The sequence below is a fragment of the Pedobacter sp. genome, assembly GCF_046462515.1.
Classification (GTDB): domain Bacteria; phylum Bacteroidota; class Bacteroidia; order Sphingobacteriales; family Sphingobacteriaceae; genus Pedobacter.
This window is the reverse complement of the sequence record NZ_JBKGVD010000002.1, coordinates 288,357-345,206: the sequence shown is the minus strand read 5'-3', so window position 1 is coordinate 345,206 and position 56,850 is coordinate 288,357. Positions and strand designations below refer to the sequence as shown.

General features: G+C 36.9%; 60 protein-coding genes and 1 pseudogene (2 of these 61 running past the window's edge). 22 read left to right on the top strand and 39 right to left on the bottom strand.

Annotated features, from left to right (window positions below):
- On the top strand, nt 1-977 hold the end of the coding sequence (locus ACLHG9_RS02480) for a PKD domain-containing protein (RefSeq protein WP_410219935.1). Its footprint begins 1,027 nt before the window's first position; the window shows 977 of its 2,004 coding nt (coding positions 1,028-2,004); its start codon lies beyond the left edge, outside the window; the stop codon is at nt 975-977.
- 161 nt (nt 978-1,138) lie between these two features.
- Here the strand turns inward: ACLHG9_RS02480 and ACLHG9_RS02475 are convergent, their stop codons facing one another.
- The 5 genes from ACLHG9_RS02475 to ACLHG9_RS02455 form a co-directional block, all read right to left on the bottom strand.
- Nucleotides 1,139-1,402, bottom strand: a complete 264-nt coding sequence (locus ACLHG9_RS02475) for a hypothetical protein (RefSeq protein ID WP_410219934.1) — start codon at nt 1,400-1,402, stop codon at nt 1,139-1,141.
- A 73-nt stretch (nt 1,403-1,475) separates the two neighbouring features.
- Nucleotides 1,476-2,018 (bottom strand): SHOCT domain-containing protein, encoded by a 543-nt coding sequence (locus tag ACLHG9_RS02470; RefSeq protein WP_410219933.1) that lies wholly within the window; start codon nt 2,016-2,018, stop codon nt 1,476-1,478.
- Between the two features lie 184 nt (nt 2,019-2,202).
- Complete coding sequence (locus ACLHG9_RS02465; protein ID WP_410219932.1) at nt 2,203-2,346, bottom strand: hypothetical protein; 144 nt, start codon at nt 2,344-2,346, stop codon at nt 2,203-2,205.
- A gap of 88 nt (nt 2,347-2,434) precedes the next feature.
- Nucleotides 2,435-2,680 carry a hypothetical protein gene (locus ACLHG9_RS02460; protein WP_410219931.1) on the bottom strand — a complete coding sequence of 82 codons (246 nt, stop codon included), beginning with the start codon at nt 2,678-2,680 and terminating at the stop codon, nt 2,435-2,437.
- 27 nt (nt 2,681-2,707) lie between these two features.
- The gene (locus ACLHG9_RS02455) at nt 2,708-3,631 is read right to left on the bottom strand and encodes an IS1595 family transposase (protein WP_410219930.1); all 924 of its coding nucleotides are present in this window, start codon (nt 3,629-3,631) and stop codon (nt 2,708-2,710) included.
- 99 nt (nt 3,632-3,730) lie between these two features.
- On the opposite strand from ACLHG9_RS02455, the gene ACLHG9_RS02450 reads away from it, so the two are divergent.
- Nucleotides 3,731-4,234: a hypothetical protein gene (locus ACLHG9_RS02450; protein WP_410219929.1), complete on the top strand. Its 504-nt coding sequence runs from the start codon at nt 3,731-3,733 to the stop codon at nt 4,232-4,234.
- 170 nt (nt 4,235-4,404) lie between these two features.
- The gene (locus tag ACLHG9_RS02445; RefSeq protein WP_410219928.1) at nt 4,405-7,068 is read left to right on the top strand and encodes a CHAT domain-containing protein; all 2,664 of its coding nucleotides are present in this window, start codon (nt 4,405-4,407) and stop codon (nt 7,066-7,068) included.
- Here ACLHG9_RS02445 and ACLHG9_RS02440 read toward each other — a convergent pair.
- Both ACLHG9_RS02440 and gcvP read right to left on the bottom strand, forming a co-directional pair.
- Nucleotides 7,057-7,797, bottom strand: coding sequence for a hypothetical protein (locus ACLHG9_RS02440; RefSeq protein ID WP_410219927.1), 741 nt, complete (start codon nt 7,795-7,797; stop codon nt 7,057-7,059). The two genes, ACLHG9_RS02445 and ACLHG9_RS02440, sit on opposite strands and share 12 nt — an antisense overlap.
- Nucleotides 7,798-8,262: 465 nt before the next feature.
- Nucleotides 8,263-11,139, bottom strand: coding sequence for an aminomethyl-transferring glycine dehydrogenase (gene gcvP / locus ACLHG9_RS02435; protein ID WP_410219926.1), 2,877 nt, complete (start codon nt 11,137-11,139; stop codon nt 8,263-8,265).
- Nucleotides 11,140-11,370: 231 nt separating this feature from the next.
- Between gcvP and ACLHG9_RS02430 the strand changes: the two genes are divergently transcribed.
- On the top strand, nt 11,371-11,940 hold the full coding sequence (locus ACLHG9_RS02430) for a thioredoxin family protein (RefSeq protein WP_410219925.1): 570 nt from the start codon (nt 11,371-11,373) through the stop codon (nt 11,938-11,940).
- Nucleotides 11,941-12,069: 129 nt separating this feature from the next.
- Here ACLHG9_RS02430 and ACLHG9_RS02425 read toward each other — a convergent pair whose 3' ends face one another.
- The 3 genes from ACLHG9_RS02425 to ACLHG9_RS02415 are packed head-to-tail and all read right to left on the bottom strand — an operon-like array spanning nt 12,070 to nt 14,256.
- Complete coding sequence (locus tag ACLHG9_RS02425) at nt 12,070-12,627, bottom strand: hypothetical protein (RefSeq protein WP_410219924.1); 558 nt, start codon at nt 12,625-12,627, stop codon at nt 12,070-12,072.
- Entirely contained in the window at nt 12,624-13,538 is a 915-nt protein-coding gene (locus ACLHG9_RS02420; protein WP_410219923.1) for an EamA family transporter, read from the bottom strand. Before ACLHG9_RS02420 ends, ACLHG9_RS02425 begins: the two co-directional genes overlap by 4 nt.
- 1 nt (nt 13,539) lies before the next feature.
- A complete protein-coding gene (locus ACLHG9_RS02415; protein WP_410219922.1) occupies nt 13,540-14,256 on the bottom strand; it encodes a pyridoxine 5'-phosphate synthase in 717 nt (238 codons plus the stop codon).
- A 112-nt stretch (nt 14,257-14,368) separates the two neighbouring features.
- Here ACLHG9_RS02415 and ACLHG9_RS02410 point away from each other — a divergent pair, with 112 nt between their 5' ends.
- Entirely contained in the window at nt 14,369-15,364 is a 996-nt protein-coding gene (locus ACLHG9_RS02410; RefSeq protein WP_410219921.1) for a polysaccharide deacetylase family protein, read from the top strand.
- A gap of 67 nt (nt 15,365-15,431) precedes the next feature.
- On the opposite strand, the gene ACLHG9_RS02405 is transcribed toward ACLHG9_RS02410, so the two are convergent.
- The 4 genes from ACLHG9_RS02405 to ACLHG9_RS02390 form a co-directional block, all read right to left on the bottom strand.
- The gene (locus ACLHG9_RS02405; RefSeq protein WP_410219920.1) at nt 15,432-15,767 is read right to left on the bottom strand and encodes a DUF6370 family protein; all 336 of its coding nucleotides are present in this window, start codon (nt 15,765-15,767) and stop codon (nt 15,432-15,434) included.
- 122 nt (nt 15,768-15,889) lie between these two features.
- Nucleotides 15,890-17,206, bottom strand: coding sequence for an adenosylhomocysteinase (gene ahcY, locus ACLHG9_RS02400; RefSeq protein WP_410219919.1), 1,317 nt, complete (start codon nt 17,204-17,206; stop codon nt 15,890-15,892).
- A gap of 193 nt (nt 17,207-17,399) precedes the next feature.
- A complete protein-coding gene (locus ACLHG9_RS02395; RefSeq protein ID WP_410219918.1) occupies nt 17,400-19,031 on the bottom strand; it encodes an ABC-F family ATP-binding cassette domain-containing protein in 1,632 nt (543 codons plus the stop codon).
- A 171-nt stretch (nt 19,032-19,202) separates the two neighbouring features.
- Nucleotides 19,203-19,967 (bottom strand): DUF1080 domain-containing protein, encoded by a 765-nt coding sequence (locus ACLHG9_RS02390; protein ID WP_410219917.1) that lies wholly within the window; start codon nt 19,965-19,967, stop codon nt 19,203-19,205.
- Nucleotides 19,968-20,076: 109 nt separating this feature from the next.
- On the opposite strand from ACLHG9_RS02390, the pseudogene ACLHG9_RS02385 reads away from it, so the two are divergent.
- A pseudogene (locus tag ACLHG9_RS02385) lies at nt 20,077-20,220 on the top strand (DUF2752 domain-containing protein); the annotation flags it as partial.
- Nucleotides 20,221-20,265: 45 nt separating this feature from the next.
- Here the strand turns inward: ACLHG9_RS02385 and ACLHG9_RS02380 are convergent.
- Nucleotides 20,266-20,391: a hypothetical protein gene (locus ACLHG9_RS02380; RefSeq protein ID WP_410219982.1), complete on the bottom strand. Its 126-nt coding sequence runs from the start codon at nt 20,389-20,391 to the stop codon at nt 20,266-20,268.
- 17 nt (nt 20,392-20,408) lie between these two features.
- Between ACLHG9_RS02380 and ACLHG9_RS02375 the strand changes: the two genes are divergently transcribed.
- Both ACLHG9_RS02375 and ACLHG9_RS02370 read left to right on the top strand, forming a co-directional pair.
- Nucleotides 20,409-20,852 (top strand): CCC motif membrane protein, encoded by a 444-nt coding sequence (locus ACLHG9_RS02375; RefSeq protein ID WP_410219916.1) that lies wholly within the window; start codon nt 20,409-20,411, stop codon nt 20,850-20,852.
- Nucleotides 20,853-20,956: 104 nt separating this feature from the next.
- Complete coding sequence (locus ACLHG9_RS02370; protein WP_243357493.1) at nt 20,957-21,367, top strand: BrxA/BrxB family bacilliredoxin; 411 nt, start codon at nt 20,957-20,959, stop codon at nt 21,365-21,367.
- A 55-nt stretch (nt 21,368-21,422) separates the two neighbouring features.
- Here ACLHG9_RS02370 and ACLHG9_RS02365 read toward each other — a convergent pair whose 3' ends face one another.
- On the bottom strand, nt 21,423-22,400 hold the full coding sequence (locus ACLHG9_RS02365; protein WP_410219915.1) for a hypothetical protein: 978 nt from the start codon (nt 22,398-22,400) through the stop codon (nt 21,423-21,425).
- Nucleotides 22,401-22,607: 207 nt separating this feature from the next.
- On the opposite strand from ACLHG9_RS02365, the gene ACLHG9_RS02360 reads away from it, so the two are divergent.
- The gene (locus ACLHG9_RS02360; RefSeq protein ID WP_410219914.1) at nt 22,608-23,126 is read left to right on the top strand and encodes an N-acetyltransferase family protein; all 519 of its coding nucleotides are present in this window, start codon (nt 22,608-22,610) and stop codon (nt 23,124-23,126) included.
- Nucleotides 23,127-23,165: 39 nt separating this feature from the next.
- Here the strand turns inward: ACLHG9_RS02360 and ACLHG9_RS02355 are convergent, their stop codons facing one another.
- The 8 genes from ACLHG9_RS02355 to folP form a co-directional block, all read right to left on the bottom strand.
- Nucleotides 23,166-24,044, bottom strand: coding sequence for an alpha/beta fold hydrolase (locus ACLHG9_RS02355; RefSeq protein WP_410219913.1), 879 nt, complete (start codon nt 24,042-24,044; stop codon nt 23,166-23,168).
- 10 nt (nt 24,045-24,054) lie between these two features.
- Complete coding sequence (locus ACLHG9_RS02350) at nt 24,055-24,537, bottom strand: SRPBCC domain-containing protein (RefSeq protein WP_410219912.1); 483 nt, start codon at nt 24,535-24,537, stop codon at nt 24,055-24,057.
- 26 nt (nt 24,538-24,563) lie between these two features.
- A complete protein-coding gene (locus ACLHG9_RS02345) occupies nt 24,564-24,902 on the bottom strand; it encodes an ArsR/SmtB family transcription factor (RefSeq protein ID WP_410219911.1) in 339 nt (112 codons plus the stop codon).
- A gap of 87 nt (nt 24,903-24,989) precedes the next feature.
- On the bottom strand, nt 24,990-25,361 hold the full coding sequence (locus ACLHG9_RS02340; RefSeq protein ID WP_410219910.1) for a DUF1801 domain-containing protein: 372 nt from the start codon (nt 25,359-25,361) through the stop codon (nt 24,990-24,992).
- A 37-nt stretch (nt 25,362-25,398) separates the two neighbouring features.
- Nucleotides 25,399-25,779, bottom strand: coding sequence for a GNAT family N-acetyltransferase (locus ACLHG9_RS02335; RefSeq protein WP_410219909.1), 381 nt, complete (start codon nt 25,777-25,779; stop codon nt 25,399-25,401).
- Nucleotides 25,751-25,930: a GNAT family N-acetyltransferase gene (locus ACLHG9_RS02330; protein WP_410219908.1), complete on the bottom strand. Its 180-nt coding sequence runs from the start codon at nt 25,928-25,930 to the stop codon at nt 25,751-25,753. The genes ACLHG9_RS02335 and ACLHG9_RS02330 overlap by 29 nt, the downstream gene beginning before the upstream one ends.
- 16 nt (nt 25,931-25,946) lie before the next feature.
- On the bottom strand, nt 25,947-26,738 hold the full coding sequence (cdaA, locus tag ACLHG9_RS02325; RefSeq protein ID WP_410219907.1) for a diadenylate cyclase CdaA: 792 nt from the start codon (nt 26,736-26,738) through the stop codon (nt 25,947-25,949).
- A gap of 308 nt (nt 26,739-27,046) precedes the next feature.
- Nucleotides 27,047-27,904 (bottom strand): dihydropteroate synthase, encoded by an 858-nt coding sequence (gene folP / locus ACLHG9_RS02320; RefSeq protein WP_410219981.1) that lies wholly within the window; start codon nt 27,902-27,904, stop codon nt 27,047-27,049.
- Nucleotides 27,905-27,952: 48 nt separating this feature from the next.
- Here folP and ACLHG9_RS02315 point away from each other — a divergent pair, with 48 nt between their 5' ends.
- The 5 genes from ACLHG9_RS02315 to ACLHG9_RS02295 are packed head-to-tail and all read left to right on the top strand — an operon-like array spanning nt 27,953 to nt 31,675.
- On the top strand, nt 27,953-28,495 hold the full coding sequence (locus ACLHG9_RS02315) for a DUF1599 domain-containing protein (protein WP_410219906.1): 543 nt from the start codon (nt 27,953-27,955) through the stop codon (nt 28,493-28,495).
- Between the two features lie 19 nt (nt 28,496-28,514).
- Nucleotides 28,515-29,666: a BT_3928 family protein gene (locus ACLHG9_RS02310; protein ID WP_410219905.1), complete on the top strand. Its 1,152-nt coding sequence runs from the start codon at nt 28,515-28,517 to the stop codon at nt 29,664-29,666.
- Complete coding sequence (locus tag ACLHG9_RS02305) at nt 29,667-30,722, top strand: ABC transporter permease (protein ID WP_410219904.1); 1,056 nt, start codon at nt 29,667-29,669, stop codon at nt 30,720-30,722. It abuts the gene before it with no gap.
- A 12-nt stretch (nt 30,723-30,734) separates the two neighbouring features.
- A complete protein-coding gene (locus ACLHG9_RS02300) occupies nt 30,735-31,178 on the top strand; it encodes a DinB family protein (RefSeq protein ID WP_410219903.1) in 444 nt (147 codons plus the stop codon).
- Nucleotides 31,175-31,675 carry a shikimate kinase gene (locus ACLHG9_RS02295; RefSeq protein WP_410219902.1) on the top strand — a complete coding sequence of 167 codons (501 nt, stop codon included), beginning with the start codon at nt 31,175-31,177 and terminating at the stop codon, nt 31,673-31,675. The genes ACLHG9_RS02300 and ACLHG9_RS02295 overlap by 4 nt, the downstream gene beginning before the upstream one ends.
- Before the next feature lie 2 nt (nt 31,676-31,677).
- Here ACLHG9_RS02295 and ACLHG9_RS02290 read toward each other — a convergent pair whose 3' ends face one another.
- The 8 genes from ACLHG9_RS02290 to ACLHG9_RS02255 form a co-directional block, all read right to left on the bottom strand.
- Nucleotides 31,678-32,664 carry a metallophosphoesterase family protein gene (locus ACLHG9_RS02290; RefSeq protein WP_410219901.1) on the bottom strand — a complete coding sequence of 329 codons (987 nt, stop codon included), beginning with the start codon at nt 32,662-32,664 and terminating at the stop codon, nt 31,678-31,680.
- Between the two features lie 251 nt (nt 32,665-32,915).
- Nucleotides 32,916-34,463 carry a DHA2 family efflux MFS transporter permease subunit gene (locus ACLHG9_RS02285; RefSeq protein ID WP_410219900.1) on the bottom strand — a complete coding sequence of 516 codons (1,548 nt, stop codon included), beginning with the start codon at nt 34,461-34,463 and terminating at the stop codon, nt 32,916-32,918.
- A gap of 10 nt (nt 34,464-34,473) precedes the next feature.
- Entirely contained in the window at nt 34,474-35,511 is a 1,038-nt protein-coding gene (locus tag ACLHG9_RS02280; protein WP_410219899.1) for an HlyD family secretion protein, read from the bottom strand.
- A 17-nt stretch (nt 35,512-35,528) separates the two neighbouring features.
- On the bottom strand, nt 35,529-36,845 hold the full coding sequence (locus ACLHG9_RS02275) for a TolC family protein (protein ID WP_410219898.1): 1,317 nt from the start codon (nt 36,843-36,845) through the stop codon (nt 35,529-35,531).
- Nucleotides 36,832-37,467: a TetR/AcrR family transcriptional regulator gene (locus tag ACLHG9_RS02270; protein ID WP_410219897.1), complete on the bottom strand. Its 636-nt coding sequence runs from the start codon at nt 37,465-37,467 to the stop codon at nt 36,832-36,834. The genes ACLHG9_RS02275 and ACLHG9_RS02270 overlap by 14 nt, the downstream gene beginning before the upstream one ends.
- 156 nt (nt 37,468-37,623) lie before the next feature.
- On the bottom strand, nt 37,624-39,327 hold the full coding sequence (locus ACLHG9_RS02265) for a M28 family peptidase (RefSeq protein WP_410219896.1): 1,704 nt from the start codon (nt 39,325-39,327) through the stop codon (nt 37,624-37,626).
- A gap of 122 nt (nt 39,328-39,449) precedes the next feature.
- Nucleotides 39,450-40,967: a glycosyltransferase family 39 protein gene (locus ACLHG9_RS02260; RefSeq protein ID WP_410219895.1), complete on the bottom strand. Its 1,518-nt coding sequence runs from the start codon at nt 40,965-40,967 to the stop codon at nt 39,450-39,452.
- A 60-nt stretch (nt 40,968-41,027) separates the two neighbouring features.
- Nucleotides 41,028-42,986: a beta-N-acetylhexosaminidase gene (locus ACLHG9_RS02255; protein ID WP_410219894.1), complete on the bottom strand. Its 1,959-nt coding sequence runs from the start codon at nt 42,984-42,986 to the stop codon at nt 41,028-41,030.
- Between the two features lie 191 nt (nt 42,987-43,177).
- Between ACLHG9_RS02255 and ACLHG9_RS02250 the strand changes: the two genes are divergently transcribed.
- Together ACLHG9_RS02250 and ACLHG9_RS02245 are read left to right on the top strand one after the other, a co-directional pair.
- Entirely contained in the window at nt 43,178-43,795 is a 618-nt protein-coding gene (locus ACLHG9_RS02250) for a porin family protein (protein ID WP_410219893.1), read from the top strand.
- 61 nt (nt 43,796-43,856) lie between these two features.
- Nucleotides 43,857-44,234: a DUF423 domain-containing protein gene (locus tag ACLHG9_RS02245; RefSeq protein ID WP_410219892.1), complete on the top strand. Its 378-nt coding sequence runs from the start codon at nt 43,857-43,859 to the stop codon at nt 44,232-44,234.
- A gap of 11 nt (nt 44,235-44,245) precedes the next feature.
- On the opposite strand, the gene ACLHG9_RS02240 is transcribed toward ACLHG9_RS02245, so the two are convergent.
- The 5 genes from ACLHG9_RS02240 to kbl all read right to left on the bottom strand — a co-directional run bounded on the left by ACLHG9_RS02240 (nt 44,246) and on the right by kbl (nt 49,049).
- Nucleotides 44,246-45,409: a TlpA family protein disulfide reductase gene (locus ACLHG9_RS02240; protein ID WP_410219891.1), complete on the bottom strand. Its 1,164-nt coding sequence runs from the start codon at nt 45,407-45,409 to the stop codon at nt 44,246-44,248.
- Between the two features lie 121 nt (nt 45,410-45,530).
- Nucleotides 45,531-46,106, bottom strand: a complete 576-nt coding sequence (locus ACLHG9_RS02235; protein ID WP_410219890.1) for a TetR/AcrR family transcriptional regulator — start codon at nt 46,104-46,106, stop codon at nt 45,531-45,533.
- Nucleotides 46,106-46,510, bottom strand: coding sequence for a hypothetical protein (locus tag ACLHG9_RS02230; RefSeq protein WP_410219889.1), 405 nt, complete (start codon nt 46,508-46,510; stop codon nt 46,106-46,108). Before ACLHG9_RS02230 ends, ACLHG9_RS02235 begins: the two co-directional genes overlap by 1 nt.
- A gap of 1 nt (nt 46,511) precedes the next feature.
- Nucleotides 46,512-47,552, bottom strand: coding sequence for a phenylalanine--tRNA ligase subunit alpha (pheS, locus tag ACLHG9_RS02225; RefSeq protein ID WP_410219888.1), 1,041 nt, complete (start codon nt 47,550-47,552; stop codon nt 46,512-46,514).
- A gap of 306 nt (nt 47,553-47,858) precedes the next feature.
- Entirely contained in the window at nt 47,859-49,049 is a 1,191-nt protein-coding gene (kbl, locus tag ACLHG9_RS02220) for a glycine C-acetyltransferase (RefSeq protein WP_410219887.1), read from the bottom strand.
- Nucleotides 49,050-49,163: 114 nt separating this feature from the next.
- On the opposite strand from kbl, the gene ACLHG9_RS02215 reads away from it, so the two are divergent.
- The 4 genes from ACLHG9_RS02215 to ACLHG9_RS02200 all read left to right on the top strand — a co-directional run bounded on the left by ACLHG9_RS02215 (nt 49,164) and on the right by ACLHG9_RS02200 (nt 53,565).
- Nucleotides 49,164-51,620 carry a DUF5686 and carboxypeptidase regulatory-like domain-containing protein gene (locus ACLHG9_RS02215; protein ID WP_410219886.1) on the top strand — a complete coding sequence of 819 codons (2,457 nt, stop codon included), beginning with the start codon at nt 49,164-49,166 and terminating at the stop codon, nt 51,618-51,620.
- A 93-nt stretch (nt 51,621-51,713) separates the two neighbouring features.
- Complete coding sequence (locus ACLHG9_RS02210) at nt 51,714-52,643, top strand: rhodanese-related sulfurtransferase (RefSeq protein ID WP_410219885.1); 930 nt, start codon at nt 51,714-51,716, stop codon at nt 52,641-52,643.
- Between the two features lies 1 nt (nt 52,644).
- Nucleotides 52,645-53,016, top strand: coding sequence for a DMT family protein (locus ACLHG9_RS02205; RefSeq protein ID WP_410219884.1), 372 nt, complete (start codon nt 52,645-52,647; stop codon nt 53,014-53,016).
- A 90-nt stretch (nt 53,017-53,106) separates the two neighbouring features.
- Nucleotides 53,107-53,565, top strand: a complete 459-nt coding sequence (locus ACLHG9_RS02200; protein ID WP_410219883.1) for a DUF1569 domain-containing protein — start codon at nt 53,107-53,109, stop codon at nt 53,563-53,565.
- Between the two features lie 133 nt (nt 53,566-53,698).
- On the opposite strand, the gene ACLHG9_RS02195 is transcribed toward ACLHG9_RS02200, so the two are convergent.
- Nucleotides 53,699-54,427: a YebC/PmpR family DNA-binding transcriptional regulator gene (locus tag ACLHG9_RS02195; protein WP_410219882.1), complete on the bottom strand. Its 729-nt coding sequence runs from the start codon at nt 54,425-54,427 to the stop codon at nt 53,699-53,701.
- A 60-nt stretch (nt 54,428-54,487) separates the two neighbouring features.
- Complete coding sequence (locus ACLHG9_RS02190; RefSeq protein ID WP_410219881.1) at nt 54,488-55,432, bottom strand: NAD-dependent epimerase/dehydratase family protein; 945 nt, start codon at nt 55,430-55,432, stop codon at nt 54,488-54,490.
- Between the two features lie 289 nt (nt 55,433-55,721).
- Between ACLHG9_RS02190 and ACLHG9_RS02185 the strand changes: the two genes are divergently transcribed.
- Together ACLHG9_RS02185 and ACLHG9_RS02180 are read left to right on the top strand one after the other, a co-directional pair.
- Nucleotides 55,722-56,306 (top strand): gluconate 2-dehydrogenase subunit 3 family protein, encoded by a 585-nt coding sequence (locus ACLHG9_RS02185; protein WP_410219880.1) that lies wholly within the window; start codon nt 55,722-55,724, stop codon nt 56,304-56,306.
- 28 nt (nt 56,307-56,334) lie between these two features.
- A protein-coding gene (locus ACLHG9_RS02180; RefSeq protein WP_410219879.1) for a GMC oxidoreductase crosses the window boundary here: on the top strand, nt 56,335-56,850 show its 5' end (the start). The gene runs 1,185 nt beyond the window's last position; 516 of the gene's 1,701 nt are visible here — the first part of the coding sequence; it begins with the start codon at nt 56,335-56,337; its stop codon lies beyond the right edge, outside the window.

The following is a 56,850-nucleotide window of genomic DNA, read 5'->3' as shown; positions in this document are numbered from 1 at the left end:
TTCAAAACACGGGCAAGGGCCCGGCAAAAAAAATTGATGTAGGTGTAAGCATTTCCCCTGTTTTTAATCCTTCAACCCTAAAGGTTATCAAAACCAAACCGGAGGTAATCAATTGCGATTCTGCTTATACCAGCCAAAGTTGTCTGCAAACTCTTTTTAAGGCAGATAGTGTGCATTTTGTATTCAATAATATTTATCTGCCCGGAATGCAGCAAAAAGGTGTTAAAGATGCTGATTCTACTATGGGCTTTGTAGAATACAAAATCAGGTTCAAAGAAAAACCAGAAAAACTCCCCATTAAAAGTGGGGCGGCTATTGTATTTGATAAAAATGAACCTATTTATACCAACAGGGCTGTAGCTCGTTTCAAAATGGGCTTATCACCGGGATTAATCATAGGTTACGGTTTCCCTCTTGGTCATCAAGGCTCAGGTTATCTCGATGCAAAAAATATAACCATTGGCGCTACATTATCTCCTTACGCTTCTCACCGTTACTATTGGCAGGCTGAAGCCTTCTTAAGTACTTACCAAAAAAACACTTATCCTGCGGTTGTTGAAAACAGCAGAAAAGATACCGTTGTAAACAATGTGGGTTATGTAATTGTAGACAAGCAACTGTTCAAAACCAGTAAAATATTAACGGTCAATGCCGTTCCGCTACAACTTCGTTATAACCTCAATAAATATGTTGCGGTTGGTGTTGGTACATTTTTGACCTTAGATTTGTATCATAAAACAACTAATGAACTGCGCTATCAGCTAAGAACCATCAATGCGCAGGGAACAATTACCGAAATAAACCTAAACCGGGATATGGAACCTCTGAATAAAAGTTTTTCTGATATCAGGGCTTCTGTATTTGCTGATGTACAATTTGGACTGGTAAGAGTTGGCCCTGCTCTGGGCTTTCGTTATATTTATGACCCGTCAAACCGCAAAAACAATCTTACAACCTATCTGGCCTGGAAATTCTGATCATTGCAGAGATTACGGTCTAATTCTTTATTTGGTAGCTATATACGAGTTGGGACAATATGGAAAATGTAATAAATAAAAAAATATGAAGTTTAAAAAATTGAGTAAAAATGAAATAATTAGAAGGGATAAGATATTATCAAAATTATCTGTAATGATTGCTAAGGCATTATTGAAATGTAAAGGTCTCTAATTTGATAATACTGTAGTGCAATATCTATAGTTTGATAATATTCTATTGTTCTTGATGCTTGAATATCATTTTTATCTATGGACTGGTCATTCATAGCAAAAACTAACCCATTAAAATATGATATTAGCTCATTTAAATGTGCAATGGTATTATCATCATGCTTTTCTAATTCTCGATTAGCTAACAAATTCAATATGTCAACTCTAGTTTTTTCAAATTCTTCATCGCTCATAGATTAAATCTACAAACTAAATTAAAAACATTAATGTAACAAAAAAGCCGACATAATGTCGGCTATATATTTTTTAAAGGTCAAGCAATTGCTTTTTCTTCTTATCGTATTCTTCTTGCGTGATAGCTCCTTCATCCAAAAGTTGTTTATATTTCTTTAGTTCATCAGCTTTACTTATTTGCTGTTGTGGTTTGTCTTTCCTATGTTCATTTGGTACTATTATTTCTCCATAATCTATAGCATTTTTTATATCTACCTCATATCTTACGCCGCCTCCTAATACCAAATAATAAGTAAAACCTTTCTTTTCACTTCCTCTTAGTTCAACCCTTATAACTTTTGCTTTACCTCCAGCTTTTTCTCGTGGATATGCATTGTAACTATTTGCTAATGCCCTATTAGCCGAATATCCTTTAAATAATGAGCCTGAATTAACTCTAATAAACCTAAAGTCGCCGTCATTTGTAGATCCAACGCCTATATCTATCTGTTCGTTTTTAATGATTTTATGCCCATTTGGTGTAATCAATGTGTCTCCTATAATTTCATAGTTTTGAGCCATTGATGTAAAAGATGCAAATAGCATTGGGGCAATTAATAATAGTTTTTTTTTCATTGTTTGTGATATTTTAGAGTTAAAAAAAATTGGCGTAACTATATATCTTCCGCCACTCAAGGGATACCACTCCCATTACCTGCAAAAAGACACAGCTACGCCATACTGACGTACGTAGTCTTAGTAATTGCAGGTTGCTTACTGGTGGTATTTTAGAGCAGCAATACTAAATTTAGTACAATATCTATTTATTGTTGGTATTCTTCTTTGGAGCAGGAGTATTAATACCTATCTGTATCATTTCCTCCAACGTTCCCTCAAATTTTACCTTTTCTTCATATTTTTCCGCTCTTTCCTTTGGCGGTTTTTTCTTTTTTTCTTTTGCCATTTTGTTAATGCAAATTAAACGTTATCAAAAAAATTAATACGTAACATAACTGTTACATTAATTTATTATATTTACTTTATGAAAAAGTTTATTTATCGCCTAAAATGTCTCCTAGGTTTAAATCGCCCCATTGCAAGAATAAGTTCTGAATATATTGTTTTCGTGTTTCCAAAAAATCGTCCTTCATCTCCTTAATATTTTCTTCGTATGTCCTGCCATTATTGGCATTTTCAGCTATAAAATTAGTCATGACCATTGTTCTTACATTTAATTCTACAAGCATATTAAGTATAGCTGTAAAATTAGTACTGCCAGACACATTAAAATTTTCCATAATTATTTAGTTTAGTTTTAACCTAAACTATGAAATTAAATCTGAATATCTTAACCGCTTATTATCACAGAGCCTAATTGCATCATCAAATCTTACTACATCCTCTATTTTACGTGTGTTATATCTGAATGCAAACTCATTACAATATCTGTGTAAATGCTTAGGACTTACATAGTGGTAAATACCAACTATACCACGTTTAAGGTGCGACCAAAATCCCTCAATATTATTGGTATGTGCATCACCATAGGTAATATACTTTTTAGTTCCCCTTCCGTGCTTTACTGAAATATGCTTGGCCACATGTTTTGCAATACCATTATATCCGGGATGACCATCCGAAACCAAGGTGGCCCTTTCGTCAATTGCATCTACCATAACCTTTTCAAGGTTTGTCGCATCAGCATTAGGGACAATAAACGTCTTAACGCTTCCATCTCTTTCAATCGCTCCTACTACCATAGCTTTTCCGCTGCCTCCGTGAGTGCCAGTAAGTTTTTTACTTTCATGTCTATTGATGTTCTTTCCACCTACATAAGTTTCGTCAACCTCTACAACCCCATTAAGTTTTTTATTGTTATCCTGTTTTAGCATTTCACGTATACGGTGCAATAAGAACCAAGCGGTCTTTTGCGTGATATTCAAATCCCGGCTTAATTGTAGGCTAGATATTCCCTTTTTATGCGCTGTGCATAGATACATTGCAGCGAACCAATAGCGTAGTGAAATCTTAGTATTCTCAAATACAGTTCCGGTAGTTACGGTAAATTTCTTAGCGCATTCCTTTGATTTGCATTTATATCCCCTATTGGTAACGTAAGCACCGATAGTACCACAATGAGGACAAGCAGGCTCTATTCCCCATCTCATAGTAGCTAAGTATTCTTTGCACGTTGTTTCTTCTTTAAAGAAGTCTAGTACTTGGATTAGGTTTTTAAATTGTGTTGCCATATTGCCTCCCTGTTTATAACAACAAAGATACAATTTGTCCCAATAACTTACTAATTTATTTGAAAATATTTTTTGAGATTTATTTAAATAACTAAACTAATGTCGACAATACAAGAACAAAGAGAGCAGCAATTACGTGATTTAGCAGAAAGAAGTATTTACTATAGAGGACATATACTTCATAGAACAGCAATCCTAGAAAAGGAAATGGAGGTTCTTATAGTTATGTACTTTAGAATACATCAAGATAATCAGTTAGCTTTTATGGAGCTAATATTAGACAGAATGAGTTTTAGTGATAAGATTTCCGTAATGGAGCAAATTCTAAAAAAAGTGTTTACTGACCTATTTGAAAAAGAGTGTAGCAAAACAATGATATTAGTTAGATATATAAAAGACGTTCGCAATTCTTTTGCACATTATAATGTGTTTTTATCTTATAAAGAAGATGAAAAAATCCCTAAAGAATTCTCATTGACAAATTATAGAAACGAAGTTAAACACACTCCTTTTACTAAAGGAGATTTTAGCTTATTCAATGATAGATTTGAGAAAACTAAAAAGAATATAATTCAATGGAGGAATATATTAGCAGCAATATAAACCAGAATCGGCAGTGCCTCGCATTCTCGACTAGTGCGCACTTCTGGAAATGGTCACCAGCACCCCTATCTGCATATCAAAAATACGAATAACTATCTGTATTTCAAAATATTATTCAATTATTCTTCCCTGTCCCAACTCGTATATAGCTACCCTTTATTTTAGCATTAATGCGTATCATAAAGTTAATTGGCTTACTGCTTCTCTTATGCTGTTCAACAACATTTGCACAGTCCGGCAAGATTACGCAAAAACTCAAAGCACTCAAAACAGCAGATAATCTTACCGAATGGGTTTATGAAAGACTGGCATATGTAAATGAAAACCCTATAAACAGAATCGATTTTTTAACTCATACTCATCAGGAGGCTTGGCGTCAACCTAAAAACGATGACGAATACTATGCCTGGCTTAACCTTTTAAGTACAGAAGGCTATATCCATTTGTTAAATGCAGATATTTTAGCTTCTATTTCTGCCTACGAAAAGGCTTTTAAATATTATCGTGATCATAAGGTTCTTACTTACGACATTTTTGAATATGTACTCAAGCCGCTTACCAATAACTATACACGCTTAGGCGATTATGATAAAGCGCTCTATCTTTTACAGATCTCTATCGATTATTTGAAACAAGATCCGGTATCAGCCAATATCAGAGCAGGTTTATATGGTAACATGGCAATCTGTTACCGTTCCATGGGCAATTTATCTTTAGCCCGGCAAATGGTAAACAACGGACTTCTGCTTGTTAAAAATGATCAGGATGCGCTCATAATGCTAAAGAACATACAAGCAGACATCTTGTTTGAAAATCACGAATTTACCGAAGCTGCCCATATCATAGAACAGAATATTCAAAGAATAGGTCAAATTACTTCCCTAAATGCCTATACAGCAACGGGTACTTTTGCCACAGCAGGCAACATTTATCTGGCAACCAGACAAAGCAGCAAAGCAAAAGATTATTTTAACCGAGCTTTAGCTCTTTTAGATCGTTTTTATCCCAATGCCCGTTTAAGAGAAAGAGCCAATATCTACACGCAATTAGGCAATATAGAATTGATTGATGGTACTTACGCAAAATCACTTGTTTTTTTTAACCAGACTTTAACTACCCTTAAGATTACTGATCAAACAGGGAAACTTCTCAATGACCGTATTTATGGAGACAATAAATTGGTTGAAGTATTTGCTCTGATGGCCGAAGCTTATGTACATTTAAAACAATATGACAAAGGCCTGGATTTAATCAAGCTCTCTCTGTTTTCTGCCAATAAGATCAGGAATGAATTTACAGACGATCTTACCAAACAACACCTACAGGCATCATTCAAAAGCATTGCCGAACAGGGAATAGATTATTGTTACGATAGGTATGTACAAACTAAGGATAAAAAATATCTGAAAACCGCCTTAGACTTTATGGAGCAGACCAAAAGCAGAACCCTGTTAGATCATATCCAAAATACGGCCTATAAATTATTTGAGCACACAAAAGATCCCCTTTTTAATCAAAAGAAAGGCATTGAAAAAGCCATTATCTATCAGCAAAAAGAAAATCTGGAAACAGGAACAAAAGCTCCCCCTGTTTCATTGAATAAATTAAAATTTGAACTGGCTCAGGTAGAGAAACAACTGAGGCAAAAGTATAAACAGCTTAACACCATAGCTGTAACCTATAATCAGGCTATTAATCTGTCTGATTTAAGCGATCCTAAAATATTAAGTTATTTCTGGGGAAATAAAAACATTTATATTATAGAAATTGATCACAAACAATTGACTAACCTCATCCGTATTAATGAAGCTCCCCAAAAACAAATATTAATTGAGCAGTTTATTCAGGAATATTATAAAAATGGGCCGCAAAAAGCTTTAAATACTCCTGAAAGATTTTTTAAGGATTCATATCAGATCTATCAGATACTTTTGGGCGAAACAGCGATTAAGCCTAATGAAGCCATTACCATTATACCCGATGAAACATTAAATTACCTTTCTCTTGATGGTCTGATTACTGGTAGCAACTTCTGTTACCAGATTAGCCAATGGCCTTTTCTAATTAAAAAGAATACACTTAAATATGCTTTCTCTCTCCATACCCTTTTGGCCCAATACAAAGAAAGTGGTTCTGCAAAATTTACAGGCTTATTTATTACACATGAACAAAATAAGCAAAGAGCATTAGAGTCTGTAAAAGAAGAAGCAGCTAATTTAAAGCAGGTTTTAAACGGAAGATTTATAACAGATGCCGCCATAAACCGTAAAAGCTTTAATGACGCCTTTGAATATAGCAGCATATTGCATATTGGTACGCATGCTTATCTGAGTGGGGAACATTTAGAACCAACTTTAGATTTAGGTAACGAAAAGCTCTATCTATTTGAATTGGCCGGCAAAAAAAATGCACCTGCTTTAATTATGCTTACAGCTTGCAAAACTGCTGATGGCTTTTTAGCTAACGGAGAGGGAGTAATCAGTTTTTCCCGTGGATTTAATGCAATGGGTACACCCGCAGTTATTGCAGGTTTATGGAATGTTAACGATAAAGCTGCTGCACAGATCAGTAAAAGTTTTTACCAATATCTATCACAAGATAAAAGTGGTTCAGAAGCCCTGCAGCTGGCTAAACTCAGCTGGCTAAATCAGGTACAGCCCAATGATGCTTATTATCTTCCTTATTATTGGGATAGCCTGATTTATAGCGGTAAAGACCAACATATCAAAATAAAAAAGGCATCTGATCCTGTGATAATGTGGATTGGATGCCTGAGTGTACTTATTGTGTTAAGTGCTATCCTCTTGTTTAAATGGAAAAATTTAATTAGATAGTACCGACATCAATTCTTGAGATGAATTATATTCAGGAGCTGCCTTTTTAACACGGCCTAACCATTCCATAGCAGTTTTATGATTACCTTCTTTAACATAGGTAAGTCCCATAATGTAAGCAGATAAACTTGCATATTGAGACGACTGGTTGTATACAGGAGCCAATACGTCTTTTACGGTTTCATTACAATCAGTAGCAAGTAGGGTCATCGCATAATAGTTAGCCAATCTGATATCATCAGGATTTTGTCTATATGCTTTGGCAATGATTTGTTTAGCTTCATAATATTGTCCATCATCAAAAGCTATAGCTGCTTCTTTAAAGCCAGGATAAGGAGCAAGTTCTAACGACTTAACAATAGCTTCATTACTGAATTGATATTTAGGATAAGTACCCGGTTTCCAAGCAACCCATAAAAATACAACCACCAATACCAAGGCGGTAAGGCCTAAAAAAAGCTTAAAATTAATTTTCTTCGATATTTTTACAGCTTCTTCCATAACATAGCTTTGCTCGTGAGATAATACGTTGTTTACATTCTTATCTCCAATAGTCGAGCCAAACTCATTATTGAATATTTTTGAGCTAAATGTGAAATTGATCTGTTTATAATATTGCAGCAATTGTTGCAATTCTTTATCATAAGGCAAAATGCTCTCAAATTCATTACACTCCACATCAGTTAGATCTCCCTCTACATAACGTGCTGCCAACAAAACCTTATCCATGCGCTAAACAATTTAGATAAAACACTAAAAAACAATTTGTTATAAAAAAACAAGCACATTACTTTTAGCCTTAAGCAATGTGTTTGTTTTTAGTTTTTGAGAGAGCCAATCTTTATAAGCCTTATGGGGCTTAAACACTAACGGGGGTATAATAGGTAAATATTTCTACAACAAATCTCGAATAGTGTATTTTTTTACACAATTTAATTGTTAAAAACTATTTAATCAAATTTCAAGGTTAATTATTAAAAAAATTGAGTAATTTTATTTAAATAGAGTAAAAAATTCCCCAATAATACACAGAACAACAATTCACACAAGACAAAAAAGCTATCTGCAAACTTCTGTACTCAGAAACATTACGTCTACGTTTTTTTTAGATAAAGACTTTAAACCTTTATAGCGTTGAATAAAAAAAGGCCTGTGTGAAAACACAGGCCTTTAATATTTTATATTGAATTTTAATTATGCAAATGCTTCTTCCATATAACTTTCTATCGGAGGACAAGCACACACTAAAGAGCGGTCCCCATAACTGTCATTAACTCTTCCTACAGATGGCCAGAATTTATAAGCAGCTACATAAGGAAGAGGGAAAGCTGCCGTTTGACGACTGTAAGCATGTTCCCAATTATTTCCGGTTACTACCGCAGCAGTATGTGGTGCATTTTTTAGAGGATTATCCGTTTTATCTGATACTCCACTCTCCACTTCGCTGATTTCTTTCCTGATCGCAATTAACGCATCGCAAAAACGATCCAGCTCATGTTTAGGCTCACTTTCTGTTGGCTCAACCATTAAAGTTCCGGCCACTGGAAAAGATACTGTTGGCGCATGGAAGCCATAATCCATTAAACGTTTGGCAATATCAACCACTTCAATACCAAAATTCTTAAATGCTCGGCAATCTAAAATCATCTCGTGCGCACAACGGCCATTAGCGCCTGCATACAACACAGGATAATGTTGCTCTAAACGCGCTTTCATGTAATTTGCGTTCAATATAGCATATTGCGTAGCGTTTGTAAGACCTTCACCTCCCATCATGGCAATATAAGCATGAGAGATCAATAAGATAGAAGCCGAACCCCAAGGCGCAGCAGATACCGCATGAATTGATTTTTCTTTACTGATATTTACTACAGCATGACCAGGCAAATATTTAACCAAGTGAGCAGCAACTCCAATTGGTCCCATACCCGGTCCACCTCCACCATGAGGGATACAGAATGTTTTATGTAAATTCAGGTGACAAACGTCTGCACCTATGTTTGCCGGACTGGTTAAACCTACCTGGGCATTCATATTAGCTCCATCCATATAAACCTGACCGCCATTTTCATGGATGATATTACAGATTTCTACTATACTTTCTTCAAACACACCGTGAGTAGAAGGATAAGTTACCATTAAGCACGAAAGATTTTCTGCATGCTCCTGAGCTTTCGCTCTTAAATCTTCTACATCAATGTTACCGTTCTCTAAAGATTTAACTACTACAATCTTCATTCCGGCCATTGCTGCAGAAGCGGGATTGGTACCGTGGGCAGAAGCAGGAATTAAAGCGATGTTACGATGATGATCGCCACGATCCTGGTGGTAAGCCCTGATTACCATTAAGCCTGCGTATTCGCCCTGGGCACCCGCATTTGGCTGGAAGCTCATTGCTGCAAAACCTGTAATCTCGCTTAACCACTTATCCAGTTCATCAAATACCCTGTAATAACCTAATACCTGATCTGCAGGTGCAAAAGGATGTATCTTGCTAAATTCTGGCCAGGTTACCGGGATCATTTCTGTAGTTGCGTTCAGTTTCATTGTACATGAACCCAAAGCAATCATCGAATGACATAAAGAAAGATCTTTAGCTTCCAATGATTTGATGTAACGTAGCATTTCATGTTCTGAATGATGCGAATTAAATACCGGATGCGTTAAATAAGCGCTGCTACGCTGTAATTGTGCGGGAATAGTTGTCTCTACATTTTCAACAACATTTACACTGTCTGCAGCAATAGCTTTAACTTTAGAGAAAATGCGTACCAAAAGCGCCACATCATCAAAATTGGTAGTTTCATCCAATGAGATGTTCACCAGAGTTGCCTGATAATTTAAGTTAATATTGTTATCTAAACAGTCTTTATGGATTGCACCGCTTAAATCATTTAATTCTACCTGAACAGTATCAAAATAAGCCGTATTAGAAACTTTATAACCAATTAGTTTTAATGATTCAGCTAGACTTACAGTTAAACCATGTACACGTTCAGCAATAGCTTTTAAACCTTTCGGCCCGTGGTAAGCGGCGTAAAACCCAGCCATAATAGCCAATAAAGCCTGCGCCGTACAGATATTAGAAGTAGCTTTATCTCTACGGATATGCTGCTCGCGGGTTTGCAGAGCCATACGCAGGGCATAATTGTTATTGCTATCAATTGTTACTCCTATTATACGCCCTGGAATTGAGCGTTTATACTCTTCTTTAGTGGCAAAATAAGCTGCATGCGGGCCTCCAAATCCCATTGGAACACCAAAACGCTGCGTAGTGCCCACAACTACATCCGCACCCCACTCTCCCGGAGGTGTTAACAAGGTTAAACTTAAAAGATCGGCAATTACAGTAAGCTTAATACTTTGCTCATGTAAAGCAGAAGCGAAATCTCTGTAATCATAAACCTCGCCGTTTGCAGCAGGATATTGTACTATCGCACCAAAGAAATCGGCATTTGGCACAAATTCTTCATGGTTGCCAATTACCAGTTCAATACCAAAAGGATTGGCACGTGTTTTTAAAATATCAATGGTTTGAGCAAAAATAGCATCAGAAACAAAGTACTTATTGCCTTGTCCATTTTTACGCAGACTGTATTGCATAAACATGGCTTCTGCCGCAGCAGTACCTTCATCCAGCAAAGATGCATTAGCAATCTCCATTCCCGTAAGATCTATTACCATGGTCTGGAAATTCAATAAGGCCTGTAAACGACCTTGTGCAATTTCTGCCTGATAAGGCGTATATTGTGTATACCATCCTGGATTTTCAAAAACGTTACGCAAAATAACTCCCGGTGTAATGGTATCATAATACCCCTGACCAATGTAAGATTTGAAAACCTTATTTAATGAAGCGGTTTGTTTTAATGCAGCCAGATAATCTACCTCTGATTTAGCCTTAGGCAAGTTTAAAGGCTGTTTTAATCTGATGGCCGCCGGTACGGTCTGTTCAATTAATTCTTCTATTGATTTTACACCAACGGTTTTTAGCATTTCCGCTGTATCAGCCTCATTTGGAGCAATGTGGCGATCTTTAAAATTTTCCTGGTAATGGATATTTAAGCTCATGGAATAATCGCATTTTTAATGCCGCAAAGGTACGGATTTAAAAGAGATAAATAAAGCTTTACAAATATTATAAAGCAATAATTACATAGCTACAGAGCTCTTGTAGCACAATTACTTATAGATCACACCTCGTTTATTCTTAAAAAGAATAAATTTTTAACTATTCGCTTTCCTTTCAGCAGTTTATATTCTCAGATTTTATGTAATTTAGTTATATAAATCTCATAAAAAATGAAAGCAAAAAGTCTCTTCCTTTCCATTGTAATTCTGTGCGTTTACAGCTTTACCGCAATGGCCCAAACTAAATTAACTGCCGATGATATTTTAAATAATGCCATAAAAGAGGCCAAGGCCACTCACAAAAAGGTTTTCATTAAATTCAGCGCTTCATGGTGCGGCTGGTGCCATAAAATGGACGACAGCATGAAAGATCCCGCTATTAAAGCATATTTCGACAACAACTTTGTAATGCGCCAGCTAATTGTGATGGAGAACAAAGACAAAAAAGATTTAGAAACACCCGGTGCAGAAGAAATGATGAAGAAATACAACAGCGAGGGCTTTGGTATCCCTTTGTGGTTTATCTTTGATGAGAACGGAAAATTACTGGCCGATTCTCACATCCGTCCTAAAGGAACTGGCTTTGAAACCAAAGGAACTTCTATTATTGGCTGCCCAGCTTCTGAATCAGAAGTAGCTTTGTTTATTGATATTTTAAGATCAACCACAAAGCTAAAAGAAGCAGAGCTTAGGAAAATTTACTGGGTTTTCAGAAAAAATGATCCTCAGTACAAGGGGTAATCATTAGATATATTGTAAGAAGCTGTTTATTCTGCTAAAACGTCATCCTGAACTTGTTTCAGGATCTTGTAATTAAAAGATTCCGTATCGAGTACGGAATGACGAAAAGTTGAAAACAGCTTCTTAGCCTTAGCGGGTTACACTCCACCCCGTTTCCTTTTTGTATTTTAAACGGTAGGTTTTATTGATAAAATCAGCACTATCATCAGGGTTTTTCTCAAAGAAAAAGAAAGGTGTATTGACTTTTTTTAACGTTACGGTAATTTTTGCATTGCTGCTATTGACAACAGAAAAATCCACAGGCTTCTCATCAGATAATTCGTAATTTACAGCTTTTACCGTTGCATTGTCTTTCTGCTGTTTCAGCACAAATGCACTGGCCTTATCTGTAAGCTTAACCATATACACGAAGCTGCTGTCTTTTGAAAGGAATTTCTTTTTAGCATTAACTCTTGTCAAATTGATATAGCCTTCCTGTTCCAGCTTCTGATAAGCTTCCAGTTCTTTGTACTCTTTCTCTGAATTGAATTTAAGTTCACCTAACGAAACCTTTCCCGTTTTATATTCAGGATTGCTCTGTAGATATTTGGTAACTTCTTTACCCGCTTCATCGGCATTGATACTGGTCTTATCTTTACATGAAACTACAATCAGGGTTATCAGAGCAAGAAATACAATCTTTTTCATGGGCTTTTTCTTTTAAATTTATCAGCCTTTTTTAAATTTTCCAAATTAGGCAAAATCATCGAACCCAGAATAACCGCCACACCCAACCATCTCAATAAGCTCACATTCTCGTGCAATACCAAAGCCGACATACTTACAGCCACTGGCAATTCAGCAGAACTTAAAATAGAACTTAGGGTTAATCCTACTTTAGGAATACCACTTGCAAAACATAAAGGCGGTATAACTGTACCAAACACGGCCAAAATCAAACCCCATTTCAATAGGCTTCCACCTAAGGCACCGTTTACCAAAAAATGAGGGGGCAGAACACAAAATATTAAAATACATGCACCGGTTATCATTAAAGCACTTTTCTTTAAAGGGGGGTACTCATTGCCCAACTTGCCATTCAGCATCAAGAATAAGGCATAAAAAAATGCAGCCAGCATTCCAAAGCCAATACCCACCGGATTTAGTGCTATATGATTGCTTTCATAATAGCCACTTGCGGCTACAGTACCTCCAAGAATAAGAAAAATAGCTATTATTTGTAAAGCATTGGGTTTTTTCTTATAAATAAACAGTTCTAACAACACGCTTATCCATACAAATTGCATCAGTAAGATAATAGCAACTGACGCAGGGATATATTTTACACATTGATAATAAGTAAGACTTACCATTCCCGTAAAAGTGCCGGCCAGCATGAGCTTGAACCAGTGTGTTACAATTACCGGCTTAGGCTTATCTTTTGGTTGTGTTTTTTGCTGTATGGCATAGATTGCCCATAATAAGACAGCGCCAAAAAGCGCTTGTGTCCCAGTCACATCTCCTAAAGTATAACCTTCGGCATAAGCCAGTTTAACAAACGTAGAAAGAATACCAAAACTACATGCGCCCAACAGCACCAACAAAATCCCTCTCAGCATATCAGACCAGTTGTTTTAAGTACAGTTGAACCGTATTTTCCAAGCCATAATACAAGGCATCGCAAACCAGGGCATGGCCTATAGATACTTCTAACAAATTAGGGGTATGTTGTGCAAAGTATTTCAGATTATGCAAATCCAAGTCGTGTCCGGCATTTAACCCCAAACCTAGCTCATTGGCCTTATTTGCAGCAGCTAAGTATGGTGCTATAGCTTTTTCTTTATCTATGTGGTAATGTTTGGCATAATCTTCTGTATAAAGTTCAATACGGTCTGTTCCTGTGGCCAAAGCACCTTCTACCATTTCAACAACCGGATCAACAAAAATGGAAACCCTTATTCCTTCTGATTTAAAAAGCGCTACCATATCTTGCAAATAAGCTTGATGCTTGATTGTATCCCAACCATGATTGGATGTAATCTGACCTAAAGCGTCAGGAACCAAGGTAACCTGTGCCGGCTTGTTTGCCAGTACCAGATCAACAAATTTCTGTTCACGGCAATTACCCTCTATATTAAATTCGGTAGAGATTACTTCTTTAAGTTCAAATACATCCTGGTAACGGATGTGGCGTTCATCGGGGCGTGGGTGTACCGTTATACCTTCTGCACCAAAGCGCTCGCAATCTAAAGCCACCTTAACAAGGTCAGGGTTATTTCCTCCCCTGCTGTTACGTAAAGTAGCTATTTTATTGATATTGACTGATAGTTTTGTCATATTGCAAAGTTAGCTTAATGTTAGAACACTATTGTAATTTCTATGAAAAATACCCTAACTTAATGCATTTAAGTTATACTGGACCAATCTTATTACCTCTTTCATTTACTCTATGTTATTAAAGCCGTTTAATCAAACCCTGCCCTTAAAGTTTAAGCTATCAGTGCTGTGCTGCTGCTTTTTCTTAAAAAGCAATGCCCAATACGCTGAAGATCTGAGTGCATATAAAGCGATATACGCCTTAGCTGTTAACAATAGTGGAAAATACCTTGCCATTAGAAGTTTTAAATCAAATCAGAAGAAATACCTGCTACTGGCAGACTTGCAAAACCTGAAGACCAGGATAGAGCCCGCAGAACTTTACCAGCTAAGCAATGTTGATTTCAACAACATCAGAGCTATGTTCAAAAATTCGACCTATGTAAAAGTAGTGGAAAACATTCTTGCTAACGATAAGGCCATACAAAACTCGGGATTAAATACGCCTATAAGTGGTAAAAGCGGAATTACTCTAACGGTTGACCTGTGCCCTTCGCACAAAGAAATGGATCGAGTAATTGTGAGCGATCTGCTGTCTAATTTTAAAAATTCGCAGCTTATTCCCATCTCTTTTTCCATATCGGGTAAATGGTTATTAAAACACCAGGCTGATTTTGACTGGCTCAAACAACTCCAGGATAAAAATCAATTAGCTATTACATGGATCAATCATTCATACAACCACAGGGTAAATGAGCTACCCCTTTCTCAAAATTTCATGCTAGCAAAAGATACAGATGTGCAGGCAGAAGTTCTAGAGAATGAACAATTGCTTTTAAAGAATGGCATTGTGTCTTCTGTTTTCTTCCGCTTTCCTGGATTGGTTTCTAATCAGAAACTTGTTGAAAAAATCATGCGCTTTGGTTTAATACCTGTTGGTTCTGACGCTTGGCTGGCCAAAGGCGAAAAGGCAAAAAACGGAAGTATTGTACTAATTCATGGTAATGGCAATGAGGAATCTGGCGTAAAAGATTTCATTGCCTTATTACAAAATAAAAAAAGTGATATTGCTGGAAGGCAATGGTCTTTATTTGATCTTACGCAGGGTATTTTGTCTTCGTTTAAATGATGTTTGAATGAAAGAACTGAAAAATAGAAAGCTTCAATCTAATATCTCACATCTAAATACTAAATACCTATTTATTCTCTTTTACCAGCTCTATCTTCTCTGCTTTAAATCTGCCATCAATGATCTTACCTGTTACATTGGCCTTACTTACCGCATTGCAAAAGCCATCATCGCCATGTGCATTGCCAAAATCATCAATTTTTCTGCCATCTACAAAGTAAGGCTTTCCGTCAATACGTACAGCAAGATCACAGCTTTTACCTTTCATTTTAAACTGGCATTCCCCACAGGCAATTTCAACCACTTGGTTGGTAATAGATTTAGAAACCGCTTTTTTAGTTTTGGTTTGCGCATTTGCGCCTAAACCCAAACCTAAAAATAGCAAGAATAAAAGTTTTTTCATTGTTCTTGATTTTATACTGCAAGGTAAACCTATTAACAGAATAGACCAAAAATTTAAAAAATTATATAATAAAAAAGGGATGTACTTTGTACATCCCTTTAATGGGTTCATTAAACCGGGTATTAATATCTGTAAGTTTCAGGCTTATACGGGCCTTCTACTTTAACACCTATATAATCAGCTTGATGTTGATCTAGAGTATCTAACTCAACGCCAATTTTAGCCAAGTGCAAACGTGCTACTTTTTCATCTAAATGTTTAGGCAACACATAAACTTTGTTTTCATATTGACCAGAATTTGTCCAAAGCTCTAACTGTGCTAAGGTTTGGTTGGTAAATGAGTTACTCATTACAAAACTTGGGTGGCCTGTAGCACAACCTAAGTTTACCAAACGACCTTCTGCCAATACAATAACATCTTTACCATCTATGGTATATTTATCAACCTGAGGTTTGATCTCAACTTTAGTGTGTCCGTAGTTTTGGTTTAACCAGGCCATATCAATCTCGTTATCGAAGTGGCCAATGTTACATACCACAGCTTTATCTTTCATGGTTTTAAAATGCTCGCCACGAACAATATCGCAGTTACCTGTAGTAGTTACAATAATATCTGCTTCTTTTACCGCATTGGCAAATTTCTTCACTTCATAACCCTCCATTGCCGCTTGCAATGCACAGATTGGGTCAATCTCGGTAACAATTACACGTACACCCTGCGAGCTTAATGAAGCGGCAGAACCTTTACCCACATCGCCATAACCTGCAACAACCGCTACTTTACCTGCCAACATCAAATCTGTTGCTCTGCGTATGGCATCTACAAGGGATTCGCGGCATCCGTATTTGTTATCGAACTTAGATTTGGTAACCGAATCATTTACATTAATAGCTGGCAAATGCAAGGTTCCGTTTTTCATACGCTCATATAAACGGTGTACTCCTGTGGTGGTTTCTTCTGATAAACCTTTAATTCCGGCAATCAACTCAGGATATTTATCAAAAACCATATTGGTTAAATCTCCACCGTCATCTAAAATCATATTCAACGGTTGACGTTCTTCACCAAAATGAAGCGTTTGCTCAATACACCAGTCAAACTCTTCGGCTGTTAAGCCTTTCCAAGCATATACCTGAATACCCGCAGCAGCAATTGCCGCAGCAGCATGATCTTGTGTTGAAAAGATGTTACATGATGACCAAGTTACCTCTGCGCCCAGCTCAACCAAAGTCTCAATTAAAACAGCTGTTTGAATGGTCATGTGCAAACATCCTGCAATACGTGCACCTTTAAGGGGTTTAGATTGACCAAATTCTGCTCTTAACGCCATTAAACCTGGCATTTCGGCTTCTGCTAATTCAATCTCTTTGCGGCCCCATTCCGCCAGTGAAATGTCCTTAACTTTGTAAGGAACGTAAGTAGTCTCTACTGATGACATATTTTTATTTTTTAATTTAGGCTACAAATTTACGGTATAGCTTTGTGAATATCAATTTAATAAATGGTGCTTTACAAATTGATGATGATATGCTTAACTAAGCTCTATCATTATATGAAGAATAAGGGTTAAAAGACCATAAACCACATAGAAACATAGCATTTGAACACCAGTACCTATGTGGTTAAACTTCCTATTTTTCGATATCTTTTAAGCTGTTCATTTTTTTATATTCCAAGAAACCTTTGATATCTTCAAAGTGTTCGCGAACACTTTTGTTACCAAATTCAAATACTTTGTTTGCTAATCCATCTAAGAAATCCCTATCGTGTGAAACCAAAATTAAAGTGCCATCAAAATCTTGTAATGCTTCTTTGATGATGTCTTTGGTTTTCATGTCCAAGTGGTTGGTAGGCTCATCAAGTATTAATACGTTTACAGGTTCTAGCAATAGTTTAATCATTGCTAAACGTGTTTTTTCGCCCCCAGATAACACTTTTACTTTTTTGGTTGTATCATCACCACTGAACATAAACGCGCCCAACAGATCTTTGATTTTTACTCTTACATCGCCCACAGCAATTTGATCAATGGTCTCAAAAACCGTTAAACTTTCATCCAAAAGAGAAGCCTGGTTTTGAGCAAAGTAACCGATTTTAGCATTGTGGCCAACCTTTAACGAACCTTCAAAATCAATCTCGCCCATAATAGCTTTGATCATAGTCGATTTACCTTCACCGTTTTTACCCACAAAAGCTACTTTTTCGCCTCTTTCAATAGTCATCGAAGCTTTCTCAAATACCACATGATTGCCATAGGCTTTGGTCAATTCTTCAACAATTACCGGATATTGACCAGAACGTGGAGAAGGGGGAAATTTCAATCGCAAAGCCGAAGTATCTACTTCATCTACTTCTATAATTTCAAGCTTCTCCAACATTTTAACACGAGATTGCACTTGTAATGTTTTAGAGTAAGTGCCCCTAAATCTCTCAATAAACTCCTGATTATCGGCTATAAAGCGTTTTTGCTCTTCGTAAGCTTTTAATTGGTGCTGACGACGTTCCTGACGCAATTGTAAATAGTGAGAGTATTTTGCTTTGTAATCATAAATACGTCCCATGGTTACTTCAATGGTGCGGTTGGTAATATTATCTACAAAGGCACGGTCGTGTGAAATCACAATTACTGCTTTGGCTGATGTAACCAGAAAATCTTCCAGCCATTGAATACTTTCAATATCCATGTGGTTGGTAGGCTCATCCAGTAAAATTAAATCAGGTTTTTTTAGGAGAATTTTAGCCAGCTCTATACGCATGCGCCATCCACCAGAAAATTCTGATGTCGGACGGGTAAAATCACTACGCAAAAAACCTAAACCTTTGAGTACTTTTTCTACCTCAGCGTCATAATTGGTTTCTTCGATAGAATAGAATTTCTCACTTAATTCTGATACACGTTCGATTACTTTCATGTAATCATCGGTTTCATAATCGGTACGGGTTTCCAGTTGCTTGTTGAGTTCTTCCAGTTCATCACGCATTTGATATACTTCTTCAAAGGCCTTAGAAGTTTCTTCAAATACCGTTAAATGGTCTTGTGTTAATAAATGTTGGGGTAGATAGGCAATTACAGCATCTTTTGGCCCGGTAACATTGCCGCTGGTAGGTTGTCCTACACCGGCTATAATCTTCAAAAGCGTTGATTTTCCTGCGCCATTTTTGCCCATTAGGGCTATTTTATCATTTTCATTAATAGAGAAAGAAACATCACTGAAAAGGGTGGTCCCTCCAAAAGAGACAGAAACATTATTTACGTTGATCACGAATTATACTTTTTAAATATCGGCGCAAAGATAAACGTATCTGTGAGTAATAACCTTAGTTCGATTATTATTTTATCAAATGTTGTAAGATTGCCTCATAAATCCACAAAGCAATCTTACTTACGCTGTTATGGGGCAACCTCAATATTTTAAATGCGGAGATTAAAAATCTTATAGCTCTCTGATCCAGATATTCCTGAAACTGATCGGTTCACTTGGATCGCCATGGTCCTGCAATTTGATAGGTAATGGTCCGTGAGCTTTTTGGTAAGAAGGTTTACCAATATATTGTGTGGGACCCATAAGCTCTACGTTATTTTGTACTAAAACGCCGTTAAAAAACACAGTAACTCTTGCAGCTGATTTCAGACTGCCATCTGAATTGAAAACCGGAGCAGTCCAAATCACATCATAAACTTGCCACTCGCCAGGTTTTCTGGCCGGATTTGCCAAAGGTACAAACTGCTTATAGATACTGCCCGCCTGTCCGTTGGTGTAAGTATCGTTATTGTAACTGTCTAATATCTGCAATTCATAACCATCATCACCACCCCCCGTAGAGGCTAAGAACAACCCGCTGTTGCCGCGCCCCTGTCCTTTACCTGTAATATTTTCAGGTATTCTCCATTCAAGATGCAACTGATAGCTTCCAAAAGAACGCTTTGTTTCAATATTTCCGGTTCCTTTCTTAACCGTAAAAATGCCGTTAGCCACGGTCCATAGTGCAGGCTTGGTTTTGTCTTTTACCGAAACCCATTCATCGAGGTTTTTACCATTAAATAAGATAATTGCATCAGAAGGAGCTTCTCCGTATGTTTTTGCCGGATTTACTTTTGGGGGTACAGGCTGGTAAACTTCTGTATCTTGTGGTTTCTGGCTTTTGGCGAGGTTAAAAGCCATAATCAAAGCCATGCAGGGTATAAAAATTCGTTTCATATAAATCAACCAGATTAGATATTAATTTTCAAAAAATTTAATGCAATTTAAAGATTTGAATTTATGTTTATATCCTTGAAAATAATTATCTGTTTTTTACACCATAAGCATGCTTTTACTATTGGGTAAATACCAGCTATTACAGTGGCTCGAAAATCATCTGTTAAGCTGTCCTTTTAAACGGCTAACCAGTCTGGACTGTCCGGGCTGTGGTTTTCAGCGTTCAGTATTGAGCATTTTAAAAGGCAATTTTATAGAAAGTTTTAAATTCTACCCTCCTACCATCCCTATTTTTACTTTAATTATATTTGTCTTTCTCCATCTTAAATTCAATTTTAAAAACGGCAGCTTTTTCATTAAAATTCTTTACATTTTCATCAGCATGATTATTGTAATTAATTACATTTACAAAATAAAAACTCATCAGCTTCATTAAAACCTATGTCAGAAGAAACACAAACGCCCTCTAACCCTGAACAAAACCCGCAGGGATCAGCTCAAGGACAAAATCCTTATCCTCCTAATTTTCAGCAGCCACCATTTGGCTATCATTACCAGCCCGCGTTGCCTAATGCAACTGCCGTATTGGTCTTAGGTATTTTATCTATTGTAAGTTGCTGCTGTTACGGAGTTCCGGGTATTATTTTTGCCGTTATAGCTTTAGTTTTAGCCAGAAAAGACAAGCAGCTTTTCACCATTAATCCCCTGTGGTACAGTCAAAGTTCTTTCAAGAATTTAAATGCAGGCAAGGTATGTGCTATTATAGGTCTGTCATTAAGTATCTTGTACCTGTTATTTTATTTATTCTTTGTATTGGTGTTTGGATTTAAGGCCATTAATAATCCTGATGATGTACAGGATCTTTTAAATTCACTTGATATCTGATCTTAAAATAGCAGACCGTCAGGTATTTGTTAATTTACAGACTATTCTTTTGCACTCGATTTTGTTTAGCTATCTTTGCAGACTGATAAAAAATTAATACAAGCATGTATCCAGAATATTTAGTTGCACCAATGCGTGCCGAGCTAACCAACGTTGGCTTTGAAGAATTAAAAACTGTTGAAGAGGTAGACTCTGCAATTAAAAGCGAAGGTACTGTATTTGTTGTGGTAAATTCTGTTTGTGGTTGTGCGGCAGCAAATGCTCGTCCGGCAGCAAAATTAGCCGCAGCTAATACCAAACATCCTAACAAATTGGTAACTGTATTTGCCGGAATGGAAAAAGACGCGGTTGATAGAGCAAGATCCTATATGATGCCTTTTCCTCCTTCATCGCCTTCTATGGCTCTGTTTAAAGACGGCAAATTGGTTCATATGATAGAGCGTCACCAAATTGAAGGCCGTCCGGCACAAATGATTGCCGATAGCCTGATTGATGCTTTTGACCAGCACTGTTAAGAGATAAAAGAAGCAAAAAAGGAGCAAAGAATATTCTTTGCTCCTTTTTTATAGATCATGGTTTAACTTTACTCAAATGTGCCAGAAAGAACCGGATCACATCAAGATTAATTGCTGAAGTAGTCCAATGTCCTACTTTTTCATAGGTCTTAAATTTTGCATTTACACTTTCCTGTTCATAAATGCTTTGACAATTTTTATACCTGCTTTGTACCTCACCACCTAAAAGGGTATTGATCAGATCTTGCTCTTTCTTATTGTAAGCATCATCATATTTAACGGCATCATTATCATCTAATGCGCCCATATAAATGAATTGAGGAATGGTTTTATAGTTTTTCTCATTAAAACCAAAACCTGATATTCTCTTAAAATCAGCTAATCCTAAAGGGTAAGCAATTTTTTGACCTTTATAGATTTTTAAAGGGAGCATCAATTCTCCATTAAAGCCACCCATGGCAGCAGCTTTAATCAACTGCGGGTGTAAAAACAAAAAACGGTTGGTAAATGTGGCAGATGCCGAAAAGCCATTCATAAATATTTTATCTTCTACCCGAATATTCATCTGTTTTAATCTTTCTTTAGCATCGGCTATCATGGCTACGAGCTGGAGGTCGAGACGTTTCAGATCAGGTTCTTTTTCAAGCATTACATCCCGATCTAAGGCATGACTGTAAACCAGAGGTTTTGATTCTAAGCGTGGAAATACCGGCACCAATAAAGGCACTTTGATCTCTGTTGAAATATTATTACCTATAGAGCTTACCGCAGCCTGGGCTATGGCACTTTTACGATGATCTTCTATATTATCACTCAATTTACCCGTATTATTGGGCTCTACCAGAAGACAAGTCAGCTTTTCTTTGTTTAAGCCTTTGGGTACAAAAAGCATATAAGCATTATTAAATCCTTTTTTTGGATTGGCTTCAATAATAACTAAGCTGTCTTTACGAAATATATTGTTTTTCAATTGCTCCTGTGCGCTTGCGAAGAGAGGCAACAACAGCACAAGAAGTACGTTAATCTGTTTCATTTTCATGTATGCTAAGTTTATTTAAGCATTGGATTTCAAACAGATACATTTATTACAAACAATCGTGATTAATTAGAGATGAGATCAAATCTTTTGCTGTTATTCTACAGGGATAGTATGCTCAACAGCTATTTCGATTTATTAAAATCTGATTACATTTTTAAGCTGTGATAAAAGTATTTTTGAATTGTAAATAGTAAAAATAGTATGGAGCACATAGTGATTAGGCAGGCGGATATAAGTGACCTCGGATTATTACAGGAAATTGGCAGGCAAACTTTTTCTGAAACTTTTTCAGCAGAAAATTCGGAAGAAAATATGGCTAAATATTTAGAGGAAAGCTTTGCAAGCAACAAGCTAAGTACTGAACTAAACAACAAGGATTCATATTTCTATTTTGCTGTACTTGACCATAGGGTTATCGGTTATTTAAAACTCAATACCGGACAATCGCAAACCGAAGTACAAGATCATAATGCGCTTGAAATTGAACGCATTTACGTTCTACAGGATTTTCATGGTAAAAAGGTTGGGCAGCTACTTTATGATAAGGCTACAGAAATTGCGGGCCAGCTCAATGCTTCTTACATATGGCTAGGGGTATGGGAACAAAATATGAGAGCGCTTAAATTTTATGCAAAAAATGGTTTTGTTGAATTTGATAAACATATCTTTAGATTAGGCGATGAAACGCAAACAGACCTTATGATGAAAAAAGTGCTTTGACATGCTTATTATCTTAAGCATTTCATCATTTCCCTTGGTTTATCGTTTATCTAAAAAGTTTTCTATGATTGGCACAATAAAATCAGAGTTTTTATAACCCTGCTTTAACGTGGTTATTTCTCCAATGTACTCTCCATGCCCTCCTGGTACAATAACCAGTTTGCTTTGGGGTATCAATCTCGACATGGCTACAATATGCTCTGGCAAAGCCACATCTTCATTACCGTTAATAAACATTACCTGCGATTTTATAGCTTTTAATTGCTCATCTGGAAAATCCTTAAAATTGTTCATTCTCTCTGCACATTTCAAATTCATGTTCATGAGCTTGTTCCGATCAGGATTTACTTCCATGAAGGCATCTTTATAGGATTGCGGCATTTGTGCAAATGTTGCATTTTTCATGAACTCCCAAAACTGAGGAGAAGTGCCGTCACGTTTCAATAATACGGAAGCAGCAATAATCTTACCTGATCTCTCGGGATGCCTGATTGCCATTTGTATCGCCGTCATTCCACCATTGCTAAAACCAAAAATATCTGCTTTAGCAATGCCCAGATTTTTCATGAGCATTGCAACATCATCTGCATCCTGCTCAAAAGAAATTGGCGTATTTCTATCTTCGGTACGTCCGTGGGCCTGAAGCTCCACACAAATAAGCTGCCTGTGTAAAGCAAACATAGGTATTACCCGGCCAAATGTGGTCTGTATAGTAGAGCCTCCTCCATGGATCAAGACAAGCGGCTGCCCTTTTCCGTAAATCTCATAATACATTTTAATGCCGTTAACTTCAGAGTAACCCTTACGAACGCTAAGTGTATCATTTATTTTGGTTTTCATTTGACTCTGCTTAGCCTGCGATTTAACTTTGGCAGCACATAACAACGCTACCATCACAAAAACAATTACTTTTTTCATTGATTTGGTTTTAATCCAAGATTGTTCTCATATGGTTTAGCATTTGCAACCAACTTGGGTATGCTCCTGTTTTTTGCGCCAGTTCCTGCAAAACGGTCTGCCTTAACTGCAACTTCGTTTTCCCGTTTTCTTCTGCAAATGTTACTGTAACCAGTGTCTTACCTGGCCAGTTTGGGTCCATTCCTATAGTAGCAGGGTCAATAGGCTCGCCATTTTCATCGGCATTAACCAAGGTAAATACAAGTTTTGTATAGGGCGTTACCTCTTTGTATTCGCCTATGCACCAGCAATCGCCAAACTGAGGGTTAGAAATACGGGAATGGAATTGCCCGCCTGTTTTAACTTCAATTTTCTTAAAATGAATGCTGCAACCATCAGGCGCATACCACTGTATTAATTTTTCAGGATCGGTCCATGCGCTGAAAACTCTTTCAGGGCCCACATTAAAGATTTCTTCTATAAAAACCTCCTGTTTATTTACACCATTTTCCATTTCTCTATTTTTAATCTTTTATACTTTTATTTATAACTATTTTGAGCCTGTAGCTCTTCTTGTTCTACAAATTGCTTCAGGGCATTTAATCTTCCTTTCCATAATTTATGGTACTGTTCAACCCATTCATGTACCTCATTTAGCTTTTCGAGTTTAGCTTCGCATAAACGTTCTCGTCCTTGCTGTCTGATGTTGAGCAAACCGCATTCTGAAAGAATTTTAAGATGCAGAGAAATAGCCTGACGGCTTACCTCAAATTGCTCTGCAATGGTATTAACGTTAACGGGTTCTTTGGCAATCATCCCTATAATTGCCCTTCTGGTTGGATCGGCTATGGCCTGAAAAACATCTCTGCGTGCTTCCATATTATGCAAGTATTTGCTTGCAAATATATAAGCAAGTATTTACTTGCGCAATTATTTTTTAAAAATTCTGAAAAAGATTTGAGACGACTAATGGTTTTTCAATTTTACCACCTCTGTTTGGTATAAACTGATAGCTTTTTGCACCACGTTTTGAATGGTGTTTAAAGGTAAATCTTCATTAGGATCAAATAGCCATATTTTCATCCTCGAGCGCTTTTCCTGAAGTAAAAAAGGTTCTTCAAAATGCTTTCCTTCAACAATACCAATATAAGGTTGACCATATTTTTTATGCATCCATAAATAACAAAACATTTTTCCTTTATAACTGAAAAAAGGCATGCCATATTTCAGGGATGTTGAAATGTCTTGATCTTGAGCAAGTATAATGCTACGAAGAGCTAATAAACAACTTTTTATTGGTTCTTTATGTTGTTCATAATAGTTTTCCAGGGCATTCATTCAGATTGATATTATAGATCGATAAGTTTTCTTAAGGTTATTGTTCAAACTCTGTTTTAAGAATCTTATACCAATTATGTGGGGTTCCTTCAAAATCAAACTCCTCAATAAAACGTAAACCTATTTTTTTTAACACCTTGTTTGAACCTGCATTGTTAACATCCGCCAATGCGTAAACTTCGTTAATCTCTAATGTATTAAAAGCATATTTTAGCGATGCCTGTGCGGTTTCTGTGGCAATTCCCTTGCCCCAGTATTTTTTTCTAAAACGATAACCGATGTCGTAAAAATTAATATGATGATTGATCTCATCTTTAATATATTTCAATCCAGTCCACCCCATAAACTCATTGGTACGCTTATCAACAACAGCCCAACGGCCTATTCCGTTATCTATATATTGGCCTGATAAAATCAATCATATCAGCCGCCTGCGCTTTGTCTGTTAGTGGCGTGTTGCCTAAATAGGTATGCACCTCAGGATCCGAATCAAGATCATACATCCCTTCAAGATCTTCGGGTAATATCTCTCTTAGGATACATCTCTCTGTTTCTGCAAAAATTTCCATGAAGGGTATAGTTAAATTAGAAATCTTTATTGAGCAATTTCTCCAACTCGCCAAATGAAACATTCATGCGTACGCGCCCTTGTTTGGCATAGGCGATTTCGCCGGTTTCTTCAGAAACAATAACAGCTACCGCATCGCTCAATTCTGATACACCTATACCTGCCCTGTGTCTTAAGCCAAATTGCGGTGGTAGTTTATCGTTATCGGTAAGGGGCAAAATGCAGCTTGCACTCTTAATTTTGTTTTCAGAAATCACCACTGCGCCATCGTGCAGCGGACTATGTTTTTGAAATATGCTTTCTAACAATCGTTTAGAGATCTTCCCATCTATAACCTCGCAACTATTGGTAAAAAACTCTTCGTCATAGTATTTTACAAACACGATCAAAGCTCCTGTACGAGTCTTTTTCATGGTTTTACAGGCGTCGATAATTGGCTTAATCCTTAACAGGTTGTCACGCTCTATATCTTTACTCCCAAATAAGCGGCCCCACCAGGCTTTGTTCTTCTGCAAAAATGTGCTTTTACCTATATGAAGCAAAAAACGTCTTATTTCGGGCTGAAATATAATTACCAGCGCAATAATGCCCACGCTCATAAATTTGCTAATAATAGCTGTGAGCAGGTTCATGTGTAAACTGCTAACCACATAATAAGCTATGAGAATAATGAACATGCCCAGTATCAGGTTTACAGCTAATGTATTGCGCACAAGACTGTAAATGTAATATACTAGAATAGCCACCAGCACAATATCAACCGCATCGAGCCAGTTGAATTTTAAGAAATCGAAATCAAGGCCTTTCATTTGTTCTACAAGATAGGGAAAATTAGATAGTGTTTAATAGGTTAAATTAATTAATTGGGTTTAGCGACCTATTCGGTTAACTGATTAGTTGGTTAACCGTAGGACAATCTTCTAAGCATTGATACAGGCTGACGATAAGCAGATTTCAACTATTAACTAATTAGGCTTTCTTTAGTGTTGAATTTCTTAGTGAATAAATAAATATGCAGTTTAGTCATTTAAACTGTAAGAGTTGGTTAATTGCACAATAGCATGGCTGCAATTTAACAATAACCGATTAAACAGATAACTCTACCCAATAAATGCAGTTAAACTTTATTCATACTTCCAATCAGTTCCACGCATTCAACAGCTTCTTTTACATCATGTACCCTTAATATGTCCGCTCCTTTTAACAAGGCTACCGTATTCAATACTGATGTTCCGTTTAAGGCTTCTCCAGGTTTTATATTCAATAATTTACAGATCATCGATTTTCTGGATACACCTACCAATATAGGTAACTCAAGTACAGATAAAACTTCCATTTGTTTTAACAGCTCGTAATTATGCTCCAGAGTTTTAGCAAAACCAAAACCCGGATCTATGATTATGTCTTTTACTCCCAACTTTTTCAAAATTCCGACCTTTTCTAAAAAGTAGTTCAGCACTTCTTCTGTAAGGTTGTTGTAAACAGGATTTTGCTGCATATTTTGGGGTGTGCCTTTCATGTGCATCATAATATAAGGTACACCAAGCTTAGCTACAGTGGCAAACATTTGATCATCCAGATTTCCAGCTGCAATATCATTAATAATATTTGCTCCTGCATGTATGGCTTTTTCGGCAACATCAGCTCTAAAAGTATCTATAGAAATCAACGCATGGGGAAATTGCCTGTTTATTTCTTCTACTGCTGGCAATAAGCGATCTGTTTCTTCCTGCACGCTAATGTTTAATGCTCCCGGCCTTGATGAGTAGGCCCCCAAGTCTATAAAAGCAGCCCCTTCTTTGATAAAATTTTCTACTTTTAGCAGCAGTTCATCTTTTACATTGACCCTACTGCCACCATAAAACGAATCTGGTGTTAAATTGATAATTGCCATTACCTGTGGCCGACTCAGATCAACGAGCCTGCCTTTGCAGTTAAGTGTTAATTTTCGGTTTAAAAATGTATCTTTAGCCATCATTAAATAAAAAACAAAGTTAAAGTTACTCGTTAAAATTTTAGCATTTTGGCATCAAATACATCATTAGAATTCGATAAAGTTATTGCAGTGTGTAAATCACTTTTTTTAAAAAAGACCAAAGATTATGGTACTGCGTGGCGCATTTTACGTCCGTCCTCTATTACAGACCAGATATTTATCAAAGCACAGCGTATCAGAACTTTAGAAGAGAAAAAGGTTTCAAAAGTGGGCGAAGATATCGGTTCTGAATATATCGGCATTGTGAATTATTGTATTATGGCCATTTTACAGCTCGAATTAAGTGAAAACGAACCTACCGATCTGCCTGTAAATATTACGGAGCAATATTATGATGCCAAGGTTAAAGAAACCAAAGACCTGATGTTTGCTAAAAACCATGATTACGGCGAAGCATGGCGAGATATGCGCATCAGCTCATTAACCGACTTGATTTTAATGAAAATATTGCGTGTAAAACAAATAGAGGATAATGAGGGTAAAACCCTGGCTTCAGAAGGCATTAAGGCCAATTATCAGGATATGCTCAATTATTCGGTATTTGCTTTGATCAAATTAGATGTAGGCTAGATTTAAACCACATAGATACATGCAAAAAACGCTTTTTCAGATTTCAAAATGGATTACCGGTCTGCTGTTTATTTTCTCAGGACTGGTAAAGATCAATGATCCTTTGGGTTTTGGTTATAAACTGCAGGAATATTTTGAAGTTTTCCATATCAGTTTTTTGAGCAACTGGGCTACAGGTATTGCTATTCTGCTCTGTGTGCTCGAAATTATGTTAGGCACTATGCTTTTACTGGGTTTCTTCAGAAATTTTGTTGCAAAAGGTCTTTTGGCTTTGATTATCTTTTTCACCTTTTTAACCTTTGTTTCGGCTGCTTTTAAGGTGGTTACTTCATGTGGCTGCTTTGGCGATGCTATTCCGCTTACCCCTTGGCAATCGTTCATAAAAGACCTTATCCTCCTTGTACTTATCGTCATCATTTATAGAAACAGGCAACTGATCCAACCAGTAACCGCAAACACTAAAGTACAGCAAAAAGCAAGTATAGTTGTTGCTCTGTTTGCTTTACTTATAGGCCTGTACACTTATAATTTTCTGCCTTTCATAGATTTTCTACCTTATAAGAAAGGCTCCAGCATACCAGAATCTATGCGTATACCACAAGGAGCTCCTGTTGATGAATATCTCATCATGTACGAATTGAAGAACAAGCAAACAGGAGAAATCAAAAAAATGAGCGATAAGGACTATTTGGCTCAAGAAATATGGAAAGATGAAAACTGGGAAGTTATAGGTACACCCGAAAGAAAACTGATCAAAGAGGGCTACAAGGTTAAAATTAAAGATCTGCATATCAGCGATGCATCAGGTACTGATTATACCAAAGAACTCATCGAGAATCCTTATTATAACTTGGTGGTAGTTGCTTATAATTTAAGTGATGCCAACGAAAAAGCCATTGGGGATGTAAATGCCTTAGCCTTAAATGCTGCTGAACAATTTAATATCAGAACGGTTTTGCTTACTTCTTCATCAGCGCAAGATGCCGAAGCTTTCAGTAAAAAACATAAATTATTTATGGAAATCTTTTATGCCGATGCGGTACCACTTAAAAGTATGGTAAGAGCAAATCCTGGTGTATTATTACTAAAAAACGGTATTATTGTAAATAAGTGGCATTATAACAGTTTGCCATCTTTTGATCGGTTAACTCAGAAATATTTCAGTAAATAAATGATCAACTACGCATTTAAAAAGTTGCTTTATGGTCTGGCCGTTTTAGCCGGAGTAGTTTGTATTGTCTTTATTCTTTTTAACATTTTACCCGGAGATCCTGCTCGTATGACCATGGGCCAACGTGCTGATGTACAGTCATTAGATGCGGTACGTAAAGAATTTGGCTTGGATAAATCTAAGCCTGTGCAGTTTTTATTGTATGTAAATGACCTGCTGCCGCTTAGCGTGCATCCTTATAATGCAGAAAATCAGGAAAAATACCATTACATCAAACTGATTAAAATAGGTGATGATGCTTTAGTGCTCAAAAAACCCTACCTCCGCCGTTCATACCAAACTAAAAGAGATGTAACTGCTATATTGGCAGAGACCGTGCCCAATACTTTTATACTGGCATTAACAGCCATGATTTTTGCAACCATCATCGGAGTATTTTTAGGTGTTCTATCGGCTATTTATAAAGGTAGCTGGATAGATAATTTAGCTAACAGTTTTGCTATTTTAGGTATTTCTGCTCCGTCATTCTTTGCGGGGATTATTATTGCGTGGTTATTCGGTTTTGTATTATCTGATTATACCGGTCTTAACATGAGTGGTAGTTTATACAGTTATGATCCTTTTCGGGGCGAGATTATGACTTGGAAAAATTTATGGTTGCCTATGATTACTTTGGGACTTCGTCCTTTAGCTATTATTGTTCAGCTTACCCGCAGCGCCATGCTGGATGTTTTATCCCAGGATTATATCAGAACGGCCCGAGCAAAAGGCTTGGGCAGAAATGCCATTATTTATAAACATGCTTTAAAGAATGCTTTAAACCCGGTTATTACAGCTATTTCTGGCTGGTTCGCCTCGCTTTTGGCAGGTTCTTTCTTTGTAGAGTACATTTTTGGCTATAATGGCTTGGGGCGCACCACGGTAAATGCATTAGAAATGTCTGATTTTCCGGTAGTAATGGGCTCTATCCTGTTTATTGCTTTTGTGTTTGTAATTGTAAATATACTGGTAGATATTTTATATGCATGGGTAGATCCCCGTATAAAGTTAACCTAATTCTCAAACGATATGTTAGATGAATTTATTAAATACACCTATCTGGCCGATCAGATGATGATCAAAGCTTTGGCTGAAACCAATTTTTCTATAGAAAAAGCTAATCGCTTGTTTAGTCATGTACTTACATCGCAGCATATCTGGGCAAAACGCATCCTGCTTCAAACGCCTACCTTAGGCGTATGGGAGATGCTTGAGCCTACAGGTTTTGCCGGGCACAGCGAAGAGAATTTTAAGATGCTGAATGAAATCACAGCAAACATTCCTTTAGATAAGGTTATTGATTATAGCAATTCATCGGGCCAAAGTTTCGGCAATAAGGTTAATGATATTTTACTGCATGTATGCAATCATTGCACTTACCACAGAGCCCAGATTGCCAGTATGCTCAAAGAAAATCAGGTACAACCGCCTGCAACCGATTACATTTTTTTTAAGCGCCAGAATCTGTTATGAAAATCTTTTTAGTAGGCTTTATGGGCTGTGGTAAAAGTACCAAAGCCAAGCAATTGGCCAATCTTTTAAATTGCGAACTCATAGATTTAGATGCCGTAATTGTTGCTGAGCAAAAAATGAGTATAGCCGACTATTTTTCTGCTTACGGCGAAGCTGCTTTTAGACAGTTAGAAAACCAAACACTAAAATCTTATGCTTATCCCAAAACCTGTGTTGTTGCTACTGGAGGCGGATTACCCTGTTACTTTGATAACATGGATTGGATGAATGCTAACGGCATAACAGTTTTCTTGGAGATGACACCTCCACAATTGGTTTCCAGATTACACAATCGTGAGAAACGACCACTTTTAAAGGGGATGGATGATGAACAGTTGCTTGCTTTTATCATTAAGAAACTGGAGGAAAGAAATCCTTTTTACCATCAAGCAAAGCTCACTGTAGATGCTTTTGATTTAAAAACAGAAGATTTGCTTAAAAAAATAAAAGCGATTTAAAATCAGTATTGATCTAATCTGGAAATCCCGTTAAACCCTATTATTGAATCAGGCAGATTTTTTATTTCTATGGTTGAGTTTTGAGCAGGAATAAAAGTCTGGTAAGTAAATTTATTAGCTTGCTTTTGGGGTACTTTGATAATGGTATAAGCTCTTTTTGCTGGTTCGGGATTATTAATAAAAGGCCTTGGGCCATCACCTATGCAACCTGCATTTAAAAGGCGCAGTGTTTTTCTTCTTGAAGGATAGTAAGCATGCTGATGACCACTGATATACAAATCTACGTTATGCTGTTCAAACATTTCTTCGAGCATGCCTGTTGAAGCTAAAACTTCGCCTGCTTTATTTTTACTGCTTACAATGGCATAAAGTGGCAAATGGCCTAATACAATACGCAGTTTTGCTGTTTTGGCAGCTTTACTATTAAGTTGTTCCTGCATCCAGTTCAAAACTTCGGGCTTAATCTGCGCTCCCGAAGCATCCCAACTGATAAAAAACACCCTGTTATTGGCGTAGCTGAAATAGAAAGGATAATTTTCATCACTTATAAAATCTAAGCCCAAACTATCTTTTTTGCTCAGCCAGTAACGACTTGCTACTTCTCGATCTTTGGTAAAGTTTGGTGATGCATCGTGGTTTCCTACCGTAAAAGCAAAAGGAACTTTCATGGCTTTGATTTTAGCAAATACATTGGTATCAAAGCTTTTCCACATGGCCTGTAAGTTTGCTTCTGTTAAAGTAGCTTTTTGTCCGGCAACCATATCTCCTCCGCAGAGAATCATATCGGGTTTTAGGGTTTTCAGTTCTTTTAAAGCTGTATATACGTCATCGTGATAAGAGGTTGAACCATAACCTGAATTAAGATCGCTGATTACAGCTATGTTAAAATCTTTTTTAGATAAGACAGGTAATGTTTTGCCTTCACGGATAAAAGAAAGAAGAATTACCGAACCTGTAAGCAATAGCAGAAATAAAATCTTTGATTTCATGTAATGTAAGTTTAGGCTAAGATACTTTTTTATTAAAGACTGCACTAAAAAATGTGCATCATGAATACTAAATATAGATCCTGAAACAAGTTCAGGATGACATTCAAATAGGAAAGCACTACATCGCTTATAATCGTCATGCTGAATTTAGTTAGTATCTAAAAAAAAGAACAATAGGCCATGAAACGAGTTCAGGGTGACGTGATAAATAAAAAACCGGCACAAGGCCGGTTTTAATCATATGGATATTATTAATGCGCATCTACAGGCACATTGGTATTCTTTTTAAATTTTTGCAAATACAACAAGGGTATAGAACATAGCATAATTAAACCTGCCACCCAATAAGCATCGCTATAAGTAAGTAACAATGTTTGTTTAATCACACTTCCTTCTATGGCTTTCATGGCCATTAATTTTGCATCTAAATAAGAAGCTCCTTTAGCCATAAAACCATGCATGTAAGCGTTTAAACGCTCGGTAAACGCAGGATTGTATTCATTGATATTGGTAATGAGATTATTACGGTGTACCCCCTGACGTACGTGAATTAAAGTAGTTAGGGCAGCTATACCAAAAGAACCTCCTAACTGACGGCTCATGTTGTTCAATCCTGAACCCTGTCCTATTTCCGGTCCTTTTAAATCCTGTATAGCCAATGTAGTTAAAGGTACAAACAGCAAGGACATACCAAAACCACGTATAACCAGCGGCCAGAAAAATTGATCGGGGCCTGATGAAAGTGTTGATTTGCTCAGCATGTTACAGAAAATGAAAAACATCAACATTCCTCCAGTCGCCATAAACTGTGCAGGCACACCTTTTTTAAGCATAATACCTATAAAAGGCATCATAGCAATGGTACATAAACCACCAGCAATGAACAGCTCACCCGTTTGCAGTGGCGTAAAACCCAACAGATTCTGACAGAATATAGGGAACACGAAAACTGAACCATACAAACCAAAGCCCAGTACAAACGAAGTAAACATACCTATAGAGAAACTGCGGTGACGCATGATTTTAAAATTCACAATAGGGTGGTCTGTGCTAAGTTCCCGCCATATAAAGAGTAATGTTCCCAATACAGATGCTACCGCTAGAACCACAATATAACCTGTAGCAAACCAGTCTTCACTTTCACCTTTCTCTAACAAGGTTTGCAAGCTACCTACGGCAACTGCCAATAGACCAATTCCCCACCAGTCAATGGGGCGCCCTTTACCATCTTTTGGTGTTTCCCTGACGAACATATATGTACAATATGCTGCGAGAATACCCACTGGAATATTTACATAGAAAATCCATGGCCAGTTGGCAATCTCTAAAATATAACCACCTATTGTTGGGCCCACAGTAGGACCAACCACGGCTCCCAAACCAAATAATGCCGTAGCAATTCCCACATCTTCACGTGGCCAGGTTTCTATCAGAATAGCTTGCGCGGTAGAGATTAATCCCCCGCCTGCAATACCCTGCAAAATACGAAAACCTACCAGTTCCCATAATGATGTGGCATTACCACATAAAAATGAGGCGATGGTAAAAACAATAATTGATGTTAAAAAGTAGTTTTTACGGCCAAACCTGCTTCCTAACCAACCCGACATGGGCAATATAATAACGTTGGCTACTGCGTAGCCGGTAGATAACCAGGCCACATCTTCTAAAGTGGCACCAAGATTACCTTGTATCTGTGGTAATGCAACATTTACAATGGTAGTATCAATCAGCTCAAGCAATGATGCTGTGATTACCGTAAAAGTAATTACCCATTTTTTTAAACCTACTTCGGCCATTTTATATTTTTTAAATAGATACAGATACTTTTACGCTCATACCCGGACGTAATTTCTCTAATAATGCTTTATCTTTGCTCGATATTCTGATCTTAACCGGTACACGTTGTACTACTTTAACAAAGTTACCTGTAGCATTATCAGGAGGCAATAAAGCTCCTTTGGCCCCGGTAATAGGTGCAAAATTATACACCTCCCCTTCAACGCTCTCGTTAGGAAAAGCATCTACATCTATTTTTACTTTCTGACCTGTTTTTATTTTCTCAAGTTGAGTTTCTTTAAAATTGGCCGTTACATAAATACTGTTCTCATTAACAATAGAAAACAACGACTGACCAGCTTGCACCAATTGACCTTTCTGTACATTTTTCTTAGAAACAATACCTGTTGCAGGTGCTTTAATTTCTGTATAAGACAGTTGTAATTTGGCAAAATCAACATCAGCCTGACGTTGTGTTACACCTGAAGTACTTACGCCTAATTGCGATTGGGTAGTACCTACCTGTTTTACCGCAGCTTGGTACTGATCTAAAGCAGCCTGATAAGCCGCTTCAGCAGTTTCTTTTTGTGCTTTGGCCTGATCAAACGCCTGTTTGGTTATAGAGCCATCTTTGATTAGATTGGCATAACGGTCATAATCTTTTTGTGCAAGTTCTAATTTCACTTTAGCCGCCTCTATATTGGCTTTGGCTGTACTAGTGTTGGCAGAAGTTGCTACAATTTGTGCCTGTGATACACCTACACCTGCATGTGCGGCTACCTGCCCGGCCTGAGCCTGTTCTAACTTGATTTTGTAATCTGCATCATCTAAAGTTACCAGAACATCGCCTTCGTTAACTTTCGTATTCTCTTCGAAATTAATTCCTTTTACATAGCCACTCACACGGGCTATTACAGGACTGATATCCCCATCGATCTGGGCATCGTCTGTATCAACATGCTTGCTGTAATAGCTGTATTCTGTGAAACCAAATATGGCTCCTATAAGAAGAAGTACACCAAGTATAATCGGAATAAGTTTATTTTTCTTTTTTGCTGGCTTTGTCATATAGCGTATTGTTATTTTTAGTTTGAAATTTTTCCTGTTGATTTTAATAGAGTATAATAAGCTAACCTTGCATCGGCTTTGGCCAGTTCAAGATTAATTTTAGCCTGGTATAAAAGCGTTTCTGCATCAATTCTGTCTGTTGCAGATGCAATATTGTTCTTATATTTCGATTCTAATAACCTGTCGTTTTCTACAGCTTGCTCTACCGCTGTTTGCAATACATTGATTTTTTGCATAGCCAGCTTATAATTCTGGTAGTTCTTGTTAATCTCTGTTTTGATCTGATCGTTTAGAATATCTTTCTGAGTGGCTATTTCCTGTTGTTGAATTTTAGCTTCGGCTACTTTATTTTTATTGCTCCACAAGCTACCGATGTTCCATGACAGGTTTGCCCCTAAAGTTACCGGCACAATAAACTGCTGACTTGGCGGAATAAATGAACCGCTTGGATTAATATAATATAGGTTCGCTCCTACGCCTAATGTAGGCCGGGTATTAGCTTTTATAGTTCTGATATTAAAATCAGCTACTTTTTGGTGCAAGTCTGCCTGTTGTAATTCCTGTCTGTTACCGGTTGCCAAATTTAGATAAGTACTTAGCGGCTCAATTGTATTTAAAGGAAGATCGGCATCTGCGATTTTAATTTGTGTATCTTCTGGTAAGCCTAATAAAACATCCAAATTATAGTTAATGATCTTTCTGTTGTTGTCAATTTCTAAATCGGTTAAAGACACGTTTGCCTGTTGTAACTGAAATCTTAGCACATCGTTTTTGGTAACCAGCCCTTGTTCAAAAAAACGTTGGGCTTGTTTTAGCTGACTGGCAACAGCCGCTAAATTTTGCTCTACCACACTTTTGCTCTGGTTAAGTTTATATAAAGAGATATAAGCATTTATAACTGCATAAGTTACTTCTTCTTTATTTTTTGAAGCATCCAGTTGTGCAATCTCTTTAAGCAATTTGGTGGATTCTTGTGCATATTTTAATTTACCACCTCCATACACCAGTTCCTGAACAGATGCAGTTCCTACAAACGCATCAGCGCGGTTAGGCAGATGTATAGGATTACCTCCTCCTATTTTTAAGGTATTGGTTGGTATTTCAGCATGATTATACATAAATCCAACAGAAGCCTCTGGCAGTACATTGTCTTTTGTTACCGCAATTTTTGCAACCGCCTCGTCTATTTTTTGTTGAGACAGTTTCAGATTTTTGCTATTGGTAATCCCTAAATCAATGGCTTCCTGAAGGCTCAAATTCTTTACCTGTTGTGCATAACCCAGTACAGGAAAGAGTATGGCTACTAAAAAGCTTTTCGTTTTAAATTGTATCATTTTTTGGTTTTATTAAATAGGTAAGCATCAAATCTTTAAGATGCGTAATTACTCTCTTCTTTATTTCTTCACGGTGATGTTTTTTGCTCAGATCTATATCACTATCAGGTGCAAGCTTACTCGGTGAACTGGTTACCATTGAAATGGTCCCCATAATGGTAATGATTGTCATTCTGATATCTACCTGCCTGAAAACACCCTCATTAATTCCCTGCTCTATAATGCGTTCTATCACTAACAAATTTTGACGCATAGCTTCTTTAATTTTTTCAAATATTTCGGGTCTTAATGAAGAGAATGATAATTCTCTGTGCATCATTCTGTGAAAACTGTAACTGCCCACAATTCTGTCGGCATACTGTTCTATCACTTTCATCAGTTTATCCAATACTGGTACCTGATCATCATGAATAAGGTTAAGCTGGGTTTTAAAACTGGATACCCGTTCTTCCATGATCTCTACAAAAACTCCCATTTTGCCACCAAAATAATAGTTAATCATAGCCATATTGGCTCCTGATTCTTTAGCAATCTGACGGGTTGATGTGGCTTCGTATCCAAACTCCGCAAAAAGCTGCTCGGCAGCTTTTAAAATATCGGTTCGTTTATCTGCTTTTTCCATCTCTTTTTTTGCGGGCACAAATTTAATCAATCGATTGATTAAATTGCAATACAAATGTGTACGGTTTTACAATTGAATGATATTTTAGTTTTCATGATTATAAAAAAGGTCACCTTAATACAAAGCGACCTTTTTTATATGAATTTTTGATGAATTTTAGTTTAAGCTTTTGAGATAAGCATCTTTTTGCTTTTCTATACCAAGTACAGCAGCTTTAATAGCCGATCCAACTCTGGTGGTTTGTGGTTTAACTGCCATAGTATTGATCGTAGCCAGTGCATCAGTATACCACTTGCCCCATACCTCAATAATATGCTTTTCATCAGATGCTATCTTACCATCCGCAATAGCTTTTTTACTTAAATCAAACTCAGTTTTTAAACGCACCAAAGCGTCGTTTTTCACTTGCGATACTGTTGCTAAGGCTGTGTTCTCATCAGCTGTAACTAAAGTATAAGCAGCTGTTAAAGCACTTACACCCACATTTTTTAAAGTAGCTGGCGAAACTTTGTCAATTCTGTCGTTATCGGTATGATAAAATACATCAGTAAAATGCCACATCAATAATCCCGGTATTTTATTTTGTAAAAATGGTGTGTGGTCGCTTCCGCCTTCAAACGGATTGAAATTTACTACCCAGTTAGCATGTTTTCCTTGTGCCTTGCAGATGTCAAAAATAAAATCGTTGTAATAATGCGGAAACAGATCTTTTTCTTTTACATCACCTGCCCCCCATTCACTGTGCTTATCATTACCGCGGGTCCATATAGCAGATGGATCTGGCATTTTCTCAATTAAAAAGGTTCCTCCTGTTTTCTGGGTGTCTTCGCCTACCATGTCCAAGCTCATTCCCCACTTTATACCTTTGGCCCGCAGGCTGTCTTCAACAATATATCTTCTGGTAGATACAATCTCATCACCCCATAAAAATGTTAAAGTACGTTGAGGTTTAAATTTTCCTGTTTTAATTAAGTTAGCGGTTAAACGAGCCATTTCAGCAAGTGTTCCTACCCCAGAAGCATTGTCATTTGCTCCCGGCTCCTGAACATGGGCACTAAATACAAAACGCTCTTGAGGCAAAACACTACCTTTGGCATTGGCTACAATGGTAAGTTCATCAGCCTGATATATTTTAGTTTTGATATCTACCTTTAATGAAACCGTTCCTTTAAGACAAGCTGCTTTCAGTTTTTCTTTTACTCCATACGACAGCAAAAGCGCCCATATCGGCGAATTTGGCGCTATACTACCAAACTGGATAGAAGTTTGGTGTTTTTCTGGTTGTGTATAGGCTGGCATGCTATAACCCATTACCCCAAGGGCACCTGCTTTTGCTGCCATGTTTGCCAAGCGTGGGGCAGAAACATCCCCAAATACAATCTTACCTTTCAGATCTTTATCTTTCAGATCGTCTGGAGTACCTTTGCCTACAAATACCACTTCGGCAGTTACCCCTCCTTCTGGTGTAGAAGGACAATTGATAGGAATCATGTTACGATTTGTTTTGAAAGCAATTAGCGGTACACTTTCACCCACTATGGTTACACTTGCATCAACAGGCTCCCAAGTATTGCGTTTCATAGGGCGTTTTTCTATACGGTAAGTTAAAGGGGCTTCAAATTCATTGTTCTTTTCTTCAACAAAGCCAGCTTTCTTTAAAATATCTTCTACGTAGCGAATACTGGCATTAAAACCCGTATTACCCGGTACCCGAAAATATTTCTCTACAAATGATGTGGTTTGAAAAGCATTTTTCTCATTAAATCCTTCTCGGGTAAGTTTAAAATAATTATCTACCTGACTTTGCGCAAATAATGTAACAGGCAAAGCAGTTAACAGCATTAAAAATATTTTTTTCATCAATATAATTTTGGTTATAAGCTTATGTGAGCAGTAAACTAATTGTTCGTTCCTTTAAACAGTATAGCTAATTTAGAAGTTAATATGGTTAATTTGTTTTTTACACTTAATTTTTACGTTAATTAATTTAGTTTTCCTTCTGCTCTTTCTTTACGTAGAAGCGCAGCAATATCAACTTTAGGACCGCTTAAAAGGATAATCTGTGCGCCTTTTTCTCTGGCTAAAGGCGTTTTTAACCTTGTTAGAACATCCACATTTTGAAACAGACTACGATCTCTTGTAAAATCAACATTATTTATGGTTTTGATCCTGATTACAGTTTCAATTTTTTGATCCAGGTTAAGCCATTTATCATAATCAGTATTAAAGGCATTGGCTACCAAGCCCTTTTGCTGGGTATAATAATTGATGGCTCCTGCTTGCCCGTAATTATCGCAGAGAATAAAGATGCGCTTCTTATTCGGTATCTGGCTGTACACCGAATCAACTTTATGCGTTAATTCTTTCCACCCTAACATATCCGCGAAATCTTGTGAAATAGGATGTTTTTTACCGTCTTCCCAAGTATGTTCACTAAAGGGTTCCTTTTGCTGTGCTCGTTCTACATATTGGGCTGGTGTAAAGATTGGCAATGAGGTCTTAATCAGTGCATAGCCAAAAAACAATAGGGGTACAAAAAGTGCATATCTCAGGTAATATTTCCACCCTGAACTTAATATGTGGCTAAGGTAAACAGATCCAAAAGCAAAAAATATGGGGTATAGACCTATGGCATAATACGGTTTGGCTTTTAATGTTAAGAATACGGCAATCGTTAGGGCAAAAGCAATAAATAAAAATCTAAATGGCTTAAACGCTCCATATTTAAAGAATGAAATAAAAGCTGCGATAAGGATGAATATAGAACCTATAAAGTAAAAGAACTGTTCTTTTACAAAAGAACTGCGTTGAATATGGACCAACTGTGTATCTGCCAGTTCTTTCATATGTCTAACTACAGGAAAATCATTTTGGTACTGCCATAATAAATTGGGGCTGATCAACACCAAAGCAAGTACTATAGCAAAATACAAATGTTTATTAAAAAATACCTTACGGTGCTTGCTCAATAAGATTGCAGGTAGCAATCCTGCCAAACAAAAAACAATATTGTATTTATTTAGAAATCCTACAGCAAAACAAAACGCTAAAAAATACAGCCATTTATTCCTTTCGGTCTGAACATATCTGATTACACAAAAATAAATCAACGTCCATGCAAGTATATCAAAGGCATTGGGCTGATATAAGATGTTAATCCTCAATAAAACCGAGAGTAGCAATGCTGTACCTGCTAATACATAAGCATAAATGCCTCCTCTGAGGTTTTCAATTGTTTTCCAGACCACCAAAATAGTCAACGCACCAAAGAGTGCCGGGAAAAACCGAATCCAGAAAAAACCATTGCCTAATTGCAGAATAATCCACGATACCCAGGAAATAAATGGCGGAACAGAGTGAAAACCCCAGGCCAGATGCTTAGCCTGATCTAAATGTAAAAACTCATCGCGATGTAATTCATATACCGGATTAACCACCAAAAATTGCAGAACAATTTTTATCAGCAGAAATATAAATAACAACCAATAGGTTTTCCTCATCTTTAGTTAGGCATAGTTTCTTTTAAGGCCATCTGCTCTATTTATTGTTACATCAGATACCTATTTCTTTCCTGCCCTTCTGTTCAATTCATCAACGGGCATAGTCAGCATACGTCCTACAGGTTCTTTTCCTCGGTACGTAATCACTTTTAAAAGACTTGCATCAATCGGTACAACTAAAGGTTCTTTATATTTAGGATAAAAACGGTCTGGTTCTGAATTGTCAAAACTATAATAGATATCCAATCCTTCTATTTCTGTGCTCAAAGTAACCAGCAGGTTCTTATCCCCAGATCTTCTAACGTTAAAAATAGGGTCGTAAACAGCTTTAGAATATTTGGTATCAGCTTCGTCCAAACGCTTAAAGTGTAGCTCTGTACGAGCGATAAAATTATTCCAGTTTTTCTTTTCTTTTGGCGACCATACTGATTCTGCGATAGCAAAAGCCCGTGGCCAAACCATGTACTCTACCTGTCTCATGGTATAGATTTGTTCAGTCCACAAATTACCTTGCCCACCTAAAATATATTTAGGATCTACTCCTTCGGGTACGGGTTCAAATTCATATGTTTTATTTAAGCGTAATGATGCATATACCTTAGGTTCTGATATGGCATCACCCTGCATATAATCTAAATACACAAATTCTGCCGGCGACATTACCACTTCATGTTTGGTTTCTGCGGCTTGTTTACCATATTTGGTGCTACGCCAGTTCATGATCGCTGTACTTTGTTCTATTTTGCCTTCCAGTACTTCATCCCAGGCCATCATTTTCTTACCGTATTTGTTCACGATTTTTTCCAGACGACGCTCAAAATACCCTTGCACCTCAGGCATGGTTTTCAATCCTTCTCGTTTCATTAGGTCGGTTATTGCAGGATTTTTTTCCCAGAAATTATGTGGTGCTTCATCGCCGCCCATATGGAGATATGGGAATGGGAATAATTGTGCCAGTTGTGCAACAACGGTATCTAAGAAAACATAAACTTTTTCGTTTGCCGGGCATAGCGTGTTATCTACCAATGCAAGAGGTGGGGCACCACGGCTCCAGTCCATAATACGTTCGCCGCTGCGTACTTTATAGTTAACTGCATCCGGTGTACATGAAAGCTCAGGATAAGATGCAATTGCTGCTAAACTATGGCCTGGTACATCTACTTCGGGCATAATGTCAACAAATCGCTCTTTGGCATAGGCAATTAGTTCTTTGATATCTTCCTGTGTATAAAAACCTCCGTAATCACGTGGTTCATCTGGTTTAGGCGGAATAAAAGCGCCGAACGAGCCAGTTCTTTTTACATTCCATGCGCCCACTTCGGTTAATTTAGGATATCCTTTTATCTCAATACGCCAGCCTTCATCATCTGTAAGGTGTAAATGAAGCAAATTGTATTTATAACGCACCATGTTATCAATAAACTGTTTCACTTCATCTTTTGTAAAGAAATGACGTACCACATCAAACATCATCCCTCTCCATTTTAAACGTGGATAGTCTGTAATGTCTGCGCAAGGTATTTTCCAGCTGATATCTTTAATGGTCTCTTTACTTTCTATTTCTTTGGGCAACAATTGCAACAAGCTTTGTACACCATAAAAAATACCCGCAGGTTGATTGGCTGTAATAATGATCTGATGAGGCATAACTGATAAACGGTAACCTTCACTGCCAATCAGGGCATCTGTTTTCTCTGTAAGTAAAAGTTTAATGGTTGTGCCACTATGAGCAGATGTAGTTGTGGTACCTACATAATACCCTGTTGCTGTCGCAATACGCTCCTGTAAAAATGCGGTACTTTGTTTAACTTCTAACGGTTTGTTGGTATAAATCAGTACATTTTCGGGCAGTATAAAATGCCCCGCTTTTTTATCTATGGATACCGGCTCAGGTATAATAGCAATTTCTGTATTGATATGGGTAGTGGCCGTATTAGCTGTTTCACGTTCTCCGTCTTTTGTTTGTGCAAAAGCAGATAGGGTAAGCGTTAAAAATACGAAAGGCAGAATAAATTTCATTTCAGGATTCCTTATGCGTGTACTCAAGTTTTTAATACAGCTAAAATATTAATATTTTCCTGATCTATGTAGTATAATTGCTAATAGAAATGTACTTTATCCATTTGAAAACAAAAAAATTACAGTCTTTTTTAGTCCAAGCTCATTTAATTGCGTTTTTTTGTTGAAACTACTTTTAGATACAAATAATTATGAAAAAAATCTTGCTTACCTTTTCTTTCGCAATCGTTTTTGTTTTAAATGCATTTAGTCAGATTTCTTATGGCGTACATGCGGGCATAGGTGTTTACAGAGTAAAAAATTTTATAGCCGACAATGCATTAGCCGGTTTTACAGGAGGCGTGCATGCACAAGTTCCTATAGCTAAATCTTTTACGCTACAACCTGAAGTTAATTTCCAGATGGAGGGCAGTCGCTATAATTATCGTGGGTTTATGGGCGATATAGCAAATGCTGAGTTCGAAGACTCTTATCGTTTTAATTACTTGAATATTCCCATATTGGTAAAATACCAGATTCCTACTACAACACTTAATGTTTTCGCAGGGCCTCAAAGCGGTTTCTTGCTGAGTGCCAAACATAAATCTACACCTAAAGATTACGAAACACATACTTATGATGTAAAAGACCAGATGAATAGCTATGCTTTTTCGGGGGTTTATGGAATTGGATGGGATTTTACTCAACCTAACAATCGCAAAATAAGCTTAGAGGCCAGATATGCTAATGATTTTACCAAATTAGAAAAGGCAGCTTCTTCTAATGCAAAAAATCATGGTTTCTCTTTTATGCTGGCTTACTCTTTCTAATTTTTACCTTAACAGGATACAGTGCTTTTTACCTTAAGCGGTTTTATTTAATTTTGTTGATATGAACAACTTGGCAATTTTAACCGGGGCCGCTTTTGGTACCTTAGCTATAATTTTAGGTGCATTTGGCGCACATGCTTTAAAGAAAATATTAACAGAAGATAAATTAGCCTCTTTTGAAACAGGCATAAAATACCAGATGTACAGTGCCCTATCTTTGTTAGTAATTGGTTTTAATGCCAATTTTAACCTTAAAGCTGTACAATGGAGTTTTTATTTGATAGGCGCAGGCACGATGCTGTTTTCTTTTAGTATTTACCTCTTGTCATTGTCGCAATTACTCAAAACCAATATGAGATTTTTAGGCCCGGTTACACCTTTGGGTGGTTTAATGATGGTTGCCGGATGGATTTGCCTTATTGTCTCTGCGGTCAATTAATTTTGCAAAGTTTAAAAAACCTCCACTTTATTTATTTGATATGTTGATGGCAAAAGCTGTAAACCATATTTGCCCTTTAATTGTTCATTCAATTCGTAGATGGTATTGAATTTTTCCAATTCCATATTGTATTTAGCATCTGTCATTTCATCGCATGAGATAAATAATTTCAGTTTCTTTTGAAAAAATCCGGCCAATTCATTTAATGAGACCCGTAGTATTTTATATTCTTTTTCCGTTGATTGGATTATACCTCCTCCTGTCAGCTCTTCTTTAAATTTCATTAATTTTTCCGGATGGATTATTGCTAATTTATATCCTTCTACTTGCTGAAGTCCCTCCTTTATTGAAAAATTAAATATCCGCTTCAGATCTTCAAGAACTTTTTTCGACTCTGTTTTATAATTTAATGTAGCCAAGGCGCTTTTTAAGTTAATATTAACCAGAATAGTATCGAGCTCAGCCCGCCGATTTTTAAACTGCAGATCAGGTACTTGTAATATGTCTTGAACCACCTCAGTAACTGGAGCTGCTCGGTAATAAATATTTACAGCACTATCTATATCTTTTTGCGTTTTTACTTCATACTTATCTGTAGTTGCGCTCAAGGAAAGTTGATAGCTGTAAATAAAATTATCCTTATTTTGCGTAGAACCATTTGCATAATACTTTCTATATAACTGGCTATTTTGGTTTAGATATACAGGAGCTTCTTCTCCTTTTATGATTTTTTTAAGCGCATCTTCCAGATGTTGTGAACTACCCACCCATATTAAAGTTCTCTTGCTATCTAAAATAGCTGTAAAAGGTCTGGCCTCTATTTCAAAACGTTTAAATACTTGTTGCCTCTGATCAATGAAAAAGCTTAAAGATTTTTTTTTACCTTTTAAAAAGGTAATTACTTTTAATGGTTTCTCATCACTTAAAGCAATTATCTGTACCTGCTTCTTGTATTTCGCCTGTAAACTATCCAGATGTGGAAACGCAGCTATACAGGGACCGCACCACGTTGCCCAAAAATCTATCACAATAATTTTAGAAGGATCTAATTTTGATTGATCAACAGATAATAAGTTAGCCTGTAGAAGATTAATTTTTTCGCCAATCTTAATTTGCGCAAACAGTGACTTTTGAGTTATAATAAGAAGAAAAATAAATAAAGTTAGCTTTTTCATTTTTTAACTATTGATCTTAAAAACACTAAATTAACATTATGTATTTTTATGTAATAGTCAATAGTTTTTTTGAAGACAGAAAGCCTATTGTAGTAGATAGATTACTCTTATTAAGATTAGCTTAAATAGCCGCCTTTACCAAATATGGCAAAATCTCGTTCTGAAAAGCTACAAAATTCTTTCTCACATCAGAATCGCTAACAGAGGTAAATGCAAAAGAAAAAACAATACTCTTACTCGCTTTTAACAGGAACGCTAAACCGTCTCTGCGCGAAGGATTATTTTTAAAATGATCTAGTTCGAGATATGCCGAAAGCAATAAAGCCTCCAACTGATCCGACAAATGTTTTAAGAATTCTTGTGAATTCGCATTTTCGCGAACAAAATCCCAACCTATAAATTCATTACAAACCGTAAATGTTAATCTACAGGTTTTCATTACGAGCGCTTTAAGATGTTCTACTTCGTTACTATGCTGCGCTTTATTACTTAAAATTTCGCGGAGATTAACATTTAGATAATCCATTAAAATGGCATCTAAAATCTGTTCCTTACTTTCAAAATATTTGTAAATAGTGGCCTTGGCTACTCTTGCTTTTTTAGCAATTTCATTAACACTGGTTTTATGGTAACCGTATTTTCTGAATAGCTCTTTGGCCGATCTTACAATACTTTCTTTGATTTTTTCTGGTTCCATTAATTTCTTACTGAGAGGTTACCGCCTGCAATAATAACCGAATACCTTTTTAAAGACCGTTCTGCCGGCCATTTTTGAGGGCTACCATCAAGTAATAAAAATTTACCGTCAGAGCATGGATCGGTAGCCGTAATACCACTATCATCCGGTATAACGGCACAAGCCTTTTCTGGATTTACTGTACTACAACGATCAAATGCTACGTAAGCACCTGTAGGCGTTCTAACAATCATTAAACCTGCAACACCATGGTTTGGCACCAATAACACATTGTTTTTGGCATATATTCCAAACTCTTGTATTGTTACATCATATCTTACCGGATAATCAGGCACAAAGCTCTCTTCTTTTCCGCAAGATGCGAAGAGGAAAAATATGATTATTATGCCTAAAACCCTCCTCATTTTATATTATTGCAGATTTATATTGTTTCAAGAACCGTACATCATTCTCAGAGAACAACCTAAGATCTTTAATCTCGTATTTTAAGTTGGCTATACGTTCTATTCCCATTCCAAATGCAAAACCGCTGTATTTCTTACTGTCTATGCCGCAGTTCTCCAACACGTTAGGATCAACCATACCACAACCCAATATCTCTACCCAACCGCTATACTTACACATCTGGCAACCTGCTCCTTTACAAATTGAGCATGAAACATCCATCTCTGCAGATGGTTCAGTAAAAGGGAAATAAGAAGGGCGGAAACGCACCTTTGTACCCTCACCGTACAACTCCTGTACGAAATAATATAAAGTCTGCTTTAAATCAGCAAATGACACATTTTCATCAACATATAGACCTTCTACCTGATGGAAAAAACAATGCGCCCTTGCAGAAATGGCTTCGTTACGGTACACACGACCAGGCATTAAAGCTCTGAATGGTGGCTGACCGGCTTCCATCATACGTACCTGAACAGATGAAGTATGGGTACGTAAAGCAATATCTCCTTTTTCTCCACCTTTTTTAATGAAGAAAGTATCCTGCATATCACGTGCCGGATGCTCCTCAGGAAAATTAAGTGCAGAGAAATTGTGCCAATCGTCTTCAATTTCAGGCCCCTCGGCTACGCTAAAACCCAGTTTATTAAAAATCTCAATGATTTCTCTTCTTACCAGTGCCAAAGGATGTCTAGTTCCTATTTCAAAACCTTCGCCCGGAAGGGTAAGGTCAAGGTGGTCTGCGTTACTTTTTTCTGCAGATGCCTGTGTTACTTCAGCAATGCTCTGATATTTTTGTTCGGCAAGCTGCTTAAACTGGTTCAACACTTTCCCTAAAGTTCTTTTTTCTTCGGGCGAAACAGCTTTGAATTCATCAAAAATATCTTTGATAATACCTTTGGTCCCTAAAAAACGAATACGGAATTTCTCCAGCTCGTCGGCCTTATCAGTATTAAAAGCGTTTATTTCTGCAGTATATTGGTCTATTTTATGTTGTAACATATGGCCAAATATACATCATTTTATCTTTTTATTTTGTCAGCCTGAGTTCAAAAACTTACATATTAGCCAGTTAAACAAATAAAACATACTCATTCATTATAAAAAATAGCTTTTATAAATATCGTTTTTCAACGTTGTTTATCAGAAAATATAACAGCAAGAGATTTCTTGTGCCAAGAAAATGAAAAGGCATCTAAAGTTAGCCGTCATTCCGTTCTTGATCCGGAATTTATCCAATATCCTGAAATAAATTCAGGATGAACAAGCTAATCGTTAGATGCCCTCTATTGAAAATTGAATACCTGATTATTTGATTACACCCAATTCTTTACCAACTTTGGTAAACGCGGCAATGGCTTTATCTAAATGGTGTTGTTCATGCGCAGCAGAAAGTTGCACCCTGATACGGGCTTTACCCTGTGGCACTACCGGATAGAAAAACCCGATTACATAAATACCTTCATCTAACATTTTTGCCGCAAATTCCTGTGCTACTTTGGCATCGTACAACATCACCGGAACAATAGGATGAAAACCAGGTTTAATGTCAAAACCAGCTTCGGTCATTTTTTCACGGAAATATTTTGTATTATACTCTAATTTATCTCTCAGCTCGGTGGTTTCGCTCAGCATATCTAAAACAGCAACAGAAGCACCTGCAATTGCCGGAGCTAAGGTGTTAGAAAATAAATACGGACGTGAACGTTGACGTAACATCTCTATAATTTCTTTACGACCAGAAGTAAAACCACCTGAAGCGCCACCCAATGCTTTACCTAAGGTACCTGTGATGATATCGATACGGCCCATTACATTAAAATGCTCGTGCGTACCTCTTCCTGTTTTACCAATAAAGCCAGAACAATGTGATTCATCAATCATTACCAATGCTTCATATTTATCCGCTAAATCGCAAATCTTATCTAAAGGGGCTACTGCGCCATCCATAGAAAAAGCACCATCGGTAACAATTAATTTATGACGGCAGTTCTTGGCGGCGATCAATTGCTGCTCCAGATCTTCCATATCGCAGTTCTTATAGCGGAACCTTTGGGCTTTACATAAACGTACACCATCTATAATAGAAGCATGGTTCAGTTCATCTGAGATAATGGCGTCTTCTGCGCCTAAAAGCGGTTCAAAAACACCTCCGTTAGCATCAAAAGCAGCAGCATACAAAATCGTGTCTTCTGTGCCTAAAAATTCAGCTATCTTGGCTTCAAGTTCTTTATGTACATCCTGTGTACCACAAATAAAACGTACTGAAGACATCCCGTAACCATGTTTATCAAGAGAATCTTTGGCAGCTTGCAAAACTTTAGGATGCGATGAAAGACCTAAGTAATTATTGGCGCAAAAATTAACGACTTCTGCACCTGTGCTCACTTTAATATCGGCTCCTTGCGGGGTTACGATTATTCTTTCTTTTTTATATAGCCCGGCCTTTTCAATTTCTTCGAGCTCTTTTTGTAATACGGGTTGTAATGTTTTGTACATGATATTTATGTTTTTAGCCTTTAGGGCACAGCACAAATATAGTATTTTGTCAATTAACAAACTTTAACAACCAATTTCCATGATCTTTTACTTATTTTAGTTCCAAAACTACTTATGCCTAAAACCTTAAAGCTATTCTCACTACTTCTTTTATGCTACAATTTATGTATTGCACAACAGTTTAGCATTACAGGAAAAGTTACCGATAAAGAAGGCCTTGCCATTCCCTTTGCTTCTGTGATCATCAAAAATACCAGTAAAGGTGTTTCGGCAAATGAACAAGGTATTTATAACATCAAAACCGACAATAGTGAAATTACATTGATATTTAAGGCCATTGGTTATAAAAACAACGAAAAACAGCTTCAGCTCATTTCAACATCAACTACCTTTAACTGTTTACTGGAACCGGAACAATACACTTTGAACAGTGTTACCATTAAGGCCGGAGGCGAAGATCCTGCTTACAGAATCATACGTGAAACCATAAAAAAGCGCAAGTACCACCTAAACGAAGTGAGTTCTTACAGCAGAGATGTTTATATTAAAGGTTTGCAAAAATTGGTTGGTGCGCCTAAAAAATTCTTTGGCAGAGATATTCAAAAAATACTCAGTTTAGATACAAACCGCAGCGGTATTTTATATCTTTCTGAATCGCAATCTCATTACTACTTTGAAAAGCCTAATAAAATAAAAGAAGAAATGTTCTCTTCTAAAGTATCAGGCAGGAACAATGCGTTTAGCTACAACAAAGCTTCAGATCTGCAAATCAACTTCTATGATAATCTTTTATTAGAAAGCTCGGGGCTGAGCTCAAGAAGTTTTGTATCGCCTATTGCCGATAATGCCTTGTTCTACTATAATTATAAATTATTGGGCAGCAGCAATGAAAACAATGTGATCATCCATAAAATAGCGGTTGAACCTAAACGCAAGAATGATCCGGCTTTTAGAGGGATTATATATATTGCCGATGAGCTGTGGCGCTTAACAGGCGTAAATGTAAACCTGACTTCTGATGCCGGCATTAATCTGCTCGACACTTTAAATATTACCCAGCAGTTTGTAAAGGTTGATCAATTTTATATGCCTTCAACCATACAGTTCAATTTTAATGGCAATGTTTTGGGATTTAAGTTTAAAGGCTATTATGTGGGTATGTTTAGCAATTACGCTGTCAACCAAAAATTTCCAAAAGATTTTTTCACCTCCGAGATTTTAAAAATTACCAAGGCCGTTAACAAAAAAGACTCTTTGTATTGGGCAGAAAACCGACCTATACCGTTAACTCAAGAAGAAAAACTAGACTATAAGAAAAAAGACAGCATTGCGGTTTTAAAAGAATCGAAACATTATCTGGATTCTGTTGAGAAAGCCAGCAACAACTTTACCTTAGGTAAAATACTGATTACCAGTTACAGCCATAATAACCGGTATGAGAAGATACGTTATGACTTTGATCCACTTGTACGTTCTGTACTTTTTAATACCGTTGAGGGATTTGCGCTGAAATATGGTGTAACTTTTACCAAACGACTGGAAGACAGAAGATATTATTCGATACGCCCAGATTTACGATATGGCTTTTCCAATAAAACTTTTACCGCTAGTTTAAGTGGCAACTTCTATTACAATCCTGTAAAAAGAGCACAGATAGGTGGAAGTTTTGGTTCATCTATTAATGATTTGAACAACTATGGAAGCATGGATCTTTTATCCAACAGTGTAAACTCTTTGATTTTTGAAACCAATCTTTCTAAATTTTATAAGAAAGAATTTGGCAACGTGTATGCAACCCGCGAACTGGCCAATGGTTTACAAGCTTATTTAGGCTTATCGTTTACCAACAATCATGCGCTGATTAATCATTCTAATACAAAAATCAGGGATATAGCAGATAAAGAATATACTTCTAATAACCCATTTACACCTGATGTAGAAACTTACCTGTTTCCTAATTATAAAGCAGCAAGCATGAACGCGCAATTGAGTTATACTTTTGGGCAGAAATACATTACCCGTCCCGATGGTAAGTTTTACACCGAAGCTAAATATCCAAGAATAACTATAGAATACAGAAAAGGGATTAAAAACCTGTTTAACAGCAATGTAGATTATGATTTCATTTCAGCAGAAATCTCTAAAGAAAATATCAGTTCGGGGCTATGGGGTTACTCTTCATTTTCCATAGGTGGCGGAACGTTCTTAAACAACAGCAGTGTATTTTACCCTGAATTCAAACATTTCAGAGGTAACAGTTCATTGGTATTTCCTCCTAATTTAAGAAAATTCAGGTATCTTGATTTTTATCTTTACAGCACATCCAAACATTATTTCGAAGCACATTACGAACATAATTTTGCCGGTTTTATCACCAATAAAATTCCTTTGTTGCGTAAGTTAAAACTCGAAGAGTATGTTGGCGTTAATTTTTTAACCCAGCCAGATAAGCGAAATTATACTGAGTTCTTCTTTGGTTTGCAACGCTTACTATTTAGTGTGAGTTATGGCTATGCTTATGATGGCAATAAGAAAGTACAACAGGGTTTCCGTATAGCTTACGGGTTTTAAAAAGTGATTGATATCACATTGCATTGACTTTAATTCATTTTATTTATCTTTGCAGCAACATTAAACGCCGTTTACAGCGGTATCAATGAAGCTATGAAATATAACACTTTACTTTATTACTGCTATTCGCCTATAGCAGATGCTGAACAATTTGCAGCAGATCATTTAAAATTTTGTAAGTCATTAAATCTGGTTGGTCGTATCATCGTAGCTGATGAAGGGTTAAATGGCACTGTTTCGGGCACAGTTGAGGCTTGCAAAGCTTACATGGAACATATACATGCCGATGAGCGTTTTGCCAAAACAGAATTCAAAATAGATGAGGTTGAAGAACCGTCGTTTATTAAAATGCATTGCCGTTATAAACAAGAAATTGTGCACTCGGGCCTAAGAGATAGTTCTATTATCGATCCGAACAAACAGACTGGCAAGCATTTAGAGCCTAAAGAGTTCAGCGAGATGATGCACGATGAAGATGTAGTAGTTTTAGATGTACGATCTAACTACGAGCATAATTTAGGCAAATTTAAAAACGCAGTTACCTTAGATATAGATAACTTCAGAGATTTTCCTGATCAAATTGAGGCTTTAGCCCAATATAAAGACAAGAAAATTCTAACTTATTGCACAGGTGGCATTAAATGTGAAAAAGCATCAGCATTGCTTTTACACCATGGTTTTAAAGATGTTTACCAGCTGCACGGTGGTATTATCAAATATGGTAAAGAAGCCGGAGGTAAAGATTTTGAGGGTAAATGTTACGTTTTCGATAACCGAATTGCCGTAGATGTAAACTCGGTAAATCCTCAGGTAATTAGTAAATGTTTGAATTGTGGTACGACTACGCCAAAAATGATCAATTGCGCAAATCCTGAGTGCAATGAGCACTTTACACAATGTGACGAATGTGGTGAAAAAATGCAAGGCTGCTGTTCTGTTGAATGTATGGAACACCCTCGCCGTAGGCCTTATGATGGTACCGGATATTATGTAAAAGTACCACAGCCCGTAGCAAGCAAATAAGATGCGAGCCCTTTTTACCATTATCTTTCTAATGATTTCAAATACCTTCATGACATTAGCATGGTACGGTCATTTGCGATTTAAGGATATGGAATGGAGTAAGAACTTAGGGCTTATCAGCATTATTGCATTAAGTTGGGGTATTGCCTTATTTGAATATATTTTTCAAGTACCAGCCAACAAATATGGTTTTAAAGAAAATGGAGGCCCTTTTAGCCTAATGCAATTAAAAGTATTGCAGGAGGCTATTTCTATAAGCGTTTTTCTGATTTTTTCTATCTTACTATTTAAAACAGAGAAAATAGCCTGGAATCATTATGTGGCATTTTGCCTCATCATCTTGGCTGTTTTCTTTGCTTTCATCAAAAAGTAACCCTTTCATCCGGAGCAGGTTTACAAAAATTAACATTTAATCCATTGTCTGCACACAAAAAATAGCTTAGCTTAGCTAAAAAACTATTTTATGGATTTACCTAATATTTTTACCAAAGAGGTATCAGAACAAGTGATCAACCGTATAAACCAGTTGCAAAATAGTTCACAACCTTTATGGGGTAAAATGAACGTGGCGCAAATGCTGGCACATTGCTGCGTAACTTATGAAATGATCTATACGGACAAACATCCAAAACCCAATTTTTTAATGGGCTTTATGTTGAAAAAGTTTGCTAAAAAATTTGTGGTCAGTGACAAACCTTTTCCCAAAAACTCTAAAACAGCTCCTGTTTTTATCATCAGTGATGAAAGAGAATTTGAAAGTGAAAAAAACCGTTTGATTGAATATATCCGCCAAACCCAGATATTAGGCGAATATGCTTTTGATGGCAAACTTTCACATTCGTTTGGAGAATTAAGTGCCAACGAATGGAATAATATGTTTTATAAGCATTTAGATCACCACCTTAATCAGTTTGGAGCATAAAAAAGAGGCTGCTTGAGAAAACTTTCCTATCCGTCATCCTGAACTCGTTTCAGGATCTAAAGATTCCGTATCAGGTACGGAATGACGGTAATGTCTTTTCAAACAGCCTCAAATATCATATTAATGACCGAAATTATTCTGCCATATTATGGTAAACCGCCTGAACGTCATCATCCTCTTCAAGCTTATCTATCAGTTTCAATACATCAGCGGCCTGCTCTTCAGAAACCGGATGATGAGATAAAGCGATGCGCTCTAATTTAGAACTTTTTAATTCAATGCCTTTTTCTTCAAGCGCTTTTTGCAGGGAACCAAAGCTCTCAAAAGCACCTTGAGCTACTACAATATCGTTACCCTCTTCATCGGCTTCTACATACAATTCTTCTAAACCTGCATCAATCAGTTCAAATTCCAGTTCTTCTAAATCAAGCTCATCAGTAGGGGCAAATCTAAAAATAGACTTACGGTTAAATACAAAATCCAAAGATCCGGTTTTACCTAAAGCACCTCCGGTTTTGTTAAAATAACTACGCACGTTAGCAACTGTGCGGTTGGTATTATCAGTAGCAGTTTCTATCAGCACAGCTACACCATGTGGTGCATATCCTTCATAAACAATTTCCTCATAGTTGGCCATTGTTTTATCAGACGCTCTTTTAATTGCGGCATCTACCCTGTCTTTAGGCATGTTTACAGCTTTGGCATTCTGTATGGCAGTACGTAAGCGCGAATTGGTTTCGGGATGTGGGCCACCTTCTTTAACAGCAATTACAATATCTTTACCTATACGGGTAAACTGAACGGCCATTTTTGCCCAACGTTTAAATTTTCTTTCTTTTCTAAATTCAAAAGCTCTTCCCATTTTGTTTATATTTTATTCTGGATGCAAAAAATATTGCATCTGTTTTTACATTTAGTTTTTTTACTTTTTTAAGTTGTTCAGCATTTCAGTGGTCATTTTAGCCAAATCAAACTGTGGCTGCCAGTTCCAGTCTTTTACCGCATAAGAATCATCTATAGAACCCGGCCAGCTATTAGCAATGGCCTGTCTTGGATCATTCTCTACATAACCTAATTTAAAATCAGGTAAATGTTTACGGATCTCTGCGCCTAATTGTTCAGGTGTAAAACTTACACCTGCCAGGTTATAGCTCGATCTGATGCTGATCTTTTCAGCAGGAGCATCCATCAATTCAATGGTTCCTCTGATAGCATCGTCCATGTATAACATAGGTAATTCGGTTTGTGCAGATAAAAACGAATTGTAGCTGTTTTTCATCAATGCATCATGAAAAATATGCACAGCGTAATCAGTTGTTCCTCCGCCCGGGGCAGCTTTCCAGCTAATCAATCCAGGATAACGGATACTGCGCACATCTAAATCGTATTTCTGATGGTAATATTCGCACCAGCGCTCACCGGCCAGCTTACTAATTCCATAAACCGTATTAGGATCCATGGTGCAGAATTGAGGAGTATTGTTTTTTGGAGAATTTGGCCCAAATGCAGCAATAGAACTTGGCCAGTATACTTTAGCCGTTCTGTAAGCTAATGCAAAATCCAGTACGTTTAAGAGACCGTTCATATTTAGGTCCCAAGCTAATTTAGGGTTCTGCTCACCCGTAGCCGATAGTAATGCAGCCAGTAAATAAACCTGTGTAGGCTTGTATTTTTCAAAAGTAGCCTTTAAGATATCTTTATCTAAAACGTTAACAAATTCAAAAGGACCAGCATTTTTTATTTCATAATCTGGTCTTCTTATATCACAAGCAACCACCTGATTGCTGCCATATGCTTCTCTCAGAGCCGTTACCAGTTCAGTACCGATCTGTCCGTTTGAACCTAACACTAAAATCGTTTCTTTCATTTATTGCAATGATTTTTCACAAAGGTAAAAAAATGCACCTAATGCACTTAATCAAAATAAATTATCAACTTAATATTTTTAACAACTTAATTTCTTATTATTACACTTCAAAACAAACATCTTCAATACGAAATAAAGTGAAATACAAAATAAAACAAATTCAACTTTTATCTATATAGATCTTTAATAGGAATACATAAAAAGAAATTGCCATTATTTGTATCGGCTTGAGATAAAATTTAGTAATATTACATAGTGTTATAAACACACCGTTATAAACCTAAAAAAAATGAACAGAAGAGAAGCACTGAAAAATGTTGCTATTTTATTAGGAACCACTATTTCGGCAAGTACCACAACCATACTCTTTGAGAGTTTTACACTTCCCGAAAATGAAAAAAATGCTGTTGCATTTACAGATGAACAAAAGAAAATCCTGACCGAAATGGCAGAGATTATTATGCCTACAACCAAATCATCTCCGGGTGCCAAAGCTGCCGGAGTAGGCAAGTTTATCCCGATGATGGTTAACGATTGTTATCCGGCCAAACAACAACAACGTTTTGCAAAAGGGTTGAGCGAATTTGAAGAAAGGGCTAAAGCCGAATTTGGCAAGAACTTTTTAGCGTTAAACAATACCGAGCGCACTAAAATGCTGGTTGATCTGCGATTAGGAGCCATTGCCCAAAAAGAAAGTAAAGATGCGGCAACTGCCGATATTTCTTATTTCTTTACCATTACCCGAGATCTTACTATTTTAGGCTACTTCGCTTCAGAGGTTGGCTGCACACAAGCCAGAGCTTATTTACCAATTCCCGGCCGTTACGATGGAAATGTGCCATTAAAACCCGGACAAAAATCGTGGGCTACTTAATTATCAATAAACCTCAGACTAAAACAACATGAACATAAACACAAACCTTAAAGCAGAAAACACTTATGATGCCATTGTTGTAGGTTCAGGTATAAGTGGTGGTTGGGCAGCAAAAGAACTTACAGAAAAAGGATTAAAGGTATTACTCTTAGAAAGGGGAATGAATATAGAGCACGTAAAAGATTACGATGCCGCGATGAAAAACCCCTGGGATATTAAACATGCCGGTCGTCTTACTGAAGAAATGAAAAGAACACATCCGGTACAAATGAGAGACTATCCTTATAATGAAGCTACAGAAAAATGGTGGGTTAACGATTTGGAATGCCCTTATACAGAAGTAAAAAGATTTGACTGGTACCGCGGTTTTCACGTTGGCGGTAAATCATTAATGTGGGGCAGACAGAGTTACCGTTTGAGCGATCATAACTTTGAAGACAACGCAAGAGACGGTCACGGAATAGACTGGCCTATACGCTATAAAGATTTGGCAAAATGGTACGATTACGTCGAACGCTTTGCCGGTATAAGTGGTCAGGCAGAA

Excerpts from the sequence above, each read along its gene's own strand:
- ACLHG9_RS02280 (WP_410219899.1), bottom strand. The coding sequence starts at position 35,511 with ATGACAAAGCCAGCAAAAAAGAAAAATAAACTTATTCCGATTATACTT.
- ACLHG9_RS02275 (WP_410219898.1), bottom strand. The coding sequence starts at position 36,845 with ATGATACAATTTAAAACGAAAAGCTTTTTAGTAGCCATACTCTTTCCT.
- ACLHG9_RS02310 (WP_410219905.1), top strand. The coding sequence starts at position 28,515 with ATGCAAAAAACGCTTTTTCAGATTTCAAAATGGATTACCGGTCTGCTG.
- cdaA (WP_410219907.1), bottom strand. The coding sequence starts at position 26,738 with ATGAAAGGCCTTGATTTCGATTTCTTAAAATTCAACTGGCTCGATGCG.
- ACLHG9_RS02290 (WP_410219901.1), bottom strand. The coding sequence starts at position 32,664 with ATGAAATCAAAGATTTTATTTCTGCTATTGCTTACAGGTTCGGTAATT.
- ACLHG9_RS02430 (WP_410219925.1), top strand. The coding sequence starts at position 11,371 with ATGAAAGCAAAAAGTCTCTTCCTTTCCATTGTAATTCTGTGCGTTTAC.
- folP (WP_410219981.1), bottom strand. The coding sequence starts at position 27,904 with ATGGCTAAAGATACATTTTTAAACCGAAAATTAACACTTAACTGCAAA.
- ACLHG9_RS02405 (WP_410219920.1), bottom strand. The coding sequence starts at position 15,767 with ATGAAAAAACTTTTATTCTTGCTATTTTTAGGTTTGGGTTTAGGCGCA.
- pheS (WP_410219888.1), bottom strand. The coding sequence starts at position 47,552 with ATGTTACAACATAAAATAGACCAATATACTGCAGAAATAAACGCTTTT.
- ACLHG9_RS02330 (WP_410219908.1), bottom strand. The coding sequence starts at position 25,930 with ATGGAAATTTTTGCAGAAACAGAGAGATGTATCCTAAGAGAGATATTA.
- ACLHG9_RS02265 (WP_410219896.1), bottom strand. The coding sequence starts at position 39,327 with ATGAAAAAAATATTTTTAATGCTGTTAACTGCTTTGCCTGTTACATTA.
- ACLHG9_RS02345 (WP_410219911.1), bottom strand. The coding sequence starts at position 24,902 with ATGGAAGCACGCAGAGATGTTTTTCAGGCCATAGCCGATCCAACCAGA.
- ACLHG9_RS02300 (WP_410219903.1), top strand. The coding sequence starts at position 30,735 with ATGTTAGATGAATTTATTAAATACACCTATCTGGCCGATCAGATGATG.
- ACLHG9_RS02195 (WP_410219882.1), bottom strand. The coding sequence starts at position 54,427 with ATGGGAAGAGCTTTTGAATTTAGAAAAGAAAGAAAATTTAAACGTTGG.
- ACLHG9_RS02420 (WP_410219923.1), bottom strand. The coding sequence starts at position 13,538 with ATGCTGAGAGGGATTTTGTTGGTGCTGTTGGGCGCATGTAGTTTTGGT.
- ACLHG9_RS02445 (WP_410219928.1), top strand. The coding sequence starts at position 4,405 with ATGCGTATCATAAAGTTAATTGGCTTACTGCTTCTCTTATGCTGTTCA.
- ACLHG9_RS02240 (WP_410219891.1), bottom strand. The coding sequence starts at position 45,409 with ATGAAAAAGCTAACTTTATTTATTTTTCTTCTTATTATAACTCAAAAG.
- ACLHG9_RS02205 (WP_410219884.1), top strand. The coding sequence starts at position 52,645 with ATGCGAGCCCTTTTTACCATTATCTTTCTAATGATTTCAAATACCTTC.
- ACLHG9_RS02305 (WP_410219904.1), top strand. The coding sequence starts at position 29,667 with ATGATCAACTACGCATTTAAAAAGTTGCTTTATGGTCTGGCCGTTTTA.
- gcvP (WP_410219926.1), bottom strand. The coding sequence starts at position 11,139 with ATGAGCTTAAATATCCATTACCAGGAAAATTTTAAAGATCGCCACATT.
- ACLHG9_RS02210 (WP_410219885.1), top strand. The coding sequence starts at position 51,714 with ATGAAATATAACACTTTACTTTATTACTGCTATTCGCCTATAGCAGAT.
- ACLHG9_RS02375 (WP_410219916.1), top strand. The coding sequence starts at position 20,409 with ATGTCAGAAGAAACACAAACGCCCTCTAACCCTGAACAAAACCCGCAG.
- ACLHG9_RS02250 (WP_410219893.1), top strand. The coding sequence starts at position 43,178 with ATGAAAAAAATCTTGCTTACCTTTTCTTTCGCAATCGTTTTTGTTTTA.
- ACLHG9_RS02380 (WP_410219982.1), bottom strand. The coding sequence starts at position 20,391 with ATGAGTTTTTATTTTGTAAATGTAATTAATTACAATAATCATGCTGAT.
- ACLHG9_RS02470 (WP_410219933.1), bottom strand. The coding sequence starts at position 2,018 with ATGAAAAAAAAACTATTATTAATTGCCCCAATGCTATTTGCATCTTTT.
- ACLHG9_RS02200 (WP_410219883.1), top strand. The coding sequence starts at position 53,107 with ATGGATTTACCTAATATTTTTACCAAAGAGGTATCAGAACAAGTGATC.
- ACLHG9_RS02360 (WP_410219914.1), top strand. The coding sequence starts at position 22,608 with ATGGAGCACATAGTGATTAGGCAGGCGGATATAAGTGACCTCGGATTA.
- ACLHG9_RS02230 (WP_410219889.1), bottom strand. The coding sequence starts at position 46,510 with ATGAGGAGGGTTTTAGGCATAATAATCATATTTTTCCTCTTCGCATCT.
- ACLHG9_RS02460 (WP_410219931.1), bottom strand. The coding sequence starts at position 2,680 with ATGGAAAATTTTAATGTGTCTGGCAGTACTAATTTTACAGCTATACTT.
- ACLHG9_RS02475 (WP_410219934.1), bottom strand. The coding sequence starts at position 1,402 with ATGAGCGATGAAGAATTTGAAAAAACTAGAGTTGACATATTGAATTTG.
- ACLHG9_RS02425 (WP_410219924.1), bottom strand. The coding sequence starts at position 12,627 with ATGAAAAAGATTGTATTTCTTGCTCTGATAACCCTGATTGTAGTTTCA.
- ACLHG9_RS02440 (WP_410219927.1), bottom strand. The coding sequence starts at position 7,797 with ATGGATAAGGTTTTGTTGGCAGCACGTTATGTAGAGGGAGATCTAACT.
- ACLHG9_RS02450 (WP_410219929.1), top strand. The coding sequence starts at position 3,731 with ATGTCGACAATACAAGAACAAAGAGAGCAGCAATTACGTGATTTAGCA.
- ACLHG9_RS02415 (WP_410219922.1), bottom strand. The coding sequence starts at position 14,256 with ATGACAAAACTATCAGTCAATATCAATAAAATAGCTACTTTACGTAAC.
- ACLHG9_RS02350 (WP_410219912.1), bottom strand. The coding sequence starts at position 24,537 with ATGGAAAATGGTGTAAATAAACAGGAGGTTTTTATAGAAGAAATCTTT.
- ACLHG9_RS02355 (WP_410219913.1), bottom strand. The coding sequence starts at position 24,044 with ATGAAAAAAGTAATTGTTTTTGTGATGGTAGCGTTGTTATGTGCTGCC.
- ACLHG9_RS02185 (WP_410219880.1), top strand. The coding sequence starts at position 55,722 with ATGAACAGAAGAGAAGCACTGAAAAATGTTGCTATTTTATTAGGAACC.
- ACLHG9_RS02455 (WP_410219930.1), bottom strand. The coding sequence starts at position 3,631 with ATGGCAACACAATTTAAAAACCTAATCCAAGTACTAGACTTCTTTAAA.
- ahcY (WP_410219919.1), bottom strand. The coding sequence starts at position 17,206 with ATGTCATCAGTAGAGACTACTTACGTTCCTTACAAAGTTAAGGACATT.
- ACLHG9_RS02270 (WP_410219897.1), bottom strand. The coding sequence starts at position 37,467 with ATGGAAAAAGCAGATAAACGAACCGATATTTTAAAAGCTGCCGAGCAG.
- ACLHG9_RS02190 (WP_410219881.1), bottom strand. The coding sequence starts at position 55,432 with ATGAAAGAAACGATTTTAGTGTTAGGTTCAAACGGACAGATCGGTACT.
- ACLHG9_RS02370 (WP_243357493.1), top strand. The coding sequence starts at position 20,957 with ATGTATCCAGAATATTTAGTTGCACCAATGCGTGCCGAGCTAACCAAC.
- ACLHG9_RS02295 (WP_410219902.1), top strand. The coding sequence starts at position 31,175 with ATGAAAATCTTTTTAGTAGGCTTTATGGGCTGTGGTAAAAGTACCAAA.
- ACLHG9_RS02390 (WP_410219917.1), bottom strand. The coding sequence starts at position 19,967 with ATGAAACGAATTTTTATACCCTGCATGGCTTTGATTATGGCTTTTAAC.
- ACLHG9_RS02340 (WP_410219910.1), bottom strand. The coding sequence starts at position 25,361 with ATGAATGCCCTGGAAAACTATTATGAACAACATAAAGAACCAATAAAA.
- ACLHG9_RS02465 (WP_410219932.1), bottom strand. The coding sequence starts at position 2,346 with ATGGCAAAAGAAAAAAAGAAAAAACCGCCAAAGGAAAGAGCGGAAAAA.
- ACLHG9_RS02215 (WP_410219886.1), top strand. The coding sequence starts at position 49,164 with ATGCCTAAAACCTTAAAGCTATTCTCACTACTTCTTTTATGCTACAAT.
- kbl (WP_410219887.1), bottom strand. The coding sequence starts at position 49,049 with ATGTACAAAACATTACAACCCGTATTACAAAAAGAGCTCGAAGAAATT.
- ACLHG9_RS02255 (WP_410219894.1), bottom strand. The coding sequence starts at position 42,986 with ATGAAATTTATTCTGCCTTTCGTATTTTTAACGCTTACCCTATCTGCT.
- ACLHG9_RS02260 (WP_410219895.1), bottom strand. The coding sequence starts at position 40,967 with ATGAGGAAAACCTATTGGTTGTTATTTATATTTCTGCTGATAAAAATT.
- ACLHG9_RS02410 (WP_410219921.1), top strand. The coding sequence starts at position 14,369 with ATGTTATTAAAGCCGTTTAATCAAACCCTGCCCTTAAAGTTTAAGCTA.
- ACLHG9_RS02285 (WP_410219900.1), bottom strand. The coding sequence starts at position 34,463 with ATGGCCGAAGTAGGTTTAAAAAAATGGGTAATTACTTTTACGGTAATC.
- ACLHG9_RS02245 (WP_410219892.1), top strand. The coding sequence starts at position 43,857 with ATGAACAACTTGGCAATTTTAACCGGGGCCGCTTTTGGTACCTTAGCT.
- ACLHG9_RS02365 (WP_410219915.1), bottom strand. The coding sequence starts at position 22,400 with ATGAAACAGATTAACGTACTTCTTGTGCTGTTGTTGCCTCTCTTCGCA.
- ACLHG9_RS02235 (WP_410219890.1), bottom strand. The coding sequence starts at position 46,106 with ATGGAACCAGAAAAAATCAAAGAAAGTATTGTAAGATCGGCCAAAGAG.